The 57183-nt window shown below is 74.6% G+C and carries 47 protein-coding genes (2 of these 47 only partly in view); 29 read left to right on the top strand and 18 right to left on the bottom strand.

The features are described 5' to 3' along the window. Together AMPC_RS19630 and AMPC_RS19625 are read right to left on the bottom strand one after the other, a co-directional pair. Positions 1-486: the 5' end (the start) of a heterodisulfide reductase-related iron-sulfur binding cluster gene (locus AMPC_RS19630; protein WP_248343253.1), read on the bottom strand. 876 nt of this gene lie to the left of the window's left edge; the window shows 486 of its 1362 coding nt (coding positions 1-486); the start codon lies at positions 484-486; the stop codon falls past the left edge of the window. A gap of 22 nt (positions 487-508) precedes the next feature. Beyond that, entirely contained in the window at positions 509-928 is a 420-nt protein-coding gene (locus tag AMPC_RS19625) for a rubrerythrin family protein (RefSeq protein WP_248343252.1), read from the bottom strand. 169 nt (positions 929-1097) lie between these two features. On the opposite strand from AMPC_RS19625, the gene AMPC_RS19620 reads away from it, so the two are divergent. After that, positions 1098-1502: a Fur family transcriptional regulator gene (locus tag AMPC_RS19620; RefSeq protein ID WP_248343251.1), complete on the top strand. Its 405-nt coding sequence runs from the start codon at positions 1098-1100 to the stop codon at positions 1500-1502. Between the two features lie 132 nt (positions 1503-1634). Here the strand turns inward: AMPC_RS19620 and AMPC_RS19615 are convergent, their stop codons facing one another. Both AMPC_RS19615 and AMPC_RS19610 read right to left on the bottom strand, forming a co-directional pair. Beyond that, positions 1635-2420, bottom strand: coding sequence for an ABC transporter permease (locus tag AMPC_RS19615; RefSeq protein ID WP_248343250.1), 786 nt, complete (start codon positions 2418-2420; stop codon positions 1635-1637). Continuing rightward, the gene (locus tag AMPC_RS19610; RefSeq protein ID WP_248343248.1) at positions 2398-3099 is read right to left on the bottom strand and encodes an ABC transporter ATP-binding protein; all 702 of its coding nucleotides are present in this window, start codon (positions 3097-3099) and stop codon (positions 2398-2400) included. Before AMPC_RS19610 ends, AMPC_RS19615 begins: the two co-directional genes overlap by 23 nt. 60 nt (positions 3100-3159) lie before the next feature. Here AMPC_RS19610 and AMPC_RS19605 point away from each other — a divergent pair, with 60 nt between their 5' ends. From AMPC_RS19605 to AMPC_RS19590, 4 genes are all read left to right on the top strand, one after another. After that, positions 3160-3615 carry a universal stress protein gene (locus tag AMPC_RS19605; RefSeq protein WP_248343247.1) on the top strand — a complete coding sequence of 152 codons (456 nt, stop codon included), beginning with the start codon at positions 3160-3162 and terminating at the stop codon, positions 3613-3615. Between the two features lie 182 nt (positions 3616-3797). Next, positions 3798-6857 carry a formate dehydrogenase-N subunit alpha gene (fdnG, locus tag AMPC_RS19600; RefSeq protein WP_248343246.1) on the top strand — a complete coding sequence of 1020 codons (3060 nt, stop codon included), beginning with the start codon at positions 3798-3800 and terminating at the stop codon, positions 6855-6857. Between the two features lie 10 nt (positions 6858-6867). Next, positions 6868-7749, top strand: coding sequence for a formate dehydrogenase subunit beta (gene fdxH / locus AMPC_RS19595; protein WP_248343243.1), 882 nt, complete (start codon positions 6868-6870; stop codon positions 7747-7749). After that, positions 7746-8438 carry a formate dehydrogenase subunit gamma gene (locus AMPC_RS19590; protein WP_248343239.1) on the top strand — a complete coding sequence of 231 codons (693 nt, stop codon included), beginning with the start codon at positions 7746-7748 and terminating at the stop codon, positions 8436-8438. Before fdxH ends, AMPC_RS19590 begins: the two co-directional genes overlap by 4 nt. On the opposite strand, the gene AMPC_RS19585 is transcribed toward AMPC_RS19590, so the two are convergent. Then, a complete protein-coding gene (locus AMPC_RS19585; protein WP_248343237.1) occupies positions 8430-9038 on the bottom strand; it encodes an ACT domain-containing protein in 609 nt (202 codons plus the stop codon). The genes AMPC_RS19590 and AMPC_RS19585 overlap by 9 nt on opposite strands. 187 nt (positions 9039-9225) lie before the next feature. On the opposite strand from AMPC_RS19585, the gene aroG reads away from it, so the two are divergent. Continuing rightward, positions 9226-10284 (top strand): 3-deoxy-7-phosphoheptulonate synthase AroG, encoded by a 1059-nt coding sequence (gene aroG / locus AMPC_RS19580; protein ID WP_248343236.1) that lies wholly within the window; start codon positions 9226-9228, stop codon positions 10282-10284. Positions 10285-10296: 12 nt separating this feature from the next. Here aroG and AMPC_RS19575 read toward each other — a convergent pair whose 3' ends face one another. Both AMPC_RS19575 and AMPC_RS19570 read right to left on the bottom strand, forming a co-directional pair. After that, positions 10297-10761 carry a PilZ domain-containing protein gene (locus AMPC_RS19575; protein ID WP_248343235.1) on the bottom strand — a complete coding sequence of 155 codons (465 nt, stop codon included), beginning with the start codon at positions 10759-10761 and terminating at the stop codon, positions 10297-10299. A 31-nt stretch (positions 10762-10792) separates the two neighbouring features. Then, positions 10793-11296, bottom strand: coding sequence for a PilZ domain-containing protein (locus AMPC_RS19570; RefSeq protein WP_248343228.1), 504 nt, complete (start codon positions 11294-11296; stop codon positions 10793-10795). A gap of 150 nt (positions 11297-11446) precedes the next feature. Here AMPC_RS19570 and AMPC_RS19565 point away from each other — a divergent pair, with 150 nt between their 5' ends. Next, the gene (locus tag AMPC_RS19565) at positions 11447-12121 is read left to right on the top strand and encodes a class I SAM-dependent methyltransferase (RefSeq protein ID WP_248343227.1); all 675 of its coding nucleotides are present in this window, start codon (positions 11447-11449) and stop codon (positions 12119-12121) included. Here the strand turns inward: AMPC_RS19565 and AMPC_RS19560 are convergent. After that, positions 12111-12404, bottom strand: a complete 294-nt coding sequence (locus AMPC_RS19560; protein ID WP_248343225.1) for a DUF5658 family protein — start codon at positions 12402-12404, stop codon at positions 12111-12113. The two genes, AMPC_RS19565 and AMPC_RS19560, sit on opposite strands and share 11 nt — an antisense overlap. Positions 12405-12539: 135 nt before the next feature. Here AMPC_RS19560 and AMPC_RS19555 point away from each other — a divergent pair, with 135 nt between their 5' ends. Then, positions 12540-14093, top strand: coding sequence for an RIO1 family regulatory kinase/ATPase domain-containing protein (locus AMPC_RS19555; RefSeq protein ID WP_248343223.1), 1554 nt, complete (start codon positions 12540-12542; stop codon positions 14091-14093). Positions 14094-14176: 83 nt separating this feature from the next. Then, positions 14177-16717, top strand: coding sequence for a carboxypeptidase-like regulatory domain-containing protein (locus AMPC_RS19550; protein ID WP_248343222.1), 2541 nt, complete (start codon positions 14177-14179; stop codon positions 16715-16717). A 67-nt stretch (positions 16718-16784) separates the two neighbouring features. Here AMPC_RS19550 and AMPC_RS19545 read toward each other — a convergent pair whose 3' ends face one another. After that, a complete protein-coding gene (locus AMPC_RS19545) occupies positions 16785-18113 on the bottom strand; it encodes an HNH endonuclease (protein WP_449658163.1) in 1329 nt (442 codons plus the stop codon). A gap of 1542 nt (positions 18114-19655) precedes the next feature. On the opposite strand from AMPC_RS19545, the gene rdgC reads away from it, so the two are divergent. The 6 genes from rdgC to AMPC_RS19515 all read left to right on the top strand — a co-directional run bounded on the left by rdgC (position 19656) and on the right by AMPC_RS19515 (position 28804). Next, positions 19656-20303, top strand: coding sequence for a recombination-associated protein RdgC (gene rdgC / locus AMPC_RS19540; protein ID WP_248343220.1), 648 nt, complete (start codon positions 19656-19658; stop codon positions 20301-20303). Further along, positions 20290-20910, top strand: a complete 621-nt coding sequence (locus AMPC_RS19535) for a hypothetical protein (protein WP_248343215.1) — start codon at positions 20290-20292, stop codon at positions 20908-20910. The genes rdgC and AMPC_RS19535 overlap by 14 nt, the downstream gene beginning before the upstream one ends. Before the next feature lie 52 nt (positions 20911-20962). Then, entirely contained in the window at positions 20963-22048 is a 1086-nt protein-coding gene (locus tag AMPC_RS19530; RefSeq protein ID WP_248343213.1) for an aldo/keto reductase, read from the top strand. Between the two features lie 163 nt (positions 22049-22211). Then, entirely contained in the window at positions 22212-25238 is a 3027-nt protein-coding gene (gene gltA / locus AMPC_RS19525; protein ID WP_248343212.1) for an NADPH-dependent glutamate synthase, read from the top strand. 72 nt (positions 25239-25310) lie between these two features. Then, positions 25311-28211, top strand: a complete 2901-nt coding sequence (locus AMPC_RS19520) for a tetratricopeptide repeat-containing serine/threonine-protein kinase (protein ID WP_248343210.1) — start codon at positions 25311-25313, stop codon at positions 28209-28211. Beyond that, entirely contained in the window at positions 28208-28804 is a 597-nt protein-coding gene (locus tag AMPC_RS19515; RefSeq protein WP_248343208.1) for an RNA polymerase sigma factor, read from the top strand. Before AMPC_RS19520 ends, AMPC_RS19515 begins: the two co-directional genes overlap by 4 nt. Positions 28805-28989: 185 nt before the next feature. Here AMPC_RS19515 and AMPC_RS19510 read toward each other — a convergent pair whose 3' ends face one another. Both AMPC_RS19510 and AMPC_RS19505 read right to left on the bottom strand, forming a co-directional pair. Next, complete coding sequence (locus AMPC_RS19510) at positions 28990-30003, bottom strand: collagen-like protein (RefSeq protein WP_248343207.1); 1014 nt, start codon at positions 30001-30003, stop codon at positions 28990-28992. Between the two features lie 139 nt (positions 30004-30142). After that, positions 30143-30520 (bottom strand): hypothetical protein, encoded by a 378-nt coding sequence (locus tag AMPC_RS19505; protein WP_248343205.1) that lies wholly within the window; start codon positions 30518-30520, stop codon positions 30143-30145. 90 nt (positions 30521-30610) lie between these two features. On the opposite strand from AMPC_RS19505, the gene tgt reads away from it, so the two are divergent. The 6 genes from tgt (at position 30611) to AMPC_RS19475 (ending at position 36382) form a co-directional block, all read left to right on the top strand. Then, positions 30611-32605 (top strand): tRNA guanosine(34) transglycosylase Tgt, encoded by a 1995-nt coding sequence (tgt, locus tag AMPC_RS19500; protein WP_248343204.1) that lies wholly within the window; start codon positions 30611-30613, stop codon positions 32603-32605. Between the two features lie 18 nt (positions 32606-32623). Next, positions 32624-32920: a hypothetical protein gene (locus AMPC_RS19495; RefSeq protein ID WP_248343202.1), complete on the top strand. Its 297-nt coding sequence runs from the start codon at positions 32624-32626 to the stop codon at positions 32918-32920. Between the two features lie 46 nt (positions 32921-32966). Beyond that, a complete protein-coding gene (locus AMPC_RS19490; RefSeq protein ID WP_248343200.1) occupies positions 32967-33944 on the top strand; it encodes a ChaN family lipoprotein in 978 nt (325 codons plus the stop codon). Between the two features lie 130 nt (positions 33945-34074). Beyond that, on the top strand, positions 34075-34707 hold the full coding sequence (locus AMPC_RS19485; RefSeq protein ID WP_248343198.1) for a tetratricopeptide repeat protein: 633 nt from the start codon (positions 34075-34077) through the stop codon (positions 34705-34707). Positions 34708-34837: 130 nt separating this feature from the next. After that, positions 34838-35662, top strand: a complete 825-nt coding sequence (locus AMPC_RS19480; protein WP_248343196.1) for an energy transducer TonB — start codon at positions 34838-34840, stop codon at positions 35660-35662. A 57-nt stretch (positions 35663-35719) separates the two neighbouring features. Next, positions 35720-36382, top strand: coding sequence for a rhomboid family intramembrane serine protease (locus AMPC_RS19475; protein WP_248343195.1), 663 nt, complete (start codon positions 35720-35722; stop codon positions 36380-36382). 45 nt (positions 36383-36427) lie between these two features. Here the strand turns inward: AMPC_RS19475 and AMPC_RS19470 are convergent, their stop codons facing one another. Next, positions 36428-37849, bottom strand: a complete 1422-nt coding sequence (locus tag AMPC_RS19470; protein ID WP_248343194.1) for an APC family permease — start codon at positions 37847-37849, stop codon at positions 36428-36430. Between the two features lie 41 nt (positions 37850-37890). Here AMPC_RS19470 and AMPC_RS19465 point away from each other — a divergent pair, with 41 nt between their 5' ends. Further along, positions 37891-39264 carry a hypothetical protein gene (locus AMPC_RS19465; RefSeq protein ID WP_248343193.1) on the top strand — a complete coding sequence of 458 codons (1374 nt, stop codon included), beginning with the start codon at positions 37891-37893 and terminating at the stop codon, positions 39262-39264. A 58-nt stretch (positions 39265-39322) separates the two neighbouring features. On the opposite strand, the gene AMPC_RS19460 is transcribed toward AMPC_RS19465, so the two are convergent. The 5 genes from AMPC_RS19460 to AMPC_RS19440 form a co-directional block, all read right to left on the bottom strand. Further along, a complete protein-coding gene (locus AMPC_RS19460) occupies positions 39323-40348 on the bottom strand; it encodes a 2-oxoacid:ferredoxin oxidoreductase subunit beta (protein WP_248343192.1) in 1026 nt (341 codons plus the stop codon). Next, positions 40345-42141, bottom strand: coding sequence for a 2-oxoacid:acceptor oxidoreductase subunit alpha (locus tag AMPC_RS19455; protein WP_248343191.1), 1797 nt, complete (start codon positions 42139-42141; stop codon positions 40345-40347). The genes AMPC_RS19460 and AMPC_RS19455 overlap by 4 nt, the downstream gene beginning before the upstream one ends. Before the next feature lie 43 nt (positions 42142-42184). Further along, complete coding sequence (locus tag AMPC_RS19450; RefSeq protein WP_248343190.1) at positions 42185-42550, bottom strand: VOC family protein; 366 nt, start codon at positions 42548-42550, stop codon at positions 42185-42187. Positions 42551-42614: 64 nt separating this feature from the next. After that, positions 42615-43031, bottom strand: coding sequence for a hypothetical protein (locus AMPC_RS19445; RefSeq protein WP_248343189.1), 417 nt, complete (start codon positions 43029-43031; stop codon positions 42615-42617). A 95-nt stretch (positions 43032-43126) separates the two neighbouring features. Further along, complete coding sequence (locus tag AMPC_RS19440) at positions 43127-44317, bottom strand: acetyl-CoA C-acyltransferase (RefSeq protein ID WP_248343188.1); 1191 nt, start codon at positions 44315-44317, stop codon at positions 43127-43129. 96 nt (positions 44318-44413) lie between these two features. Here AMPC_RS19440 and AMPC_RS19435 point away from each other — a divergent pair, with 96 nt between their 5' ends. From AMPC_RS19435 to AMPC_RS19420, 4 genes are all read left to right on the top strand, one after another. Next, entirely contained in the window at positions 44414-48025 is a 3612-nt protein-coding gene (locus AMPC_RS19435) for a DUF3683 domain-containing protein (protein WP_248343187.1), read from the top strand. Between the two features lie 138 nt (positions 48026-48163). Then, positions 48164-49318 (top strand): ABC transporter substrate-binding protein, encoded by a 1155-nt coding sequence (locus AMPC_RS19430; RefSeq protein ID WP_248343186.1) that lies wholly within the window; start codon positions 48164-48166, stop codon positions 49316-49318. A gap of 104 nt (positions 49319-49422) precedes the next feature. Next, positions 49423-51567, top strand: a complete 2145-nt coding sequence (gene glgX / locus AMPC_RS19425) for a glycogen debranching protein GlgX (protein ID WP_248343185.1) — start codon at positions 49423-49425, stop codon at positions 51565-51567. Positions 51568-51610: 43 nt separating this feature from the next. Beyond that, positions 51611-52573 (top strand): YbgA family protein, encoded by a 963-nt coding sequence (locus AMPC_RS19420; protein WP_248343184.1) that lies wholly within the window; start codon positions 51611-51613, stop codon positions 52571-52573. On the opposite strand, the gene AMPC_RS19415 is transcribed toward AMPC_RS19420, so the two are convergent. Next, the gene (locus tag AMPC_RS19415) at positions 52540-53940 is read right to left on the bottom strand and encodes an NAD-dependent succinate-semialdehyde dehydrogenase (RefSeq protein ID WP_248343183.1); all 1401 of its coding nucleotides are present in this window, start codon (positions 53938-53940) and stop codon (positions 52540-52542) included. The two genes, AMPC_RS19420 and AMPC_RS19415, sit on opposite strands and share 34 nt — an antisense overlap. Before the next feature lie 70 nt (positions 53941-54010). On the opposite strand from AMPC_RS19415, the gene AMPC_RS19410 reads away from it, so the two are divergent. The 3 genes from AMPC_RS19410 to AMPC_RS19400 all read left to right on the top strand — a co-directional run. Next, on the top strand, positions 54011-55672 hold the full coding sequence (locus AMPC_RS19410) for an acyl-CoA dehydrogenase family protein (RefSeq protein ID WP_248343182.1): 1662 nt from the start codon (positions 54011-54013) through the stop codon (positions 55670-55672). Beyond that, positions 55672-57045: a pyridoxal-phosphate dependent enzyme gene (locus AMPC_RS19405; RefSeq protein ID WP_248343181.1), complete on the top strand. Its 1374-nt coding sequence runs from the start codon at positions 55672-55674 to the stop codon at positions 57043-57045. Before AMPC_RS19410 ends, AMPC_RS19405 begins: the two co-directional genes overlap by 1 nt. Before the next feature lie 80 nt (positions 57046-57125). Then, positions 57126-57183: the 5' end (the start) of a sensor histidine kinase gene (locus AMPC_RS19400; RefSeq protein WP_248343180.1), read on the top strand. Its footprint extends 1388 nt past the window's final position; the window shows 58 of its 1446 coding nt (coding positions 1-58); the start codon lies at positions 57126-57128; its stop codon lies off the right edge, out of view.

Genomic DNA, 57183 nt, shown 5'->3' with positions numbered 1-57183 from the left:
CCGCAGCGGGCGCGACCGGTTGGCGGCGTTGGCGAGGCCGAGCGAGGCCCGCGCCGCCCTGGCCGCGCGGTCGGGATCGCCGAGCACCCGCTCGCGCAGCGTCTTCCCGCGCGCCCGCAGCTTCACCGCGTCGTGGCGATGGACGAGCTTCGGGAAGTCGAGCTGGAACTCGTGCCCGTCGCGCGGGGTGTACGGGCACTGCACCTCGCAGAGCTTGCACTGGAAGCAGGCGTCCATCACCCGCTCCACCTCCGGCTCGGTGAGCCGGCGCACGTCCCCGCCGTGCTGCTCGTCGATGAGGGAGAAGAGCGTGGGGAAGCTGTCGCAGTACTTGAAGCACATGCGGCAGCCGTGACAGATCTCGAAGGCGCGGACGACCTCCTCCCGCAGCCCCTTGGCGTCCCAGTACTTCTCCTCCGACGGGTCGTACGAGAGCCACTCCGTCGGCTGGTACGAGATCCGCTTCTCCACGCTCTCTCCGCTCATCGGGTCCCTCTCGCCTTCCGGCTCAGGAGATGGTGCCGAGCATCTTCTCGAAGCGGCCGGCGTGCGACTTCTCGGCCTTGGCGAGCGTCTCGAACCAGTCGGCGATCTCGGCGAAGCCCTCCTCGCGCGCCGTCTTGGCCATGCCCGGGTACATGTCGGTGTACTCGTGCGTCTCGCCGGCGATGGAGGCCTTGAGGTTGGTGGAGGTGTCGCCGAGCGGGAGCCCGGTGGCGGGATCGCCGACCTCCTTCAGGTAGTCGAGGTGGCCGTGGGCGTGGCCGGTCTCACCCTCCGCCGTCTCGCGGAAGTTGGAGGCGACCTCCGGGTAGCCCTCCACGTCGGCCACCTTGGCGAAGTACAGGTAGCGACGGTTCGCCTGCGACTCGCCGGCGAAGGCGTCCTTCAGGTTCTGGTGGGTCTTCGAGCCGCTCAGCTTGGCCATCTCGTCTCTCCTTTTGCGTGAGGGGGTGTTACGATTTAGACGCCGTCTAATCGCGGGCCCGCGCCCGGCGAAAGTCCCAGTTGGGTACGAACGCGCGGGAAGCCGGAGTGACCTCGAGGAGGCTCACTGGACGTTGAAATGGACCCCGCCCGTCCGTAATTGGAGAGGCATGGAGCCCGTCGCCGCCGCCGCGATCCTGGAGCGCCACGGCATCCAGCCGTCGGCCCAGCGCCGCGCGGTGGCGGAGTTCGTCCTCGACACCACCGCCCACCCGTCCGCCGACCGCGTCTTCGAGGCGGTGGCGGCGCGCAACCCGCGCATCAGCCGCGCCACCGTCTACAACACGCTCAACCTCCTCGTGCGCAAGAAGCTCCTGAAGCAGCTCGTGCTCGCCGAGGGCAAGGTGGTCTTCGATCCGAACGTCGCCCCGCACCACCACTTCGTGGACGAGGCGAGCGGCGCGATCCACGACGTCCCCTGGGACGCGCTCGACGTGCGCCGGGTCGAGGCGCTGAAGGGCGTGGACGTGCGCGAGTACCAGGTCGTGCTCCGCGGCCGCCTGCACCGGCGCTGAGGGCCCGCCGCGAGGTGGAGGCGGATCCCGACGCCTTCCGGCGCGCCGAGGAGGAGGGCCGCCGCCGCAGCGCGGGCGAAGCGCCCGGCGACCTCGAGAAGTGAGCCGGCGCGGCGTTCCGCACCGCGGCGCTCACGGCGCCTGGAGGAGCAGCTGCTCCGCCTCCGAGAAGACCTGGGCGCGGATGAGCGTGGTCCCCACGAGGCAGGTGAGCCCGGAGGACGCGAAGATCATCGCGATGGTCACGAACTGGTAGATGGCCGCGTGCAGGGGCGGCGTGCCGGAGAGGACCATGCCGGTCATCAGCCCCGGGATCCAGACGATCCCGAGCGACCGGAGGTTGTCGATCGCCGGGATGAGGCTGGCGCGGAAGGAGGACTGGAGGTGCGGGGCCACGCTCACCTCCGGCGCCGCGCCGAGCGCCAGCGCGGACTCGACCTCCCGCCGGTGGGCCACGACGTCGGCGCGGAAGCGGTCGAGCGCGAGCCCGTTGGCGTTCATGGCGCTCGCGATGAGCATGCTGCCCACCGGCACGAGCACCGTCACGTGGGTCTCGACCACGCCCGCGAGCGCCATGAGGGCGATGACCGTCCCCGACCCCGCCGCGATGGCCTGGAGCGAGACGCGGAAGGCGCCCGGCACGCGCCGGGCGCGGCGGGCCGAGGTGGCGGCCGCGGCGACCATCATCCCCGCGAGCGCCAGCACCCCGAGCCAGCCCGGCCCCTCGAGCATGAGGAGCAGCACCGAGCCGACGGCCGAGATCTGGGCCAGCCCCCGCACGAGCGCGACGAGCAGCTCCCGCTCGACGTGGATGCGCCGCCGCCGCGCCAGGAGCGCCACCGCGAGCGCCGCCAGCGCGGCCACGCCCGCCTGCGCCAGGCTCAGCAGCAGCGGGTCACGGACCAGTCGACTCAGCACGCAGCACCTCCTCCACCGGCCCGAGCCGGCGCACCCGCCCGGCCTCGAGCACCAGCACGCGCCCCGCGACCCGCGCCGCCTGGGCGAGGTCGTGGGTGATGACGACGCAGGTGAGGCCGCGGGCCTCGACCACGCCCGCCACCAGCCGCTCGATCTCGCGCTTGGAGGCCTCGTCGAGGGCCGAGGTCGGCTCGTCCAGGAGGAGGACCGCCGGCTCGTTCGCCACCGCGCGCGCGATCGCCACCCGCTGGGCCTCGCCGCCGGAGAGGCGGGACGCGTCCCGCCCGGCGAAGCCCGGCAGCCCCACCTGCCGGAGCAGCGCCTCCACCTCGGCCTCGGGCAGCTCCACCCCGCGCTGCCGCGGGCCGAAGCGGACGTTGTCCGCCACCGTCCCGGGGAAGAGCGAGGCGGTCTGCATCACCATGCCCACCCGGCGCCGGAGCTCGCGCGGCGGCAGGGAGCGGTAGTCCTGGCCGTCGAGGTACACCGTGCCGCCCGTCGGCTCGTCGAGCCGGTTGAGCAGCCGCAGGAAGGTGGACTTGCCCGCCCCGCTCGGACCGACCACCGCCAGCACCTCGCCCTCGCGCACCTCGACCGAGACGCCGTCCACCAGGGCCCGGCCGTCCACGGCGCGCGAGAGGTGCTCGGTGCGGAGGACGGACGGCGCATTCGGGCTCATTCCCCCTGGTCTTTGCGGCAGCGTCGCGACGGTGTCAAACTCCTTCGAGAAGGAGGCCGCATGAGCTTCCCCTGGAAGAAGGTGCTCTGCCCCGTGGACTTCTCCGAGCCGGCGCGCGGCGCCATGGCCTCGGCCGTCCAGATCGCCCGGCACCTCGACGCCGACCTGGTGCTGTTCCACGCCTACCAGCTGCCGGGCTACACGCTGCCGGAGGGCTCGGTCGTGGCGAGCCCGCGGATGCTGCAGGAGCTCTCGGATCGCGCCGAGGCGCACCTCGCCGAGTGGAAGGCGCTCGCCGAGGCGCAGGGCGCCCCGCGGGTGGCGACGGAGAAGGGGATCGGCGAGCCCGCGCTCCAGATCGTGCACGCCGCGCGCGAGCTCGGCTGTGACGCCATCGTGCTGGGGACGCACGGCCGGACCGGCCTCGCGCACGCCATCCTCGGCTCCACCGCCGAGCAGGTGGTGCGCCGGGCCGCGTGCCCGGTCGTGACCGTCCGCTCCGGCAGCGCCGCCTGAGAGCCCGTGAAGGGATCCCTCACCGGCCCTGAGCCGGCGGGGCCGCGCCGCCGCGCACCGCTCCGGGCGCGCGCCCGGCCGTGGCGCGCGATCGTCACGATACGTTAACCCCCAAAATGGCCAGCCGCGATCGGTATGCCCTCCGCCGGCGACGGGACTACTGTCCCTCGCTCGGAGGCCACATGAACTTCACCCGCAGGCAATTCCTCAAGCTCTCCGCCACCACCGCCGGGGCCAGCACGCTCGCCGCGCTCGGGGCCGTGCCCACCCTCGCCGCCGCCGACGTGCGCGGCTACAAGCTCGCGCGCGCCAGCGAGGCGCGGAACACCTGCCCCTACTGCTCCGTCGGCTGCGGCATCGTGCTCTACGCGCTCGGGGACGGCGCCAAGAACGCCCGCCGCCGGCTGGTCCACGTCGAGGGCGACCCCGACCACCCGGTCAACCGCGGCACGCTCTGCCCGAAGGGGGCGAGCCTGCTCGACTTCGTGAACAGCCCCACCCGGCTCAAGCAGCCCGAGCACCGCGCCCCGGGCGCGAAGGAGTGGACGCCCATCTCGTGGGACGAGGCTCTCGATCGGATCGCCCGCCTGATGAAGGACGACCGCGACCGCCACCTCGTCGAGAAGAACGCCGCCGGCGTGACGGTGAACCGCTGGCCCACGCTCGGCGTGCTCGCCGCCAGCGCCTCGTCGAACGAGACCGGCTACCTCACCCACAAGGTCTTCCGATCCATGGGGGTGGTCGGGATCGACAACCAGGCGCGGGTCTGACACGGCCCCACGGTGGCCGGTCTGGCCACCACCTTCGGCCGTGGCGCGATGACGAACCACTGGGCCGACATCAAGAACGCCGACGTCATCCTGGTGATGGGCGGCAACCCGGCCGAGGCGCACCCCTGCGGCTTCAAGTGGGTGACCGAGGCCAAGGCCCACAACAAGGCCCGGCTCGTCGTGGTGGACCCGCGCTTCACGCGCACCGCCGCGCTCGCCGACCTCTACGTGCCCATCCGGCCCGGCAGCGACATCGCCTTCCTCGGCGGCGTCATGCACTACCTGCTCGAGCACGGGAAGATCCAGCGCGAGTACGTGCAGGCGTACACCAACGCGAGCTTCCTCGTGAAGGAGGGCTTCGCCTTCGAGGACGGGCTCTTCTCCGGCTACGACGAGGCGAAGCGCAGCTACGACAAGGCGAGCTGGGGCTACGAGCTCGGGCCCGACGGCTACGCCCGGGTGGACCCCACCCTCGAGCACCCGCGCTGCGTCTACCAGCTCCTGAAGCGCCACGTCGCGCGCTACACGCCGGAGGTGGTGAGCGAGCTCACCGGGACGCCGAAGGACCAGTTCCTGAAGGTCTGCGAGCTCGTCGCCAGCACCGCCGTCCCCGGCCGCACCATGACGAGCCTCTACGCGCTCGGCTGGACGCAGCACTCGGTCGGCGCGCAGAACATCCGCTCCATCGCGATGATCCAGCTCCTGCTCGGGAACATGGGGATGGCGGGCGGCGGGGTGAACGCGCTCCGCGGCCACTCCAACATCCAGGGGCTCACCGATCTCGGCGTGCTCTCCGACCTCCTCCCCGGCTACCTCTCCATGCCGAAGGAGCAGGACGCCACGCTCGAGGGGTACCTCGGCCCGCGCACGCTCCAGCCGCTCCGGCCCGGCCAGCTCAGCTACTGGAAGAACTACCCCAAGTTCTTCGCCTCGCTGATGAAGGCCTGGTGGGGCGACGCGGCCACGAAGGAGAACGGCTTCGCCTACCACTACCTGCCGAAGCTCGACCGGCTCTACGACGTCCTCACCGTCTTCGACCTGATGGCGCAGGGGAAGCTGAACGGCTACGTCTGCCAGGGCTTCAACCCGCTCGGCTCGGCGCCCGACAAGGAGAAGGTCCAGGCCGGCCTGTCGAACCTCAAGTTCCTCGTGGTCATCGACCCGCTCGCCACCGAGACCTCCGAGTTCTGGCGGAACCACGGCGAGCACCACCCGGTCGATCCGGCCGCCATCCAGACCGAGGTCTTCCGGCTCCCGTCCACCTGCTTCGCCGAGGAGGAGGGCTCGCTCACCAACTCGAGCCGGTGGCTGCAGTGGCACCACCCCGGCGCCGAGCCGCCGCCGGGCGCGCGCCAGGACCTCGACATCGTGGCCGAGCTCTTCACCCGCGTCCGCGCCCTCTACGCGCAGGAGGGCGGCAAGGTGCCGGAGCCGATCACCCGGCTCACCTGGCCCTACCAGCAGCCGCTCCGGCCCAGCCCGGCGGAGGTGGCCCGCGAGTACAGCGGCAAGGCGCTCGCCGACCTCCCCGACCCGGCCGACCCGGCCAGGGTGGCGGTGAAGAAGGGCGAGCCGCTCGCGAGCTTCGCGCAGCTCGCCGACGACGGCTCGACCGCCTGCGGCTGCTGGATCTACTGCGGCAGCTTCGGCAAGGAGAACCTGATGGCGCGGCGCGACCCGGCCGATCCGAGCGGGCTCGGCCTCGCGCCCGGCTGGGGCTGGGCCTGGCCCGCCAACCGCCGCGTCCTCTACAACGCCGCCTCCTGCGATCCCTCCGGCAAGCCGTGGGATCCGCGGCGGGCGCTGGTGCGGTGGAGCGGCGACAAGTGGACCGGCCCCGACGTGCCCGACAACAAGGCCGACACCCCGCCCTCCGCCGGCATGGGACCGTTCATCCTCAACGCCGAGGGGGTGGGCCGGCTCTTCGCGGTGGACAAGCTCGCCGACGGCCCCTTCCCCGAGCACTACGAGCCCTTCGAGAGCCCGCTGCCCGGGAACCCGCTCCACAAGGACCCGCGGGCGAGGAACAACCCGGCGGCGAGGATCTTCGCCGGGGACCGGCAGCGGCTCGGCACCTGCGAGGAGTTCCCGCACGCCGCCACCACCTACCGGCTCACCGAGCACTTCCACTTCTGGACCAAGCACGCCCGCATCCCGTCGGTGCTCCAGCCCGAGCAGTTCGTGGAGCTCGGCGAGGCGCTGGCGCGCGAGAAGGGGATCAAGGCCGGCGATCGGGTGAAGGTCCGCTCGAAGCGCGGCTTCGTCGTCGCCAAGGCGGTGGTGACGAAGCGGCTGCAGCCGCTGCGGGTCGCGGGGAGGACCGTGCACGTGGTCGGCCTGCCCATCCACTGGGGCTTCACCGGGCAGGCGAAGCCCGGTTACCTCGTCAACGCGCTCACGCCGTTCGTGGGCGACGCCAACGTGCAGACGCCGGAGTTCAAGGCGTTCTCCGTGGCCATCGAGCGGGCGTGAGGAGGCGGCCATGGCTCTCGAATCCCTCGACGTCCGCCGCCGCTCCGCCAGCGAGACCCGCGCGCCCGACATCCGGTCGCGCCAGGAGGTGGCGAAGCTCATCGACATCTCGCGCTGCATCGGCTGCAAGGCGTGCCAGGCGGCCTGCATGGAGTGGAACGACCTGCGCGAAGAGGTCGGCGCCACCGCCGGCGCCTACGACAACCCGGCCGACCTCACCGCCAGCTCCTGGACGGTGATGCGCTTCTTCGAGGAGGAGCTGCCGGAGCGCGGGCTCCAGTGGCTCATCGTCAAGGACGGCTGCCTCCACTGCTCGGACCCGGGCTGCCTCAAGGCCTGCCCCGCGCCGGGCGCCATCGTGCAGCTCTCGAACGGCATCGTGGACTTCCAGCAGGAGGCCTGCATCGGCTGCGGCTACTGCCAGGCCGGGTGCCCCTTCGACGTCCCGCGCTACTCCCCCAAGGACGACAAGGCGTACAAGTGCACGCTCTGCTCCGACCGCGTGGCGGTGGGGCTCGAGCCGGCCTGCATCAAGACCTGCCCCACCCAGGCGCTCAGCTTCGGCGCCAAGGAGGACATGCGCGCCCTCGCCGACGAGCGCGTGGGCGAGCTCAAGGAGCGCGGCTACGGCCAGGCGCAGGTCTACGACCCCTCGGGCGTGGGCGGCACGCACGTGCTCTACGTGATGCCGCACGGCGACCCGGCGCTGTACCGCAAGCCGCGCGATCCCTCGATCTCCCCGCTGGTCGCGCTCTGGCGGAGCACCTTCGCGCGCACGCTCGGGGCGGTGACCATGGGCGCGGTGTTCCTGGCCGGGTTCTTCCACTGGATGAAGGTCGGGCCGGTCGATCCCGACGCGCGCCCCGAGGGCGGAGAGGAGAAGCGGTCATGAGCGTCACCCCCCCGCGCCACGGCCACGCCTTCGCGGCGGAGCGGCCGCCCGACGCGCTGCAGCGCTACTCCGAGGCCTCGCGCCTCACCCACTGGGCGGTGGCCCTCGCCTACGTGCTCCTCTTCTGCTCGGGGCTCGCCCTCTTCCACCCGTTCTTCTTCTGGCTCTCCGGGCTGTTCGGGTCGGCGGCGCTCATGCGGGTGCTCCACCCGTTCATCGGCGTGGCGCTGGCGGTGCTCTTCTTCGCCTACGCCTCCCGGCTCTGGCGGGAGAACCTGCTCCTCCCCTCGGACCGGCGCTGGCTGCGCGGCATGCTCGGCTACATGACCGGGCGGGACGAGCTGCGGGTCGAGGGCAAGTACAACGCCGGCCAGAAGCTCATGTACTGGTCGATGATCGGCTTCGTCGCCGGGCTGCTCGCGACCGGGCTGCTGCTCTGGCGGCCCTACGTCGCGCCGGCGATCCCGGTGGACGGGCGCCGGCTGGCGGCGGTGCTGCACGCCGTCTTCGCCTTCGTGATGTTCGTCGGCATCGGCGTCCACGTCTACGCCGCCCTCTGGACGCGCGGCTCCATGCGCGCCATGACCCAGGGCTGGGTCACGCGCCGCTGGGCCCGCTACCACCACCCGGGCTGGTACGAGCGCGAGACCGCCGGCGAGCCGCCGCCGGACCGGCGCGAGTCAGCGTGAGCGGGCGCCCGGCGCGGCGCGGCGGGCCAGCCGCGCCAGCCGGGCGTCGAGCGCCTCGCGGATGGCCCTCGGCGGCTCCGAGCCGCCGATGCCGCGCAGCACGAAGGCGTCGCGGGCCTCGCCGTCGCGGGTCTCGACCAGCATCTCGTCCGGGAAGAGCCCGCAGGCGGCGAAGGTGCGCAGGATGCCGTCGAGGAACCCGAGCTGGTCGTCGGCGCGGAGCTCCACCCGGAGCCCGCCCTCGGTCCGCTCCAGCCGGTAGGAGCGCAGCCGCGGCTCGAGCGCCGGCGGGCGCGCCGGCTGGAGCGCGGCGAAGGAGACGAAGTCGAGGGCGGCGAGGTCGAGGCCCGGATCCACCGGCTCGAGCTCGAAGGCGGCGACCCACTGGCGCGGGGCGCCCTGGCGGGCCCGCGCGGACACGATGTTGACGCGGCGGTCGGCCAGCGCGGCGGCGAGCCGGCCCATCCAGCCGAGCGCGAGCCGGCCGGAGAGGTCGAGGAGGTGGCGGCCGCTCCCCAGCGAGGCGAGCATGGCCACGGTGGGCGAGTGCGCGGCGGGGCGGGTCTGGGTGCGGGTGGTCCAGGCGGTGGTGTCGAGCAAGGCGCCTCCGTTCTCCCCGGGAGGCGAAGCAAGGCACGTGCCGCGGGTGGCGCCGCCCTCTGGAGCCCGCCCCCAGGCCGCGCCGGGCGGGAGCCGCCCCCGCGCTGTGCGGACCGCGAGCACCGAGTGCCCGCCCGCCGGGCACTCCGATGAGCCCGCGCCGTCCTCTGCTAGAGTGGTCGGCCCCATGCCCTTCCGCACCGACGACCTGCGCATCAAGGCCATCCGGGAGCTCGCGCCCCCCGCCCACCTCATCCGGGAGCTCCCGTGCAGCGAGCGGGCGAGCGCCGTGGTGCACGACGCCCGGGACGCCATCCACCGCATCCTGCACGGGATGGACGACCGGCTGGTGGTGGTGATCGGCCCCTGCTCGATCCACGACGTCGCGGCCGCCGAGGAGTACGCCGGGCGGCTCCTCGCCGAGCGCGAGCGCCACGCCGCCGACCTCGAGATCGCGATGCGGGTGTATTTCGAAAAGCCGCGCACCACCGTCGGCTGGAAGGGGCTCATCAACGACCCGCAGCTCGACGGCAGCTTCGAGATCAACGCCGGCCTGCGCACCGCGCGCCAGCTGCTCCTCCGGATCGACGAGCTCGGCCTGCCCGCCGGGTGCGAGTTCCTCGACATGATCACGCCCCAGTACATCGCCGACCTCGTCTCCTGGGGCGCCATCGGGGCGCGCACCACCGAGAGCCAGGTGCACCGCGAGCTCGCCTCCGGCCTCTCCTGCCCGGTCGGGTTCAAGAACGGCACCGACGGCAACGTCCGCAACGCCGTGGACGCCATCCGCGCCGCCCAGCAGCCGCACCACTTCCTCTCGGTCACGAAGGGCGGCCACTCGGCCATCGTCTCCACGCGAGGGAACGAGGACTGCCACGTCATCCTGCGCGGCGGCACCGAGCCCAACTACGACGCCCCGAGCGTGGAGCAGGCCTGCCAGCAGATCGCCAGGGCCGGCCTCGCCCAGCGGCTCATGATCGACGCGAGCCACGCCAACAGCCGCAAGAAGCCGGAGAACCAGGTGCCCGTGTGCGAGGACGTGGCGCGGCAGATCGCCTCGGGCGAGGGGCGGATCTTCGGCGTGATGATCGAGAGCCACCTCGTCGCCGGCCGGCAGGACCTCGCGCCCGGCAAGCCGCTCGCCTACGGCCAGAGCATCACCGACGGCTGCCTGGGGTGGGAGGAGAGCGCGCGGGTGCTCGAGGCGCTCGCCGACGCCGTGCGCCGGCGCCGCCTCGCCGAGTGAGGCGCGCGGCCCTCAGCTCTCCCAGGCCGAGGACAGCCCGGCGCAGACGACCGCCTGCAGCGCGTGCTCGTCCTCCGGGTGGATCCGCGTGATGGCGAGGCCGATCCGCGCCCCGTCGATCCAGGCCACCTGCCCCTCGAGGAAGATCGACCGCTGCGCCCACTTGAGCTTCACGTAGGCGTCGTCGCCGCGTCGCAGCGCGGCGCGGCGGGTGGTGCGCAGCGAGAGCCCGCCGAACCCGACGTCGTCGGTGAAGGCGGAGCCGCAGCCGGCGAGGTGGGCGGAGAGCCGGGCCCGCGCCCGGGGATGGCGGCGCCGGCGCGACCCCTCCACCGGCTGCTGCCGCGCGAGCGCCCGCTGGACCAGGAGGTCGCGGCCCCGCGACCAGACCGCCAGCTCCTCGGGCGTGAGCGGCCGCTCGCCCCCGACGAGCAGGCGGTTGTGGCTCTCGAACTCCTCGCGCAGGGAAGGCGACACACCTCATTGTGAGGCGGGTCGGAGCGCCTGTCTAATCGCCGGCCCGCCGGCCCATCAGGGCCCGCCCGCCGCTCCCCGGCTGCAGCACCTCGAGGAGGCGCTTGCAGACCGCCGCCTGCAGCACCTGCTCGTCCGCCGGGTGCACCTGCTCGACCTGGAGACCGACGCGATCGTCGCTGCCCCAGGCGACCCGGCCGCTCAGGTAGATGGACTGGTTGCCCACCTTGAGCCGGACCGAGGCCGGCTCGGCGCGGCGCAGGCGGGTGCCCGCGCAGACCCGGAGCGACACCCCCTCGAAGCCGAGGTCGACGGTGAAGACGCCGCCGTAGCCGGCGAGGAACGCCGGGTAGACCGCGTCCACCCGCGGCGTGCGCCGGCGCGACGCCTCCTGCTGGCCCTCCAGCGCGCGGCGCGCGAGCTCGTCCCGCCCCTGCCGCCAGAGCAGCAGGTCGGCCGGGGGCAGCGCGCGCGGGTCGTCGAGCAGGGCCCGGTTGCGCTCCTCGAAGGTGTGGGGTGAAGGGAAACGCAGCAGCACGCCGGTATCGTCGCAGCGGCGCGATCCGTTGTCCACAACGCGCTCCCTCGACGAGAGGCCCGTCTTCGGGGTTACCTCCACCTGGGGAGTCTCCGGGCCGGTCGGGACGCTGCCCATTGACTCGGGCTCGCGCCGCGGGCCTGATGGGCCGTGCCCAGCCCCCGCTCCCCCGCCGAGCTCCAGGCCTTCGTCCGGGAGCGCACCGCCCCGACGCCGGTGCCCCTCTGCCCCGAGCTGACGCTCTACACGGCGACCGAGATGACGTCGCTGTGGCACGCCACCGCCGCCGAGCTGCGGGGCTGGGACGACTCGCCGTTCTGGGCGTTCCCCTGGGCCGGAGGCCAGGCCCTCGCGCGCCACGTCCTCGATCATCCCGCCCTGGTGCGCGGCCGCCGCGTGCTCGACTTCGCCTCCGGCAGCGGGCTCGTCGGCCTCGCCGCCGCGCGTGCCGGCGCGGCGCGGGTGGTCGCCGCCGACATCGACCCGTTCTGCGCCGCCGTCCTCCCGCTCAACGCCGGGCTGAACCGGCTCGCGCTCGAGGTCCGCACCGACGACCTCCTCGGCCGGCCGCTGGCGGGCTTCGACGTCGTGCTCGCCGGCGACGTCTTCTACGAGCGCGCGCTGGCGGAGCGGAGTTTCGCCTGGTTCGGCGCGCTCGCGGCGTCCGGGCTGCGCGTGCTGGCCGGCGACCCGGGCCGGAACTACTCGCCCGCGTCGGGCGCGGCCGTGCTCGCCGAGTACGACGTGCCCACCTCCGTGGCGATCGAGGCGACCGCCGTCCGGCGCACCCGCGTCCTCGAGATGGAGGGGGCCGCTACATCGTGAAGCAGAGCGTCACCTGCCAGGCGGCGATGCCGGCGAAGGCGACGCAGAGGGCGCGCAGGACCCGGACCGCGTAGCGCGCCGTGAAGGCCGCGAGGACGAAGGCGAGGCCGAGCTTCACGAAGACGAACGGCGCCGTCCCGAGCGACAGGACCGCGCCCATGACCGGGTTCGCCTCGCCCGCCCCGCGCACGCCCACCAGCCAGGCCGTGGTCACGGCGTCCACCGCGTTGAAGGCGACGAACAGCGCGACCAGGGCGCGCGGGTCCACGCGAGAGCTCCGCATCGAGTGAAGGTTCCTGGCCACCGCGCCGCCCCGCCACCGGCCGGACGGGGAGCGCTCCGCAAAGGAGGCGCGCGGCGGACTTGACCCGGCCCGAGCGGTCCTCTACTCCTTCGCAGCGCCCCCCGCGGGCTCCCCATGAACGACCCCCTCCAGCAGCTCCTGGCCGACGGCGTCATCGACCAGGTCGTCGCGCGCCTGAAGAGCGGCAAGGAGGCCGACATCTGGCTCGTGCAGCACGGGAGCGAGGTGGTCGCCGCGAAGGTCTACAAGGACCTGCACGCGCGCAACTTCCGCAACAACGCCGCCTACAAGGAAGGGCGCCAGGTCCGCGACTCGCGCACCCAGCGCGCCATGGACCGGGGCAGCCGCTTCGGCCAGCAGGCGGCCGAGGAGGCCTGGAAGGCGAAGGAGTCCGACGCCCTCCACCAGCTCCACGCCGCCGGCGTCCGGGTGCCCCGGCCGGTGATGTTCTACGAGGGCGTGCTGCTCATGGAGGCGGTGGTGGACGCCGAGGGGCACGCCGCGCCCCGGCTCGTCGAGACCGCCGTGCCGCCCGAGCGCGCCGCCGAGTGGTACGCCGACCTGCGCCAGCAGGTGGTGCGGATGCTCTGCTGCGACCTCATCCACGGCGACCTCTCGCCCTACAACGTGCTCCTCGCCTGGAACGGCCCGACCGTCATCGACTTCCCGCAGGTGGTCGGGGCGGCGCACAACAGCCAGGCCGAGCGGTTCTTCGAGCGCGACCTCGAGACCATCCGCCGCTTCTTCGCCCCGCTCGACCCGGCCGTCGCCGCCGCCGCCGGCGACGCGCGCGAGATCTGGCGCGCCTACGTCCGCCGCGAGCTCACCCCCGACTTCGTCCCCACCGGCCGGCTCCCCCCCGAGCCCGCCCGCCACGGGCGCCACGAGCGCCACGGCGGCCGCTCGCACGAGCGGGACCGCAAGCCGCACGGCGGCCGCCACGGCGGGCCGCAGCCGCACGCCGGGGGCAAGCCGGCGCAGTCCGGCGCGCCGCAGGGCGGAGGCAGGGCGGCGCAGTCCGGCCCACAGCGCGGCGCCCCGAACCGTCCCGCGCAGCCCACCCCGCCGCAGACCGGCGCCCCGAACCGCCCCGCGCAGCCCCCCTCCCCGCCGCGCGGGGAGGGCCGGGGAGGGGCCGCCAGGAGCACCCCGCAGCACCACGGCGGCGGCAGACCGGCGCACTCCGGCCCGCGCGGCGCCCCGAGCCGCCCCGCGCAGCCGCCGCAGGCCGGCGCCCCCAACCGTCCCGCGCAGCCCACTCCGCCGCAGTCCGGCGCCCCGAGCCGTCCCGCGCTGCCCCCCTCCCCGCCGCGCGGGGAGGGCCGTGGAGGGGCCGCCAGGAGCACCCCGCAGCCTCACGCCGGCGGCAGACCGGCTCACCCTGGTCCGCACCGGGGCCAGCAGGGCCGCCCCGCGCAGTCCCCCTCCCCGCCGGCCGCGGAGAGCCGGGGCGGAGCCGCGCGGAGCGCCCCGCCTCCCCACGTCCGCCGCGACGCGCGAGGCGGCCCCCGCGATGACCGCCGCGGCGGTCACCCTCCGCGCCCCCCGCGCCGCGAGCCCCCCGGCCCCCTCGTGACCTACGTGACGCGCCCCCCGCTCTCGCCCCCGCAGCCGAAGCCGCCGGGCGAGGACGACAAGCCCGGGCGGCCGCCGCACGGGAAGCGGTAGGCGCCGCGAGGCGGCCGGCCCGCCGTCGTCCGCTCGGGTCGCTGTCGGCGCGCTCGACGCGCCGTACGTTTGCGCCGGCCGACATGTCCGGGACCAGCGCCAGGAGCGGGGGAGCGCTCGCCGTCACCGTCCTGCTCGCCAGCCTCGCCTGCTCGAGCGGGGGCGGCGGAGATGGAGGCGTGCGCGGCACCAACGCCGGCGGGGACGGCGGAGCGGGTGGCGCTGCCCCGGACGCAGGGGTGGACGGTGGCGCCGGCTCGCCTCCGCCCCCAGCCACGGGCGCGCTCCACGCCATCTCCGGCACCGTGTCGGGCGCGAGCGGCGGCGTCGCGATCTCGCTCACCGGAGTGAACGTGCAGCTGCTCGGCTCCAGCGCCATCGACGTTCACCCGGACGCCCGCGGGGGTTACCGGTTCGGCGCGGTGCCCGATGGCGAGTACGTCCTCTTCCCCGAGGGCCCGGGGCTCGCCTTCAGCCCGCCCCGGTCGCGCGTCACCGTGAGCGGCCACGACGTGACCCGCGTGGACTTCGCCGCCAGCGCCGCGAGCTCCAGCCTCGTCATCTCTGGCACCATCTCGGGAGCCGCTCCGGACGGGATCACCGTGCGGCTCTCTCCCGCCCCGGGCTTTCCCTTCGGGCAGACGGTCACCACGGCGGACGGAGGGCGCTACGCCTTCACCGACCTCCATCCCGGCGAGTACCTCCTCACGCCCTTCCTCGAGGGCAACACCTTCACGCCTCCGGACCGCCTGCTGGACCTGGGCGCCGCCGACGCGAGCGGGCAGGACTTCGCCCAGCGCGCCGCGCCAGTCGAGCGGCGGTTCCGGCCCGTCTGTCGGGGCGGCTGGTGCGTCGAGACACCGCAGCCGCAAGGGAACGTCCTGAGCGGAATCTGGGGCAGCTCGACGCGCGACGTCTGGGCGGTCGGGTGGGACGTCCTGCTGCACTGGGATGGCGCGGCCTGGTCCGCGTACGCTCCGGCGTCCCCCGGAGGCGCGGCCGCGCTCGAGAACCGCTTCGCGGCGGTCTGGGGCAGCTCGGCGGACGACGTCTGGGCCGTCGGGTGGTCCATCCAGCACTGGGACGGGCGCGGCTGGACCGCCGTGCCGAGCGGGTTGACCGACGTGGGCCAGCTCTCGCTCACCTCGATCTGGGGCAGCGCCGCCGACGACGTCTGGGCGATGGGCGGCTGGACCGTGCTCCACTGGGACGGCTACGCGTGGAGCGCCAGCCCGCCCCCGGTCGGCACCTCGCTCCAGGCGGTCTGGGGGAGCGCGGCCGACGACGTCTGGGCGGTCGGGACCGGCGAGCCGATGCACTGGGACGGCCGCTCCTGGTCGCCCGTGCCGACGCCGATGTCCGCCCTGGCCGCGTTCGCCGCGGCGTGGAACCTCGGCGGCGGTCCCAGGCTCACGAGCGTCTGGGGCAGCTCGGCGCGCGACGTCTGGGCCGTGGGCTGGAACGGCGTGGTCCTTCACTGGGATGGCCAGGCCTGGTCGGCCGTGCCCACGCCGGCGGGGTGGTGGACCCAGGAGGCGGCGGTCTGGGGCAGCTCGGCGACGGACGCCTGGATTGTCGGGGGCATCGGGGCACTCCACTGGGACGGTGCCACCTGGTCGAGCGCCTCTCTCCCAGAGAGCAATCCTCTCGCCCTGTGGGGGAGCGCCGCCGACGACGTCTGGGCCGTCGGCAATGATGGGGAGATGCTGCACTGGGACGGCGTCGCCTGGTCGAAGACCCCGGACCGGATCTTCGCGCGCGAGCTCACCGGCGTCTGGGTGCACGATGACGCCGACGCCTGGGCGGTGGACGAGCTGGGATCGATCTTCCACTGGGACGGCGCGAGCTGGATCACCGCCTCGCACCCAGGGACGGGGTTCCGCGCGGTCTGGGGGAGCGCCGGGGACGACGTGTGGGCGGTGGGCGCGGGAGCCGTGCACTGGGACGGAAGCGCCTGGTCGGCGGTTCCCGCGCCGCCCGGCGCCGACCCTCGGCGGATCCTCACCGCCGTCTTCGGCACCTCGGCGAGCGACGTGTGGGCCGTCGGGAACGGCGAGGTCTGGCACTGGGACGGCGCCAACTGGTCGATCGCTCCGGCTCCCAACCTGACCTTCACCGGCGTCTGGGCCAGCGCGCCCGACGACGCCTGGGCGACCGCGAGCGGCGGCGTCACGTACAACCCCGACTTCCCGGCCATGGCCCACTGGAACGGCAAGACCTGGACCACGGTGACCGACCGCGCGACCGCCGGATACCTGAACGGCGTCTGGGGCAGCTCCGCGCGCGACGTCTGGGCGGTGGGCGACGGCGGCCGGATCCTCCACTTCGACGGGACGGCCTGGACGCGGGTGGCCGGCGCCCAGGACGACCTGTACGCGATATCGGGGAGCGGGCCGAACGACGTCTGGGCGGTCGGCGGTCGCGGCGGTGGCGCGGCCGTCGGCTCCGTGAACTTCGGCGGCGCGGTGCTGCACTGGGACGGGAGCGCCTGGACGAAGCAGGAGACGCCCTTCGGCCCGCCTTCGGTGTACGGGGGCGGCCGGCTCGCCGCTGTCTCCGGCAGCCCGTCCGGCCTGGTCTGGGCCGTCGGCGCCTACCGCACCATCCTGCGGCACCAGCGGTGACGGGCTCGGGCGTGGAGCGCCACCATCGCTCGCAGCGCTCTGTCGAGACCGCTCGCACCGACGCACCTCACTCCGTTCCACCTCCGCTGGCGATAGCAAACTCACCCTGCCGGGACTCCGCCCGCCGGAAGCGCGCCATGTGCTCCCGCCCGAAGGCCCGCTCGGCGCTGAGGATGTTGTGGGCGCGGCAGGCGAGCCGGAGGTTGTCGGCGGTCGTCGCCCCGCCGAGCGCGACCGGGATCACGTGATCGAGCTCGAGCTGCCACCGGCTCTCGCAGCGGCGGCCGTCCTCGCCGCGCCAGGCGCACTGGCCGCCGTCGCGCGCCCAGACCTCCCGGCGAAGCGCGGCGGGGATGGCGCGCCTCGCCCGGCGCTGCCGGTCGCGAGCCGTTCCCCCAGTTTCCGGGCCGGCCGCGAGCGCGTGGGCTCTCGGCGCGGCTGGAGCGGCGCGATCCTTCGCCGTCGTGCCTCGCTCCTCGATGCCCTCCGCGCTCCCTTCCTTCTTGCCCGTTCCCTTCGCCTGCGCCCTCACCTTCTTCGGCGCCACCGCGCCGCGCCGCTTCCCGTGCTTCTCGATGGCGCAGCGCACCGCCTCCCGGAGCACCGCGGCCAGATCACCGTTCGGGAGCTTGTGGCTGAGGAGCTGCCTGAGCTGGTCGAGCTCGCCCTTGAACGCCGCGTCGAGCGTGAGGCGAAGGGAGTAGCTCTCCTCCGACACGGGCCGGAGCTCCGGGCGCGAGGCAGGCCGGTCGTGGGAGAGCGTCGAAGGCGCTGGCGTGCTCAGGGCCAGCGGCTCGGAGCCGGCGCGCGACTCGTCAGAAGGACGAAGGTCACGCGGGGCATCGCCCGGCGGCGGCTCCTCCGCGGGTAGCGCGGTGGCCGCGCCGGCCGCCACCTCGGGCGCCTGACCCGGCGCGCCAATGGCCTCCTCCGCTCCCGCCACCCGCTGCAGCGGTCCGGGCACCCGGCGGATCCCGTCCTTCGGAGCCGGCCTCGGCTGGATGGAGGCGATCAGCCGCTCCACCTCGGCCCGGGTCTGGAAGGCGGCGCGGGCCAGCATCTCCTCCCGGTTGCCTTCGGTGAGCACCGGTCCGAGCAGCCCGAGCGTGGAGAGGCAGAGCCTGCCGTCCCTGAGCGCTTCTTCGAGCGCGGGGAAGCGACGCAGCACGCGCATGGCCCCGATGCGCCGCCCCGCCGCGCCCTCGCGAAGGTGGAGCGCCTTCAGGCAGAACTCCCAGAGCGACGCATGGCCGGCGTCGAGGTAGGCCCGGTGCCGGTCGAAGGCGTCGAGGTGGAGCAGGAAGTCGGCCTGGACGTTCCGCTCGTCTCCGGCGAGCTCTCGCAGGCGGCGCGCCAGGTCGAAAGCGCCGAGAGCGTCTGCCGAAGACCGCGCAATTCCATCGTTCATGGTCCATCCCCCTTGTGGGAACCGATGTTCTCACGGGTTTTCGTGACCTCCGGGAAGGCGCCTATCGGCCACGGAGGCGCGATTTCCGGAGGAGGGGCCTTCGCCTCCACGCGCCCGTCGCTCGCCGCGCAGGTCGCCGCGAGCAGCGCGGTAGAACGCGACCTCGGACACGACCACCGGAGCGGCGGCCGACTCGGGCCGAGATGCCGTCAACGACAATCGTTGGACCCGATGGGCTGGCCCGAAGGGCGGGGCCTCCGCCACGCTCGCGCCGCCCAGGGCGGCGACTTCGCGCTTTCACCTCCGCTGGCGATAGCAGATTCACCCGGCCGGGGAGCAACCCGGAGCCCCGGGGTGCAATCGGGGTGGGGCGATGACGGCCGAGGGCCGCGCGCGGTGAGCACGTCGCGAGGCGCTTGGCCCGGGGCTCCCTGCCCGCCCCCGCATCGGAGAGCGCCGCACCACAGCCGCCGCGGCGCCGGTCACGTAAGTCAGGAACGCTAGCGCCCTGCACCGCTGACCGCCCCTCCCCCGCCCTCCCCGCCCGGCGGGGAGGGAGTGCACCGCCGCGCCTGCCCGAAGCGAATTCGCCCGTACAGCGATCAGCGCCGCACCACAGCCGCCGGGAGCCCTCCCGAGGCGCGCAGCGCAGGCGGGCCGCCCGCCGGCGTCGGACCGCGTGACACGATGGAAGCGCCGCTCCCTCGTGCAACGCCGAGACCGGAGCCGAGCGCCAGCACCAGGACGGCACCGCAGCGGGGTCGAGCGCCCTGCGCCCACGGCGCCGCTCGCCCATCGGCGACCGGGTGGAGCCGCCGGAGCGAGCACCGCAGCGGTGGGCTCCCGGCGGCCCCGCGGCGCCGCGGCGCCGGTCGAGCATCGGCAAGCAAGGAGGCTTGGCACCCTGCACCGCTGGCCGCCCCTCCCCGCCCTCCCGCCCCGGCGGGGAGGGAGTGCACCGCCGCGCCTGCCCGAAGCGAATTCGCCCGTACAGCGATCAGCGCCGCACCACAGCCGCCGGGAGCCCTCCCGAGGCGCGCAGCGCAGGCGGGCCGCCCGCCGGCGTCGGACCGCGTGACACGATGGAAGCGCCGCTCCCTCGTGCAACGCCGAGACCGGAGCCGAGCGCCAGCACCAGGACGGCACCGCAGCGGGGTCGAGCGCTCTGCGCCCACGGCGCCGCTCGCCCATCGGCGACCGGGTGGAGCCGCCGGAGCGAGCACCGCAGCGGTGGGCTCCCGGCGGCCCCGCGGCGCCGGTCGAGCATCGGCAAGCAAGGAGGCCTGGCACCCTGCACCGCTGGCCGCCCCTCCCCCGCCCTCCACGCCCGGCGGGGAGGGAGTACAGCGGCGAGCTCTTCTGGCCGGAGTGAGCGGTGCAGGGAGTGCAGCGGGGAGCTCTTCTGGCCGGAGTGAGCGGTGCGCGGGAGCCCTCGTGTCAGACCCCTCTGTCAAACGAAGCCCGCGCGCGTCTTCCGTCCCGTCGGCGGCTTGACGCCGAGCCCCCCTCTCCCCCATCTTGCCCGCCCCCATGCCCCTCCTCGCAGGAACCGTCACCTTCGCCCGCTTCCAGGCCGAGCTCCCCAAGGCGGCCGCCCAGGACACCCGCCGCTGGCTGCAGCGCGCCCTGAAGCAGGGCGCCTTCAAGCCCCTCGACCCGGCCGCCGGCGCCGAGGACCGCTCCGCCGGGTTCGTCGCCCTCGAGGACCACGACGCCACCGACTTCCCGCTCGGCCAGGGGCTCGAGGGCGACTACGCGCTCTTCGGCTACCGCGTGGACCAGATCCGGATCCCGGCCGCCCAGCTCAAGGCCGAGCTCGGCCGCTGGCTCGCGAGCTTCGAGCAGGAGCACGGGCGCAAGGCGACCCGCGGCGAGAAGGCCCACGCCAAGGACGCCATCCGCAGCGTGCTCCGCCAGCGCACGCCGCCCTCGAGCAAGGTGCACGACGTGAGCCTCGACTGGAAGACCGGCGCGCTGCAGCTCTGGGCCGCCTCGCGCAGCCTGGTGGAGGAGGTGGCCGAGGCGGTCGAGGCCGCCTTCGGCGCGAAGCTGCAGCCCCGGAACCTCGCCGGCCACGCCGCCGAGGCCGGCCTGGAGGGCAAGGCGCTCGCGCCCACCGGGGCGCTCTTCGGCGCGGACCTGCCGGGCGCGGAGGAGGTGGCCGATGTCGAGGCGTGAGGCGGCGCGCGAGGAGGCCGCGTTCCTGCGCGGCGACGTGGGCGTGGACGGGCAGGCCACCGATCGCGAGGAGCGGGATCTCGCCGAGGTGGAGCGCGGCAAGGCGCGCGAGCAGCTCCTGCGCAACCGGGCCTGGCTCGGCCGCGAGTTCCTCACCTGGCTGCTCTGGCGCTCCGAGGCGGGCGAGCCCGTGGTGGAGGTGGACGGCGCCGGCGTCACCGTGCTCTTCACGGCGCGGCTGGTGCTGAAGGGCGTGAAGGGCGACGTGACCGAGGTGACCGCCCGCGGCGCCCAGGCCCCCTACTCGGCCCAGGTGCGCCACGCCCTCGACGAGGGGCTCCTCGTGCACCAGTGCCGGGTGCGGCTCGACCACGGCGAGAAGACCTACGAGGCCACGCTCGACGCCGAGTTCCTCGACGTCCGCTCCGCCAAGCTGCCGGAGCTCCTCTCGGAGGAGGAGGACGACCGGCTCCTCGAGCGGCTCTACCTCGTCGAGCGGCTCTCCTCGCTGGTGGACGCGCTCGCGCAGGCCTTCCTCTCGGAGCGCGCCGGCCGGGGCTGGGCGAGGAAGATCGTCCCCGCGCTCAAGGCCTGGATGAAGGGCTAGCCGGCCCCGCCAGGGAAGGGCCGCCCCCGGGCGCGCCCCTTAACCCTGGCGCATGCCCCTCGACCACTACGTCAGCCTGGGCCGCTCCGGCCTGCGCGTCTCGCCCCTCTGCCTCGGCGCCATGACCTTCGGCGAGGACTGGGGGTGGGGCGCGAGCGTCGCCGACTCCGAGGCGATGATCGACCGCTTCCTCGCGCGCGGCGGCAACTTCATCGACACCGCCAACATCTACACCAAGGGGCACTCCGAGAAGATCATCGGCGACCACCTGGGCCGGCACCCGGCGAAGCGCGACCGGGTGGTGATCGCCACCAAGTTCTTCTCGAACCTGTATTCCGGCGACCCGAACGGCGGCGGCGCCAGCCGCAAGGCGATCGTCTCCGCCTGCGAGCAGTCGCTGCGGCGGCTGCAGACCGGGTACGTCGATCTCTACTGGATGCACAGCTGGGACGCCTCCACGCCCATCGACGAGACGCTGCGCGCGCTCGACGACCTGGTGCGCGAGGGCAAGGTCCGCTACGTCGGCTTCTCCGACACGCCCGCCTGGAAGTGCGCCGAGGCGCAGGTGCTGGCCCGCTTCCTGGGGCAGGCGCCCGTCACCGCCATCCAGGTGGAGTACTCGCTCCTCGAGCGCACCATCGAGGGCGAGCTCGTCCCGATGGCGCGCGAGCACGGGATGGGGATCACCCCCTGGTCCCCGCTCAAGAGCGGCGTGCTCACCGGCAAGTACCGGCGCGAGGAGCACGGCCGGCACCAGGCCGGCCGCGGCGAGTGGGCCACGCGCGCGCTCGACGAGCGGGCCTACGCCGTGATCGACCTCCTCGGCGAGCTCGCCCGGGAGCTCGGCACCACCGTGTCGCGGGTCGCCCTCGCCTGGGTCATGGGCCGCCCCGGCGTCAGCTCCACCATCCTCGGCGCCCGCACCGTCGCCCAGCTCGAGGACAACCTCGGCGCCGCCGACGTGACCCTCACCCCCGCCCAGGCCGGGCGGCTCGAGGCGCTCACCGTCCCGAAGCTCGACTTCCCCCACGATTTCGTGGCCAACAACGCGTCCTTCTTCCAGGGCGGGACCACCATCGACGGCCGCCCGGCCGCTCCCTGGCCGCTCGCCCCAAAGGGGGACGACGACCGCTGGTGAGCTTCCCCTCTCTCAGTGAAATCGAGGGTTCAGACCGGGTCGAGAACCTGACCCAATCCGTCCAGTTTTCGCCCATTTGACCACAGCGAGGTCCTTCGCGTAGGAAGGTTCACCCCGAGCGGGAAAGACCCCCCGGGAATCCGCCAGCGAGGACCCGCGCCCAATGACCAGGATCGTCCGCCGCCAAGCGTTCTCCGACACCACCTTCCTCTGGGAAGTCGAGGCCCCCGACGTCGCCCGCGCCGCCCAGCCGGGCCACTTCGTGATGCTGCGGCTGCACGAGGGGTCGGAGCGCATCCCGCTCACCGTCGCCGACTTCGACCGCGAGAAGGGGACCATCACGATGGTGGTCCAGGCGCTCGGCAAGACGACGCGCGAGATGATGACGAACTACGCGGAGGGCGACACCTTCCTGGACTTCGTGGGCCCGCTCGGCCTGCCGCAGCACGTGGGGAAGTTCGGCCACGTGGTGCTCGTCGGCGGCGGCCTCGGCGTCGCGCCGGTCTACCCGCAGCTGCGCGCCTTCAAGGAGGCCGGCTGCCGCACCACCGGCGTCATCGGGTTCCGCAACAAGGACCTGGTGTTCTGGGAGGACAAGTTCAAGACGTACTGCGACGACCTCGTGGTCTGCACCGACGACGGCAGCTACGGCAAGCCGGGCTTCGTCACCCAGGCGCTCAAGGAGATCTGCGAGAAGGACAAGCCGGATCTGGTGGTCGCCATCGGCCCGCTCCCGATGATGAACGCCTGCGTCGAGACCACCCGGCCCTTCGGCGTGAAGACCATGGTGAGCCTCAACGCCATCATGGTGGACGGCACCGGCATGTGCGGCTCCTGCCGCGTCACCGTGGACGGCAAGGTCAAGTTCGCCTGCGTCGAGGGTCCGGACTTCGACGGCCACAAGGTGGACTTCAAGGAGCTCATGGCCCGCCAGCGCCGCTTCAAGGAGCAGGAGGCGGCCGCCAACCAGGACTACGCGCACGTCTGCAACCTCGAGAAGCAGCTCTTCGAGGACGAGAAGCGCAACTACAAGAAGCTGAAGGAGCTCGCGCCCAAGGCGGTGCACATGCCCGAGCGCGACGCGCAGGAGCGCGCCCGGAACTTCAAGGAGGTGAACCTGGGCTACTCGCTCCAGGACGCCCTCACCGAGGCCGAGCGCTGCATCCAGTGCGCGAAGCCGACCTGCGTGGCCGGCTGCCCGGTGTCGATCGACATCCCGCGCTTCATCCGGCACCTCCTCGTCCGCGATCTCGACGGCGCCGCCGCCGTCATCCGCGAGTCGAACGCCTTCCCGTCGGTCTGCGGCCGCGTCTGCCCGCAGGAGACGCAGTGCGAGTCGCAGTGCATCATCGCGAAGAAGATGGAGTCGGTGGCCATCGGCCGGCTCGAGCGCTTCGTCGGCGACACCGCCGCGCTGCCCAAGGCGAAGCCGCCCGTCTTCGCGCCCCAGGACCGGCTCGGCCGCGTCGCCATCTGCGGCTCCGGCCCCGCCGGCCTCGCCGCGGCCGCCGACCTCGTCCGCTACGGCGCCGACGTCACCGTGTTCGAGGCGCTCCACGTGGTGGGCGGCGTGCTCCAGTACGGCATCCCGTCCTTCCGCCTCCCGCGCGACATCATCGAGCGCGAGGTGAAGCAGCTGCGCGACGCGGGCGTGAAGATCGAGACCAACAAGGTCATCGGCAAGACCTTCACCGTGCCGCAGCTCCTCGAGGAGAAGGGCTTCGACGCCGTCTTCCTCGGCGTGGGCGCCGGCGCCCCGGCCTTCCTCGGCATCCCCGGCGAGAACGCCGGGCAGGTCTACAGCGCCAACGAGTTCCTCACCCGCGTGAACCTCATGGGCGGGGACAAGTTCCCCTACCTCGACACCCCCATCCGGCTCGGCAACAGCGTGGTGGTGATCGGCGCCGGCAACACCGCCATGGACTGCCTCCGCGTGGCCAAGCGGCTCGGCGCGCCGACGGTGCGCTGCGTCTACCGGCGCTCCGAGGCCGAGGCCCCGGCCCGCATCGAGGAGATCCGGCACGCCAAGGAGGAGGGGATCGAGTTCTACTTCCTCCACGGCCCGGTCGAGATCCTGGCCGACGCCGACGGGAACGTCACCGGCATGAAGGTGGAGCGGATGGTGCTCGGCGAGCCCGACGAGAAGGGGCGCCGCAAGCCGATGGGCACGGGCGAGCTCCACGTGCTCGAGTGCGACACCGTCATCTCCGCCCTCGGTACCAAGGCGAACCCGGTGGTCACCGAGTCCACCCCCGGCCTCGCGCTCAACAAGTGGGGCAACATCGCCGCCGACGACGGCAAGCCCCAGTCCACCCAGGCCACCAACCTCCCCGGCGTCTTCGCCGGCGGCGACATCGTGACCGGCGGCGCCACCGTGATCCTCGCCATGGGCGCCGGCCGCCGCGCCGCGCGCTCCATCGCCGCCTGGCTGAGGAACGGCAAGCGGAGCTGGCCGGTGACCGCCGAGGAGGCGGCCGCGTTCGAGCCCCCGGCCCAGGTCCGGCCCGCGCCGGCCGGCGCCACCGTCCCCGCTGGCGCCCTGGAGGAGCCCGTGCGCACCTGCCCGAAGTGCCACCGCCCGATCGAGGGCGACGAGGAGTACGTCTGCTGCGCCGGCGCGCAGCTCTCCTGGCGCTGTGAGAAGTGCGCCAAGGTGAGCGAGGGCTTCGCCTTCCCGTACGGGCTCTGCCCGATCTGCGGCGAGGGCAAGCTCGCCCCGCTCGACGACCGCGAGGTCTCGGGCGCCGCGCTCGACGCCGTGCGCGTGGCCTTCGAGATCGAGCTCGGCGGCATGGCCTTCTACACGCGGGCCGCCAAGGAGGCCACCGACCCGGCCCTGCGCGAGCTGTTCGGGCGCTTCGCCGGGATGGAGACCGAGCACATGGCGACCCTGCAGCGGCGGTACCACGTGGAGGCCCCGGCCGCCCCGTCGGACTCCTTCCGCATCGCCAGCGCGGCCATCTTCGCCGGCCTCGAGCACCGGCCGAGCGACCCGGAGAGCCTCTTCCAGATCGCGATCCTCTTCGAGCAGCGGGCGGTGAAGTTCTTCACCGAGAACGTGGACAAGGCCCCGGCCGGCTCCGCGGCGCGCCAGCTCTACAAGGAGCTCGCGGCGGAGGAGCAGGAGCACGTGGCCCTGCTCACGACCGAGCTCGCCCGCTGGAAGCAGGGCAAGCCGGGCCTGCTGTAGTCCCCAGAGTTGGCCTTCCGGGGCGCCCGCGCCCCGGTTAGGCTAGCGGGGTCCCCTGCCCGGAGCCTCCGCTTGCCCGAAGGGCTCTCCTCCCTGCTGCACGAGCTCGCGCGCCTCCCCGAGGAGGCGCGCGGCTCGGCATGGGACGAGGTGCTCCGGCCGGGCGCGGTGATCGGCCGCTTCGAGCTCGTCTCGGAGCTCGGCCGCGGCGGCTTCGGCCAGGTCTGGGAGGCGCGCGACACCGAGCTCGGGCGCGGCGTCGCCTTCAAGGCGGTCCGCGCGGCGAGCGACGTCCCCGACGAGCGGCTCCTCGCCGAGGCGGAGGCGGCGGCCCGCCTCTCCCACCCGAACATCGTCACCCTGTACGACGTGGGCCGGTGCGACGCCGGGCCGTACCTCGTGCTCGAGCTGCTGCGCGGCCAGACGCTCGCCGCGCGGCTCGCGCAGGGGCCGGTGCCGCTCGGGGAGGCGCTCCGGATCGCGCACGCCGCCGCCGAGGGGCTCGCCCACGCCCACCGCCATGGCGTCGTCCACCGCGACCTCTCGCCGGCCAACGTCTTCCTCTGCGCCGACGGCCAGGTGAAGGTGCTCGACTTCGGCCTCGCCCACGCCTTCGGCCGCCGCCGCGTCGAGGGCGGCACGCCGGCCTACATGGCGCCGGAGCAGCGGCGCGGCGCGCCGGAGGACGAGCGCACCGACGTCTTCGCGCTCGGGGTGATCCTCTACCGGCTGCTCGCGGAGCGCCTCCCCTTCCCCGACGACGACCACGGCAAGGCGCTCGCCGGGCCACGGCCGGCGCCGGCGCTGGAGGTGTCCGCGGCTCCGGCGCTGGGCGGGCTCGTGGGCCGCATGGTCGCCAAGGATCCGGTGGCGCGGCCGCGCGACGCCGGCGAGGTGGCGGCGGCGCTGGCGGCCTTCCGGGGCGAGCTCGAGCGGACCCCGAGCGGGCCCGGCGCGCCGGTGCGGACGCGCTCGCGCCTGCCGCGCTGGCCCGCGGCCGCGGTGACGCTCCTGCTCGCGCTCGCGGCGCTCGGGGCGATCCTGGTCCGCCGCCTGCCCTCCGGGGGCGCGCCGGACGAGGCGGCCGCGCCGGCGGAGCGCGTCACCGTGGCGGTGGCCGACTTCGCGAACCAGACGGGCGAGCCGGAGCTGTCCGGCCTCTCCGGCATGCTCATCACCTCGCTCGAGCAGTCGCGCCGGCTCTCGGTGCTCACGCGCGTGAGGATGCTCGACATCCTGCGCCAGCTCGGGAAGGAGGGGGTGGAGGCGGTGGACGAGCCGCTCGGGCGGGAGGTGGCGCGGAGCGCCGGCGCCCGCGCGCTGGTGCTCGCCACCATCCACCGCTTCGACCAGCTCTACGCCATCGAGCTCAAGGCCCTCGACCCCGCCACCAGCGACTACCTCTTCACGCTCAAGGAGGAGGGGCGCGGCAAGGCGAGCGTGCCGGGGATGATCGACCGGCTCTCGGAGCGGACCCGCACGCTCTTGCGGGAGACCCCGGCCGAGGTGAAGGCCTCGCAGGTGCAGGTCGCGTCCGCCACCACCGGGAGCTTCGAGGCCTGGTCGGAGTACTTCCACGGCGAGCAGGCGATGGAGGCGACCCGCTACGACGAGGCGATCGCCGCCTTCCGGCGCGCCATCGCCGCCGACCCGACCTTCGCCCTCGCCCACTACAAGATCGCCTACCTGGGCGAGTTCACCGGCCTCGACGCGGCGGGCCGCAAGGCCGAGGTGGAGGAAGCGCTGCGCCACCCCGAACGCGCGCCCGAGAAGGAGCGGCTGCTCATGCGCGCCTGGAAGGCGCACCTCGACGACCAGAACGACGAGGCCCACGCGCTCTACGCCCAGGCGGTCGCCGCGTACCCGCAGGACAAGGACGCGCTCTACATGGCGGCCGACCTGTACTTCCACGAGGGGCGCACCGAGGAGGCGCTGCCGCTCTTCGAGCGCGCCCTGGCGCTCGACCCGACCTGGGAGCCTGCGCTCCTGCACGTGATGGAGAGCCTCGCCTGGCTCGGCCGGACCGACGAGCTCGTCTCGCGGAGCCGCGCCTGGGTGGAGCGGTCGCCGGGGAGCGCGGCGGCGTGGCGGGCGCGGGCGCAGGGGGCGCAGGCGGCGGGCCGGATCGAGGACGCCGTGGCGGACGCCCGCCGGGCGCTGGCGCTCGACGGGAGCCACTTCTCCCGCGCCGCCCTGGCGAGCGCGCTCGCCCTGGCCGAGCGGTACCCCGAGGCCGAGCAGCTCCTCCGCCCCTCGGCGGAGCGCGGCGTCGGCCCGGAGCGGGCCAAGGCGACCGCGCAGCTCGTCGCGCAGCTCACCTACCAGGGCCGGCGGCGCGAGGCGCGGCGGCTCCTGGCCTCGCTCCCCGCGGGGCCGGCGCACGGCGCCGAGCTCCAGAGCCTCCGGCTGGTCTTCCTGCTCGGAGACCGCGACCTCGCCCCGGCGCGCGCCGAGGCCCTGCGGCTCCTGGCCGGTCCCAGGCCGCGCTGGAGCGGGCTCCCGGTGGTGCTCGCCCTGACCGGCGCGCGCGACGAGGCGGCGCGGGCCGAGTCCGACCTGCCGGCGGGCGAGGGGCGCCAGCTCGTGGACGCCGCCCTGGCCTGGCGCGGCGGCGATCGGGCGGCCGCGCTCGCCTCCTTCCGCGCGCTCTCCGGCCGGCCCAACCCCGACGTCCGCGCCCCGGCCACCTGGTTCCTGGCCGAGGCGGCGCTCGAGGCCGGGCGCGATCGCGAGGCGGCCGACGCCCTCGAGCGGTTCCGCCGCATGCCCGCCGGCGCGGCCCGGAGCTGGATGTACCCGCGGAGCTTCTACCTCGAGGCGCTGGCCCGCGACCGGCTCGGCGAGCGCGAGCGGGCGCGCCAGGCCCTCGATCACCTGCTCCGGCTCTGGGCGAGGGCCGACCCCGACCAGCCCTACCTGGCGGAGGCGAAGGCGCTGCGCCGGCGGCTCGGACCGGCGGAGGCACGACGGTGACCGCGACCGGAGGCGAGCCGCTCCAGGCGCTCGAGGCGCGGGTGCGGGCGCTCCTCGCCGCGGGCGACGAGCGGGGGGCGGCCACCGAGGCGATCCGCGGGCTCGGGCCCGACGTCCTGCGCTACCTGCGCACCGTGCTCCACGTCGAGGACGACGCGCGCGACGCCTTCTCCCGGTTCGCCGAGAACCTCTGGCGGGGGCTGCCGGGGTTCCGCGGCGAGGCCGGGCTGCGCACCTGGGCCTTCCGGATCGCCTGGAACGCGGCGCTCCACCTGCGCGACGAGGCCTGGCGGAAGCGGGGGCGGCCCTTCCACCCCGGCGAGGCCTCGGCGCTCGCCGAGGAGGTCCGGACGCGCACGGTGGTGCGGGTGGAGCGGCAGCGGGACGCGCTCGCCAGGCTGCGGGCCGCGCTCTCGCCGGAGGAGCAGTCGCTGCTCACGCTGCGCCTCGAGCAGCAGCTCCCCTGGGGCGAGATCGCCCAGGTCCTCGCCGCCGACGGCGCCCCCGCGAGCGCCGACACGGTGTCGAAGCGGTTCGAGCGGCTCAAGGAGCGGCTCGCCCGGCTCGCGAAGGAGCAGGGGTTCCTCGAGTAGCCCTTCCGGGACGCGCGTCCCGCCGTCGGATCCGCCCGGCGCTCCGGTCCATCGGACAGGAGGAACGCCGACATGACCACGCCCCCCCGGTTCCCGCTGCCGTCCCGCCTCGCCGCCCTGCGCGGCGTCGCCGTCCTCGCCTTCTGCGCCACCCTCGAGGCCGGCTTCGTGGCGACCACCACCCGTCACTGGGCCACGATCGAGAGCGGCCCGGCCACCGCCGGCTCCGGGCCGACGTCGGTGCCCGGGAACGCGGTCGCGGTGGCGCCCTGCCCGCAGGCGCCGCCCGCGAGCGTCGAGCCGAACGAGAGCGCGGTGGGCGTCGAGGCGAGGCTGTAGACCCGCCCTCCGAGCGCGAGCGCGTGGCCGGTGCCGTACGGCGTCCCGGTGCAGCCCGCCCCGGTGAAGTAGACGGGCGTGGTCGTCACCGCGGCCCCGCTCGCGAGGTCCCGCGCCAGCACGACGCGGCTGCCGCCGACCGTCTCCACGGTGTAGACCTGCGCTCCGGCGACGGCGACGAGCGGTCCGACCAGCGCGGCCGCGGCGTCGCGCACCACCGCGAGCGGCGAGCCGGGCGCGCCGGCCGGGCCCTGGGGGCCCGCGGGCCCCTGGACCCCCTGCAATCCCTGGAGCCCCTGCGCACCCTGGGGGCCGGCCGGACCGGTCGCGCCGGCAGGCCCGGCGAGCCCCTGCGGCCCCGGGAGGCCCTGCGCGCCCTGAGGGCCGGCGGGGCCGGTCGCGCCGGCCGGCCCGGCGAGCCCCTGCGGCCCGGGGACGCCCTGTGGCCCCGCCGCGCCGGTCGCGCCCTGGGCCGCGAAGAGCGCCCACCCGGCCGCCGGCGGGGCGGAGCCGGTGGACGGGGACGAGGCGACGTAGGAGGAGCCCAGGTACTGGACGGCGTCGTTCACGGCGTAGCGGGTCGAGGCCGACCAGGGTCCGCGCCAGGTGATGCCGAGCCCCGGCGCGCCCACCGGGCCGGCGGGCCCGGTCGCCCCCGGCGGCCCCTGCGCACCGGTCGCTCCCGCCGGCCCCACCGGCCCCGCGGGTCCCGCGGCTCCCGCCGGTCCTTGAGGGCCCGTCACGCCCTGCGGCCCCTGAGCACCGGGGTCGCCCTTCGGCCCCTTGTACTGGTCCCGGTTCGGACAGCCCGCCAGCAGCGCGCTCGCGAGCGCCGCCGCCACCCTCCGGCGCAGCATCATCGGGAGCCCCCTTCCCTGCGCGGCAGGCTAGCACGCGAGGGGGCGCCTGTTCCGGGGGCCGACCCTTTCGAGAAGCCCCGGCCGGTGCTCGGGTTTTCGCCACGGCGGCGGCCGGCGGCGCCGCGCGCGAGGCGGCGCGCTACTCCACCAGCTTCACGGCGTCCACGAAGTACTCGGTCTCGCCGAAGCAGGTGGTCGGGACTCCCCGGTGCTGGACGTATTTGAGGTAGACTCGGCGGCCGAGTAGACGGTTGATCTCGTCCGCGGTCCCCTGATCTCGGACGCTGAAGTAGAACTTCTCCGGGATGGCGCCTGGCAGGGTGACCATGGCCAGCTCGCCCTCCCAGGTCTTGCAGAGCCAGCCCTTCTTCGAGAACTTCTGCACGTATCCGACCCGGTCGCCGGTGGAGTAGGTGAACTTGAGCGCGCCCCAGGTGTAGAGGGCGACGCCGGCGGCGGCGAGCACGAGCAGGCCCACCAGGAACCCGAGCACCTTGCGCAAGAGAGTGGTCTTCACGGCCCCGAGCAAAGCACGTTCGGCACGCCCCCGGCGAGTTCTCGTCCGGGCTCCCCGCCCCGCCCCCTTCCGCGCGCTGCCCTGACCCAGATGCCCTTCCGCTACCACCCCGGCCCCCGCGACCCGGGCACCCGCGCCCGCCGCGGCGCCTTCACCACCCCCCACGGACGCGTCGAGACGCCGGCGTTCATGCCGGTCGGCACGCGCGCCACCGTCACCGGCCTCACCCCGGCCGACCTGCGCGCGCTCGACGCCGAGATCGTCCTCGGCAACACCTACCACCTGCTCCTCAGGCCCGGCCCCGAGGCGATGCGCCACTTCGGCGGCCTCCACCGCTTCATGGCCTGGGACCGCCCCATCCTCACCGACTCGGGAGGCTTCCAGATCTTCTCGCTCGCGAAGGATCGGACCATCACGGAGGAGGGGGCGCGGTTCAAGAGCTACGTGGACTGCAGCTACCACCACCTCTCGCCCGAGCTGTCGATCGCGATGCAGACCGCGCTCGGCTCCGACGTGATGATGGTGCTCGACATCTGCCTGCCCTCCACCGCGGACGACGCCGCCATCCGCGAGGCGATGGACCGCACCCACCGGTGGGCGCTGCGCAGCCTCGCCGCGCGCACCAACCCGGAGCAGGCGCTGTTCGCCATCGTGCAGGGCGGGCTGTCGCAGTCCCTCCGGGCCGAGTCGGCCGCCTTCCTCACCCAGCACCCCTTCGACGGCTTCGCCATCGGGGGGCTCGCCGTGGGCGACACGCGCGCCCAGCGTGGAGAGGTGATCGCCCGGGCGGCGGAGCTCCTCCCCGAGGACCGGCCGCGCTACCTCATGGGCGTGGGCACGCCGCCCGACATCCTGGAGGCGGTCGCCTGCGGCGTGGACATGTTCGACTGCATCATCCCCACCACCCTGGCCTGGCAGGGCACCGCCTTCACCTCCACGGGCCGGGTGCGGGTGACGCGCAGCGAGCACCGGCTCTCGCAGGCCCCCCTCGACGCGGCGTGCGGCTGCCCCACCTGCCGGCTCCACACCCGCGGCTACCTGCACCACCTCATGAAGTGCAAGGAGCCGCTCGGGCCGCGGCTGCTCGCCATCCACAACCTGCACCACTACCTCGAGCTCATGCGCGCCATCCGCGCCGCCATCTCCGAGGGGCGGTACGCGCGCTTCATGAAGGACACCCTCGCCGCCATCGACCGGCACGAGCACGATCCGGAGCGGCGGCAGCCCGGCTCGCAGGCGGCGCCGGTGGCGCCCCGCTTCGAGCTGGTGCAGACCCGCGACGGCGCGGCGGCGGTGCGCGACCGGGTGGTCGGCGAGGTGATGCACCCGGTCATCGGGCCCGACGCCGAGTCGGAGCAGCTCTACGTCCGGCAGTCGCGGCTCGCCGAGCGGCTCGCCCAGGCCGGCCCGCCGCTGGTGCTCTTCGACGTGGGGCTCGGGGCCGGCTCGAACGCCCTCGCCGCCGTGCGCGCGGCGCGGGCGGCTCCCCTGGGCGCGCGCCGGCTCGAGGTGGTGAGCTTCGAGCGCGACCTCGGCGCGCTGGCGCTCGCGGCCTCGGACGAGGGGGCGGCCCGGCTCGGCCTCGCGGCGGAGGACCTCGCCGCGGCCCGCGCGCTCCTCGCCGAGGGGCGCCACGAGGAGCCGGCCGCCACCTGGCGGCTCGTGCGGGGCGACGCGCTCGAGGCGCTCTCCCGGGAGGCCTCGCGCGCCGAGGTGGTGTTCTGGGACCCGTTCTCGCCGAAGCAGAACCCGGAGCTCTGGACCGCCGCCGCCTTCGCCGCGCTCCGCGACCGTTGCGCCGCCGGCGCCGCGCTCTATACCTACAGCACCGCCACCGCCGTCCGGAGCGCGCTGCTCCTCGCCGGCTTCTTCGTCGGCGTGGGCGACGCCTCGGGGCCCAAGGCCCAGACCACCGCCGCCGCGACCGAGCCCGCCCTGCTGGCGCGCCCGCTCGACGCCCGGTGGCTGGAGCGGCTCGCCCGCTCCTCCTCCCCCCTCCCGGCGGACGCACCCGCCGGCGCGCTGGACGCGATCCGCGCACACCCCCAGTTCACCGCGCCGGCGCTCGCCGCGGGCGCGGAGTAGCCCTCAAGGAGAACCACGTTGGACGACCTGCACTTCATCAGCCCCTCCTCCGGCACCCGCAACGGCGGGCGCCGCGGCCGGCGCCGCCACCGCGGCCAGCGCGGCGGGCCTCCCGCCCCGCCCACCCCGGCGCTCACCGGGACGCCCGAGATCCCGCCCTCGCCGGCCGTCTTCACCACCGACGCCTCGCGGGCCCGCTGGCCCTGGCTGCCGCGCCGGGTCATCGCCGGGAGCGTCTGGCGCGGGCCGGGCCACGAGCGGGTCCGGGTGGACGAGCGGGGCGAGGCCTCGCCCTGGCCGAAGCGGCCGCAGTAGGGGCGACGGGTGGCGGCCGCCCGCACGGCCGCTATGTTCCCCGCGCATGAAGACCGCCCTCGCCGCGCTCCTCTTCGCAGCGCTGACCGGCTGCGCCTCCCGCCAGTGCCCGCCCATCGCCGGGGCGCCCGCGCTCGGGCTCGCCTGGCAGTCGGCGCGCCTTCGCGAGCACCCGCTGGTGGGCCGGATCTGGGACGTGAAGCAGGCCCGCTTCGTGGACGAGGCGGCGCTCGAGGCGGCGGCGCGCGGCGCCGGGGTGCTCCTGCTCGGCGAGACCCATGACAACCCCGACCATCACCTGCTCCAGGCGCGGCTGGTCCGCGCGGCGGCGTCGGGCGGGCGGCGGCCGGCCCTCGCCTTCGAGATGCTCGATCGCGGCGTGCAGCCGGCCCTCGACGCCGCCCTCGCCAAGCAACCTTCCGACCCGCAGGCCGTGGGCGACGCGGTCCGCTGGGACAAGAGCGGCTGGCCGCCGTTCGCGCTCTACCGCCCCATCTTCGCGGCGGCGCTCGACGAGCGGCTGCCGATCCTGGCCGCGAACCTCGCCCGCAAGGAGGTCCAGGGCGTGGTGATGGAGGGGGCGACCGCGCTCCCGCTGGAGCTGCGCGCCGCGGTCGAGGCGCCGATGGCGCCGGAGGCGCTCCGCGAGATGCGCGAGGAGATGGCCGAGTCGCACTGCGGCAAGCTGCCGGAGGAGCTGCTCGAGCCGATGGTGGTGGGCCAGCGCGCGCGCGACGCCCAGCTCGCCGCGACGCTGGCCGCGGCGGCGGGCAAGGGGCCGGTCATCCTCATCGCCGGCTCCGGCCACGCCCGGACTGACCGCGGCGTCCCCTGGTACCTGCCGGCCGCCGCGCGGGAGAAGGTGCTCGCGGTGGCGATGACCGAGGTGACCCGCGACGGCTGTACGCCGGAGGCCTACGCGGCCGACTACGGCGCCCGCGCCGTGCCCTTCGACTACGTGGTCTTCACGCCGGGCGCCGAGCGCGACGACCCGTGCAAGGGGATCCGGCCGCACAAGCGCTGAGAGGGTTGACCGACCCCAGTGGACCGGCCCGCGCCGGACGTCCGGCCGCTCATCTTCGAGGTGGCGCCCGGGCCGACTCGTGCGAGAATCCGCCCGCCCGCGGGAGGGTCCCCGCCAGAGGAGGTGCCGCTTGGATCGCAACACCGTGCTCGGGTTCGTCGTCGGCGTCGTCGTGGCGCTCTTGATCGGCTACCTGGTGGTCTCGAAGATGAACGACTCGTCCCCGGCGCCCATCGCGCCCGTGACGGCGCCGCAGGGCGGCGGCATGCCCGGGGCCCCCGTCGCCGGGCTGGATCAGCAGATCGAGGCGACGAAGCGGATCGTGGAGCAGGACCCGAAGAACCGCGGGGCCTGGGTGGCGCTCGGCAACGACTACTTCGACACGCACCAGCGCCAGAAGGCCGTGGACGCCTACCAGAAGGCGCTCGAGCTCGAGCCGAACGACGCCAACGTGCTCACCGACCAGGGCGTGATGTACCGGGAGCTCGGCTCCTTCGACAAGGCGGCCGCCAACTTCGAGAAGGCGAGCAAGGTGGACCCGCGCCACATGCAGAGCCTCTTCAACCTCGGCGTGGTCCTGGCCGACGACCTGAAGCAGCCCGAGAAGGCGCGCCTGGCCTGGAAGAAGATCCTCGAGATCGACCCGGCGAGCCCCATCGGCACGCAGGCGAGCCAGGCGCTGCAGCGGCTCGATCAGGGCGGCGGCCCGGCGGCCCGGCCCGTCGCGCCGTTCCCGCCGCCGGCCGGCCCGGCCAAGAAGTAGCCCTCGGGGCGCCCCGCAGGGCCCAGTCCCGAGGGCGCGCCCCGAGTTCGCGCCGGCCCTGTGACCAGGGCCGGGGGTACCATCGCACCTCGGGGTGGACGCCCCGGCGCCACCTCCCGAGGTGGCGCCCATGTTCGCGCACGTCGTCCGGCCCGGCGTCTGGCAGCTCGAGGTCCACCGCATCCCGTACGTGATCGGAGCCGCCGCCTTCCAGGCGCTCCTGGGTGTGGCGCTCGTCGCCGCCTCCGCCTGGCTCGCCGCCGACGTCGCGCGGGCGCCGCTCGTGGAGGTGCGGCTGGTGCGCGCCGCCCCGCCGCGCCCGCCGCCGCCTCCGCCTCCCCCGCCACCGAAGCGCGCGGGCGGTGGCGCGCCGCGCGCGCAGGTCGCCTCGAAGCCCGTGCCCCGCAAGCCGCCCGCGCCCACCGCCATCTTCCAGCCGAGGGAGATCGCGCCCGTCCTCGTCACCGCGACGGCGCCCGGCGCCGCGGACGGCGCCGAGGCGGGGGGCGGCGAGGCCGAGGGCGAGGAAGGCGGCGTCGAGGGCGGCGTGGTCGGCGGGGTGGTGGGCGGCGTCATCGGCGGCGTGGTCGGGGGCGTGCTGCCGGGCGCGTCCGCCCTGCCGCGGGGGGCGGCCGAGGAGATCGAGGAGGCCCCGCAGTACGCGACCGGCGGCTTCCGGCGCCCCGCCGAGGCGCGGCCCGGCTGCGTCCGGGAGCTGGTCCGGCTCCCGCCCGAGCTCGCCGGCTTCGTCTCCGGCCTCATCTCGGTCCGCTTCGCCGTCGCGCGGGACGGCTCGGTGGGGCTGGTGGAGCTGCTGACGCCGGGCGGGGATCCGCGGGTGGAGCAGGCGATCCGCCGCGCGGTGCTCGCGTGCCGCTTCGTGCCGGGCGCCGACGCCCAGGGCCGGCCGGTGCGGCTCTGGGTGGTGATGCCGGTGCGCTTCACCTCCGGGTAGCCCGTCCCCCTCGCCGAAGGTGCCGCGCGGGCGGGCGGCGCGTATGATCCGGGGCGCGTGCGCCCACCCTCCCCCGCCGACCGGTCCCCGGCCCCGAGCTTCCGGGAGCGCGTCCGGCAGGCGCCGGCGACCTGGGCGCTCATCGGCAGCTTCGTGGCCGTGTTCCTCCTCTCCGCGCTCGACCCCGACGCGCTGCTGGTGCAGCGCTTCGCCAAGGTGAACGAGGCGATCCGGGAGGGCGAGGTCTGGCGGCTCGTGACCGCGAGCTTCCTGCACGGCGGGCTCGCCCACCTGGCCTTCAACTCCATGGCGCTCGCCTCGGTGGGCCCTTCGATCGAGCTGCTCTACGGCCGGCCGAAGTTCCTGCTCGTCTTCCTCGCCGGCGGCGCGGTCGGGATGGCGGCCAGCGTGGCCTTCGTGCCGCAGCCCTCGGTGGGCGCGTCGGCCGGCATCTTCGCGCTCTTCGGCGCGCTGCTCGGCTTCGCCGTGCGGGCCCGGCGGCGGCTCACGCCGCAGGCGCGGCGGCTCATCCTGCAGGACGTGGGCTGGGTGGTGGCCCTCAACGTCGGGCTCGGGCTCATGTCGGGGTTCATCGACAACGCCGCCCACCTCGGCGGGCTCGCCGGCGGCGTGCTCTTCGGGCTCCTGCTCCGGGAGCGGCCGCTGCCGGCGCTCCGGGCCGGACCGCCCCCTGGCCGCGAGCCGCCGCTCGAGGCGTGACCGGGAGCGCGAGGCGCACCGGGGCGCGCGGCCGGCGCGCGCCGCTCACCCCGTCGCCCCGCCCTCGTCCGCCCCGCCCTCGTCCGCCACGCGCGACCTCCTCGACCGGCGCCGCCCGGCGAGGTACCAGACCGGTCCCACCGCCGCCAGCGCCGCCGCGAGCGCGAACGGCCCGAGCCCCAGCACGCGCGTCTCCGCGGACAGCCCCGACGCCGCGTAGGCGAGGAGCCCGACCGGCAGCGCCGCCAGCGCGAGCACGCCGGGGAGGCCGCCCGGCACGCGGAAGGGCCGGGGCAGCGCCGGCTCGCGCAGGCGCAGCGCCACGAGCGCCGCCAGCTCGAGCAGGAGGGAGGCGCCGTAGAGCAGCACGTCGAGGGCGATGAGCCGCTCGAGCCCGAGCCCGAGGCAGAGGGCCGAGAGCGCGGCGCCGAGCGAGAGGGCGCGGGTGGGGACGTGCGTGCGCGGGCTGCGCCGGGCGAGCGGCGCCGGGAGCCAGCCGTCGGCGGCCACCGCCTCGGCGAGGCGCGACCAGGAGAGGAGCAGGGCCGCGAACATGGTGACCGCGCTCACCGCCCCGCCCGCGGCGACGGCCACCGCGAGCCCGCCGCCGCCGAGCGCGCGCGCCACCTCCACCCAGGCGCCGTCGCGCCAGGCCGCGGCGGGGAGGCCCGAGGCGGCGCCGGCGAGCACCGCGGCGAGGTAGGCGGCCGCCACCGCCGCGAGCGAGAGCCACATGGCGCGCGGGTAGGTCCGCTGCGGCGCGCGGACCTCCCCGGCGAAGGTGGAGGCGTTGTCCCAGCCCATGTAGTTCCACATCGCCTGCAGCAGGCCGGCGGAGAAGGCGGGGCCGGCCGCCGGCGGGGGCGCGGCCAGGGCCGCCGCGACCGGCGCGGCGCCGCCCCGGAGCACCGCCAGCGCGGCGAGGACGGCGAGCGCCAGGAAGGGCGAGAGCATCAGCGCCGCCGCCGCGGCGGCGCCGAGCCCCACCGCGCGGATGCCCGCCAGGTTCCAGCCGGCGCAGAGGACCACCACCCCGAGCGAGAGCCCGAGGCCGAGCCCGCGCTCGGGGACGAGCCCGAGCCCGGGGAAGAGCGCCCCCAGGTAGCCGACCAGGAGCGTCGGATAGATGGCATTGTCCACGGCGCCGGCGGCGAGCGAGAGCCACGCCTCCTGCAGCCCCCAGAACGGCCCGAGCCCGCGCCGCACCCAGACGTAGAAGCCGCCGGTGCGCGGCAGCGCCGCCCCCAGCTCGCCGACGAGGAGCGCCACCGGGAGGCTCCAGACGAGCGGCAGCACCGCGAGCAGCAGCAGGGTCCGCGCGTAGCCGTGCCCCCTCACCACCTCCTCGAGCCCGTACGGCCCGCCGGAGACGATGAAGTAGGTCGCGGCCGCGAGGCCGGCGAGGGAGAGCTCGCGCGGAGGCGGCGGGGACGGCGCGGCGCGCCGGGTCGGGGCGGGGTCGGTCATGGGTGTGCCGCGCGCGGGCGGGCCAGGATATACCGGGGGCCATGCGCACGGACGCCGAGCTCTCGCAGGCCCTCGCCACCGCCGTCCTCGGGATCGACACGCTCTGGGGCGGCGACGTCATGAACCCCTCCGGCGCCGGGCGGTTCATCGCCGACTCCTGGTTCTCCGACGAGCCGCTCCCGGCGGCCTACACGCACCCGGCGGCCGCGGCGCTGCGGCAGGGGGGCGGCGTGTCGGCCGACGCCCCCGACCTCGCGGCGGTGGACGCCTACCTGGCCGCGGTGGACCTCCCCGGCGCCATCGAGGCGCTCGCGGCCGGCGCCCGCGGGGCGGCGGCGCAGCCCGGCCAGGCGCTGCGCGGCGCCTACCTCGCCGGGCTCGCCGAGACGCTCCGCGCGATGTGGGACCTCTCGCAGGAGCGGCTCGGGCGCGGCCCGGCGGTCCCGTTCGCGAGGACCGTGGAGGCCTCCACCGGCAAGCCCCCGGAGCCGTCGCGGCCCGGCGAGAAGCTCGAGCGGGTCCGCGAGCTGCTCGACCGCGCCGGCCACCCGGCCCGCGATCCGGCGGCGCTCCTCGCCGCGGCCGACGCCTGGCGGGCCGAGCGCAAGGTGCCCTCGCGGTCGATCCCCATGCTCGGCGCGGCCTTCATCGCCGAGCTCGAGGCCGGCACCGCGCGCCACGTCGTCCCGTTCCTGCCGCCGCGGCTGCGCCAGGTCCCGCTCGCCAACGTGGCGTTCGTCTCCATCGCCGACGCCTGGTTCTCGGGCTCGATGAACTACCTCGGCCGCGCGCGCACGGCCGCCGGGCAGCCGCTCTACGAGTCCACCTACGAGGTCAACGCGCGGCTCGAGATCTCGGTCCCGGAGTTCGCGCAGCTGGTCTCGCACGAGGTGGTCCCGGGGCACGTGACCACCTTCGCGCTCCTGCAGGCCGGGTACGTCCAGGGCGCCCTCGGGTTCGAGTCCACCCTCCTCACCATGAACACGCGCGGCGCCGCCCTGTCGGAGGGCATCGCCAACAACGCGCTCCTCATGGCCCACGGGGTGGTGGACGTCTCGGAGCTCGCCGACCCCGACCTCCGGCTCGGGATGCTGCTCTCGCTGCTCCAGGACGACGCCAAGAACCAGGCCGCCTGGCTCACCTGGGCCGAGGGCGCCGACGGGACGGCGGTGGCCCGGACGCTGCGCGAGCAGTTCCTCTGCTCGGCGGAGCGGGCCGAGAAGCTCGCGATCGGCTGGGCGCGCCACCCGCTCCTCGGGCGCATGTACCTGCCGGCCTACCGCGCCGGCACCGAGCGCGTCGCCGAGCTGCGCCGCCGCCACCCGCCGGAGCAGGTCATCCCGGCGCTCTTCGGCGCGCGCGGGATGGTGGACGTGGTGACGGTCGAGGCGGCGATCACGGGCGAGCTGAAGTAGCCGGGCGCCGCTGGCCGCCCCTCGCCAGCGGGGGAGGGTCAGGGAGGGGGCCCGCCCCTCACCGCAGCTCGTCCACGATCTTCCGGAGCGCCTCCGGCGGCGGGCGGACCGCCTCCTCCGGGAGCGTCGCGAGCGGCGCGTCCACCAGCTCGAGCGCGTCCACCAGCGTCGGCGCGGCGGGATCCACGAAGAAGAGCCCGGTGAGCACCTCGCCCGCCCGGGGCGGCGCCGCGAGGCGCGCCAGGGCCCGGACGCGATCGCGCGGGTCGTACTCCTCCTCGAGCTTCTGGAGGGTGAGGCGCGAGCCGTCGTGGAGCGTGACCTCGAGCGCGGTCCCCGGCGCGTACTCGACCGCGATGTCCTCGTACGCCGGCACGAACCCGAGCTCCTGGAGCGGCTGCTCGTGGTCCTTCATCCAGGCGTAGCTCTTGGTCGAGCCCGCGTGGTCGTTGAAGGTGACGCAGGGCGAGATCACGTCGAGCACCGCGGTGCCCCGGTGGGCCACCGCGCCCTTGAGGAGCGCCGCGAGCTGCCGCTTGTCGCCGGAGAAGGAGCGCCCCACGTAGCTCGCGCCGAGCTGGATCGCGAGGGCGCAGAGGTCGATGGGCGGCAGGGGGTTCACCGCGCCGGTCCGGAGCTTCGCCCCCGCGTCGGCGGTGGCGGAGAACTGGCCCTTGGTGAGCCCGTAGACGCCGTTGTCCTCCACCACGTAGATCACCGGCAGGTTGCGCCGGACGAGGTGCACGAACTGGCCGATGCCGATCGACGCGGTGTCGCCGTCGCCCGAGACGCCGAGCGCGAGCAGCCGCCGGTTGGCGAGCACCGCGCCGGTGGCCACCGACGGCATGCGGCCGTGGAGCGCGTTGAAGGCGTGCGAGCGGCTCATGAAGTAGGCCGGGCTCTTCGAGCTGCAGCCGATGCCGGAGAGCTTCGCCACCCGCTCCGGCTCGATCCCGAGCTCGTACATCGCCTCGACGATCCGCTCCGAGATGGCGTTGTGGCCGCAGCCGGCGCAGAGCGTGCTCTTGCCGCCGCGGTAGTCGAGCACGGTGAGGCCGATGCGGTTCTGGTCCTGGGCGCTCACGGCGCGTCCTCCTGGGCGAGCACGAGCTCGGTCACGGTCCGGGCGTCGAGCGGCAGCCCGTCGAGGTGGGCGGCGCCGCGCAGCCGGGGCACGAGCGCCTCCGGCAGGTCGAGCTTGAGCAGCGCGGCGAGCTGCCCGTCCCGGTTCTGGTCCACCACGTAGACCCGGCGGTGCGCGGCGACGAAGTCGCGCACCGCCCCGGCGAAGGGCCAGGCCCGGACGCGCAGGTAGTCGGTCTCGAGGCCGCGCTCCTCCCGGAGCTGGTCGCGCGCCTCGACGACCGCGTGGTGCGAGCTGCCGCAGGCCACGATCCCGACCTCCGCGCCGGCGCCCTCGACCAGGGGCGCCGGCAGGAGCTCGCGCGCCCGGTCGAGCTTGCGAGAGAGGCGCGCCAGGTTCCGCTCGAAGGTGCCCGGGTCCTCGCTGTAGGCGGAGCGATCGTCGTGGCCGGTGCCGCGGGTGAAGTAGGCGGCCGCCGGGTGCGGCGTGCCCGGCAGCGTGCGCCACCCCACCCCGTCGCCGTCCACGTCGCCGTAGCGGGCGAAGCCGCCGAGCCGGTCGAGGTCCTCCTTCGCGAGCACCTTGCCCCGCCGGATCGGGCCGTCCGGGTAGGCGAACGGCGACGCCGTCCAGACGTTCATGCCGAGGTCGAGGTCGGAGAGGACGAACACCGGCGTCTGCAGCGCCTCGGCGACGTCGAAGGCGCGCCACCCCAGCTCGAAGCACTCCTCCGCCGTGCCGGGGAGCAGCAGCACCTGGCGGGTGTCACCGTGGGAGAGGAAGGCGGTCGAGAGGAGGTCGCCCTGCGCGGTGCGGGTGGGGAGGCCGGTCGAGGGACCGGCCCGCTGCACGTCCCAGATCACCGCCGGGATCTCGGCGTAGTAGCCGAGCCCGGCGAACTCGCTCATGAGCGACACGCCCGGACCGCTGGTGGCGGTCATGGCCCGGGCGCCCGCCCAGCCGGCCCCAAGCACCGCGCCGGCCGCGGCGAGCTCGTCCTCGGCCTGGACCACGGCGTAGGTCGCCTTGCCGTCCTTCGCCCGGCGGTGCTCGGCGAGGTAGCCGATGAGCGCCTCGGCCAGCGAGGAGGACGGGGTGATGGGGTACCAGGCGAGCACGGTGACGCCGCCGAACAGCGACCCGGCCGCCCCCGCGGTGTTGCCGTCCACGAGGAGCTTCCCCCGGTTCCCGTCCATCCGCTCGACGCGGAAGGGGTCCTCCTTCACGAGGCCGGCGCGCGCCCCCTCGAAGCCGGCGCGCGCCGCCGCGAGGTTGAGCTCGCGCGCCCTGGCCTTCTCCGCGAACTGCCGGCCGACCGCGCGCTCCACCTCCTCGAGCTCGATCCCGAGCAGGGAGGCGAGGGCCCCCACGTAGCACATGTTCTTCACGAGCTTGCGCAGGCGCGCCTCGGGGCAGGCCGCCGCGGCGAGCTGGTCGAAGGGGAGCGCGTAGGCGACGAGCCCGGGGGGCGGCGCCGCCGGCCGGAGCGGGGCGTCGTAGAGCACCGCGGCGCCCGGCCGGAGCGCCGCCACGTCCTCGGCCACCGTGGCCGGGTTCATCGCCACGAGCAGGTCCACCTCGCGCTTGCGCGCGACGTACCCGCGCCGCGAGAGCCGGATGGTGTACCAGGTGGGCAGCCCGGCGATGTTGGAGGGGAAGAGGTTCTTGCCCGAGACCGGGATCCCCATCTGGAACAGGGCCCGCAGGAGCACCGTGTTGCTGCTCTGCGAGCCCGAGCCGTTCTGGGTGGCGACCCGGATGGCGAAGTCGTTGACGACGGGCTCCCGCTGCATGCGGGAGACATAACGGGCGCTCGGGGCGGCTGCCCCGTCCGCCCTACTCCCGCTTGTGGCAGACCGCCTCGACGTTGTTGCCGTCGGCGTCCTTCACGAAGGCGGCGTAGTAGTTCGGGTGGTAGTCGGGGCGCAGCCCCGGCTTGCCGTTGTCGGTCGCGCCGGCGGCGAGGGCGGCGGCGTGGAACGCGTCCACCTGCGCCCGGTCCTCGGTCGCGAAGGCGAGGTGGAGCCCGCCCGGCGCCGGCTCGCCGGCCGCGAGCCAGAAGTCCGGCTTTCGCCCCACCCCCATCCCGGCGGCCTCCGGGAAGTCGGCGATCACCGTGTAGCCGAGCGGCCCGAGCGCCTGCTGGTAGAACGCCTTGCCCTTCGCGAAGTCCCGCACCTTGAGCGTGATGTGGTCGATCATGCCGCCGAGTCTGCCCCGTCCCGGACCCGGGCGGCCCGCCTTTTTTGGGCGAGCCCCGGCGCCGCTAGAACTCGGCGACGATCCCGGCCGCGTGGCCGTTCATCACCGGGTCGCGATCGGGCGAGCTCATCCCGTCCGACGCGAGCCGCTGGTCGCGGTTCTGCGTGCCGCTCACGACCCCCCAGGTCGCCCCCGCCACCACGCCGACGCCGGCGCCGATGGCGATGTCGCGCCCGTAGTTGCCCCCCTCGATGAGGCCGATCCCGGCGCCCACCAGCGCGCCGGCCAGGCCGCCGTAGAGCGCGCTGAGCGCCACGTTGGCGGCGCCGCCGTCCCCCGCGCCGCCCCCCATGTCGAGCGCCAGGTCCCCCGACCGCGGCGCGCCAGGCGCGAGGCTGCCGGGCAACCGATCGACCGCGCGCGCGAGCGGTGGCGCCGCGAGCAGGGTGAGCAGCGAGACTGCGGCGATGAAGCGTTTCACGGTGTCCCCCTCCAGCCGGGCGGTCCCCGGCCCCCGTGAAATTTCTGGCGCTCGTCCTGGCACGGCAACGGGCCGGGCGGGCGGCCGGGCGCGCGTCACGCCGGCTCGAGCACCGCCGCGATCCCCTGCCCCACCCCGACGCAGAGCGCGACCAGCGCCGGCCCGGTGGGCGACCGGGCGAGCGCCTGCGCGGCCGTGACCGCGAGCCTCGCCCCCGAGCAGCCGAGCGGGTGGCCGAGCGCGATGGCGCCGCCGTCGGGGTTGAGGCGCGGATCGGCGGGATCGAGCCCCCACTCCCGGCAGACCGCCAGCGCCTGGGCCGCGAAGGCCTCGTTGAGCTCGATGCGCCCGAGGTCGCCCAGGCCCAGGCCGGCGCGCGCGAGGGCCCGCGCCGCCGCCGGCACCGGCCCGAGCCCCATCTCCGCCGGGGCCACGCCGGCCACGGCGGTCGCCGAGAGGCGCGCCAGCGGGCGCAGCCCGTGGGCCCGCGCGTACTCCGCCGAGCCGAGGAGCAGCGCCGCCGCGCCGTCCGAGAGCGGGCTCGAGTTCCCCGCCGTCACCGTGCCGCCCGGGGCGAAGGCCGGCGCGAGCCGCGCCAGCGCCGCGAGCGTGCCGCCGGGGCGCGGCCCCTCGTCCGCCTCCACCCTCCCCGCCGCGGCCTCGACCGGGACGAGCTCCGCGCCGAACCGCCCCGCGCCGGCCGCCGCCAGGGCGCGCGCGTGGCTCCCGAGCGCGAAGCGGTCCTGCGCCTCGCGCGAGAGGTCGAAGCGGCGCGCCAGCGCCTCGGCCGTGACGCCGAGCGCGTCGGTGTGGCCGAGCGCCTCGAGCCGCGGGTTCACGAAGCGCCAGCCGAGCGCGGTGTCCTCGAGCCGGGCGGCGCCGCGCGGGAAGGCGCGCTCGGGCTTCGCGAGCGCGAAGGGGGCGCGGCTCATCGACTCCACGCCGCCGGCGACGTAGAGGTGCCCCTCGCCGGCGAGGAGCGCGCGCGCCGCCTGCGCCACCGCCTCGAGCCCCGAGCCGCAGAGCCGGTTCACCGTGCAGCCCGGGACCGACACCGGGAAGCCGGCGAGGAGCAGCGCCATGCGGGCCACGTTCCGGTTGTCCTCGCCCGCCTGGTTGGCGCAGCCGAGGTAGACGTCCGCCACCTCGGCCGCGGGCACGCCGGCGCGGCCCACGAGCGCCTCGAGCGCGCGAGCCGCGAGGTCGTCCGGCCGCACCGACGCGAGCGCGCCGCCGTGGCGGCCGAGCGGCGTGCGGACCGCGCCGAGCACGAGCACCTCCCGCATCGTGCTCACGTAGGGCGGCCGGCCGGCGCGCGCAGGACTTCCGGCGCGGGGCCCTCTCCCCAAGCAGGTGCCCTACCTGCTAGGCTGCTGGGTCCCATGGCAGCTCCGACTCCCCGCGAGATCCCCTTCAACTACACCTCGGCCGACGACCGCCAGGCGGTCACCTTCCTGCTCGGTCCGGCGGTCTGGCAGAAGCTGGAGGAGCTGCGGTCCCGGCGCGTGACCGGCCGGAGCGCGCGGCTCCTCATGCGGTTCCTCGGCGAGATCCTGATCCACCGCCGGAACCCCTTCCTCTACGAGGAGCTCATCTCGAGCCGGAGCCGGAGGCGGCGCTTCTTCGACAACATCGCCCAGGACCTCTCGGTGATCGCCGAGAACGCCGCCGAGCCGGAGGTGCGCGACATCCTCGCCGCCTGCCGCAAGCTCCTCGGCGAGTTCCGCAGCGAGGTGGACGACGCGCCCGACTTCCGCGCGCGGCTCAAGAGCCAGCTCGGCGCGGTGGTGGGCAAGGAGAACGTCCTCACCGACCCGTTCACCCTCGTCTCGCACGCCACCGACGCGACCGACTGGCGCCTGCACCTGCCGGTGGCGGTGGTGATGCCGTCGGAGGAGGCGCAGGTCGGGCCGCTCCTCGCCACGATCGGCCAGCTCGGCCTCTCCGCCATCCCGCGCGGCGCCGGCACCGGCCTCACCGGCGGCGCGGTCCCGGTGCGCCCCGGCTGCGTGGTGGTCAACACCGAGAAGCTCGACCGGATCCGCTCGGTCACCGAGCGGAGCTTCACCCTCGCCGACGGGCGGACGGTGAAGAGCGCGGTGATGGAGCTCGAGGCGGGCGTCATCACCGAGCACGCCATGAACCACGCCGCCGAGCGCGGCCTGGTCTTCGCCACCGACCCCACGAGCGCCTGGGCCTGCTCCATCGGCGGCAACATCGCCGAGAACGCCGGCGGCAAGACCTGCGTGCTCTGGGGCACCTGCATCGACAACCTGCTCGCCTGGCGGATGGCCCTGCCCGACGGCAGCCACGTCACCATCCACCGCGTCGATCACCAGCTGCGCAAGATCCTGCCGGCCGACCCGGTCACCTTCGAGGTGCGCGACGCCCGCGGCGAGAAGCTGCGCACCGTCGCCCTCACCGGCGCCGAGATCCGCAAGAACGGCCTCTGGAAGGACATCACCAACAAGGCGCTCAAGGGGCTGCCCGGCGTGCAGAAGGAGGGCACCGACGGCGTCATCACCTCGGCGGCCTTCGTCCTCTACCCCGCCTACGAGCGCTCGACCACGCTCTGCCTCGAGTTCTTCGGCCCGGACATGGACGAGGCGAGCCGGGTGATCCTCGACCTCGCCGAGGCCTTCCCGAACCGCGGCGAGGAGGTGCTGCAGGCGCTCGAGCACTTCGACGACCAGTACGTCCGGGCCATCCAGTACAAGGTGAAGGCGCCGCGGTCGGAGACGCCGAAAGCGGTGCTCCTCATCGACGTGGTGGGCCACGCGCAGGAGCAGGTCGCCCGCGGCGTCGAGACCATCCGCCGCCTGCTCGAGCCGCACGAGAACACCTTCCTGTTCGTCGCCCGCGACGCCGAGGAGGGCACGCGCTTCTGGCAGGACCGCAAGAAGCTCGGCGCCATCGCCAAGCGGACCAACGCCTTCAAGCTGAACGAGGACATCGTCCTCCCGCTCACCGCCCTCGCCGAGTTCGCCCGCTTCTGCGACGCGGTCAACGTGGACGAGGAGCGGCACAACCAGGAGGCGGTGGTGGCCCGGGCGATGGAGGTGCTCGGGCAGGCCGCCGAGGACGAGGCCCAGCTCCTCGCCGGCAAGGTGGCCCGCGCCATCGCCCGCTGCGTGAAGGCCATGGAGGCGCTCCGCGACGCCGGCGAGAAGGAGCTGCGCGCCCTCTCGGTGCTGAAGCAGCTCCGCGAGGACCTCCTCGAGACCGTGGCCGGGTACGAGGGCGTCGAGGCGGCGCTGCAGGCCGCCTACGACGAGGTGCGCGCCCGCCGCATCGTCATCGCCACCCACATGCACGCCGGCGACGGCAACGTGCACGTGAACATCCCGGTGCTCTCGAACGACCGCACCATGATGCGCCGGGCCGAGGCCACGGTGGACCGGGTGATGGAGAAGGTGGACGCGCTCGGCGGCGTCTGCTCCGGCGAGCACGGCATCGGCATCACCAAGATCAAGTACCTCGACCGCGCCATCGTCGAGGAGCTCTCCGCCTACCGGCGCACCGTCGATCCGCGCGGGATGATGAACCCCGGCAAGCTCGAGGACGTGGACGTGCTCGAGCAGGTGTTCACGCCGTCGTTCAACCTCCTCGAGCTCGAGGCCCGCATCCTCCAGCACGGGCAGCTCGGCGAGCTCGCCGCCAAGATCGCCACCTGCGTCCGCTGCGGGCGGTGCAAGCCCGACTGCTGCGTCTTCCACCCGGCGCGCGGCCTCTTCTTCCACCCCCGGAACAAGAACCTCGCCATCGGGGCCCTCATCGAGGCGCTGCTCTACGACTCGCAGCGCGAGCGCTCCGCCCGCTTCGAGCTCCTGCACTACCTCGAGGAGGTGGCCGACCACTGCACCATCTGCCACAAGTGCGTGAAGCACTGCCCGGTGTCGATCGACACCGGCGACGTCTCGGTGCTCGAGCGCGAGATCCTGATGTCGCTCGGCTTCAAGCACACCAAGGTGGCGACGCGCGCGACGCTCAAGTACCTCGAGTCGCGCTCGGAGGGCTACAACGCCGCCTTCCGCCTCGGCGTGGTGCGGCTCGGCGGGTTCATGCAGCGCGCCATGGCGAAGGTGCTCGGGCCGCTCCAGGACCAGGACAGCGCCGCCGCGAGCTACCCGCTCCAGATGCTCCGCTCGCCGCTCGCCCGGCCGGACGCGCGCACCCTGCACGACGTCCTGCCGCGCTGCGAGCCCGACCAGGCGCTGGTGCTCGAGCCGGAGGGCGAGGCGACGGCGACCGTCTTCTACTTCCCCGGCTGCGGCTCGGAGCGGCTCTTCTCGAGCGTCTCCATGGCCGCCATCCACGTGCTGCTCGAGACCGGCACGCGGGTGGTGCTGCCGCCGCCCTTCATCTGCTGCGGCTTCCCGGCCTACGCCAACGCGCGGACCCAGCAGCACGGCCGCCAGGTGCTGCGCGACAGCATCCTCTTCAGCCAGATCCGGGAGATGTTCTCCTACCTGACGTTCGACGCCTGCGTGGTCACCTGCGGCACCTGCCGCGAGGGGCTGCACGCCATGGAGGCGAGCAAGATCTTCGGCGCGCCGGTGGTGGACGCGGCGAAGTTCGCCTTCGACCGCGGCCTGCGCGCCCCGGCCGAGGGCGGCTTCCTGTACCACACCCCCTGCCACGACTCGCTCGACGGCAAGGGGCCGCAGCTCCTGCGCAAGCTCGGCGTCGCCGAGGTCGAGGCGGTCCCGCACTGCTGCTCCGAGGCCGGCACGCTCGCCCTCTCCCGCCCCGACATCACCGACGCCATGCTCCACCGCAAGCGCGAGGCGGTGAAGGAGGCGCTCTCGACGCGCCCCGAGGGCGCGGTGATGCTCACGAACTGCCCGTCCTGCCTGCAGGGGCTCTCGCGCAACGCCGCGCTCGGCGCCGAGCCGCGCCACCTCACGGTGGAGCTCGCCCGCCGGCTCTCCGGTGAGGACTGGATGGAGAAGTTCGAGAAGGCCGCCGCGAGGGCGCGGCCGGTGCAGTTCTAGCGGCGCGCCCCGCCCGGGTGGTCCGGCCGGCGCCGGCCCCCTTCCGGTCTTGGGCCTCCCTCGCGCGAAGCGGATAGAAGCGAAGGGCCGTTCACCGAACGTGCTCCGCTCCCGCCCGCGCCTCCAGGAGGTCCCCCCATGCGCCCGCTGCTCACCCTGCTGCTCGCCGCGCTCCTCGTCCCCGGCTCCGCCCGGGCCGCCGCGCCGGTGAAGCTCGGCATCATCAACTCCGTCACCGGCCCCGAGGCGCCCATCGGCGAGAACCTGACGGGCGGCTACAAGCTCGCCGAGGAGGATCTGAAGGCCAGGGGCACGCCCGTCGAGCTCGTCTGGGAGGACGACACCGGCAAGCCCCAGATCGCCATGGGCGCGATGGAGAAGCTCGCCACCCGCGACCGCGTGGCGGCCGTGGTCGGGCCGTACACCTCGGCCTCCTCGAACGCCACCGCCAAGCGCGCCGAGCAGTACAAGGTGCCGCTCGTGATCCCGGCGGCGTCGAAGGAGGAGATCACGAAGCAGGGGCTGAAGTGGGTCTTCCGCGTCTCGGCCACCACCGACGACTACGCGGCCATCCTGCTCGACATGGCGCTCTCCGTCGGGAAGCCCCGGACCATCGCCATCGTCAACGAGAACACCGACTTCGGGGTCTCCGCCGCCAAGAGCGCGCGCGCCCTCTCCGAGAAGCGCGGCCTCAAGGTGGTCGCCGAGGAGGCCTACTCGAAGGGCTCGCCCGACTACCGCTCCACGCTCACCAAGGTGAAGTCCGCGAGCCCGGACCTCGTCTTCATGGTGTCGTACGTGGCCGACGCCATCCTGCTCATGCGCCAGTCGCGCGAGATCGGCCTCTCGCCGCAGGCCTTCCTCGGCGCCGGCGCCGGCTTCGCCACCGTGCAGTTCGCGAGCGAGCGCGACGTGTCGAACGGGGTCTTCTCGAGCACGCAGTGGACCGACGACGTGAAGTGGCCGGGGGCCAAGGCCTTCTTCGACCGGTACAAGAAGCGGTTCGGGAAGGAGCCGACCTACCACGCGGCCTGCGCCTACGTGTCGCTCCTCATCGCCGCCGAGGCGGCCTCGCAGGCGGGCGGCGACCGCGAGAAGACCCGCGCCGCGCTCGACCAGGGCAGCTGGAACGGGATCATGGGCCAGGTGAAGTTCGTGGACGGGAACGGCTACACCAACCAGAACCGTCACCCCATGCTCGCCGAGCAGGTCCAGCAGGGGCGGCAGGTGACGGTCTACCCGCCCGACCTCGCGAGCGCGAAGCCCATCTGGCCGTTCCCCGGCTGGCGGTAGGCGGTCCCGCCCGGGCGCCGTCTGCGCCGCCTGCGGGGGCTGCCCGGCCGTCCTAGCTTGAGCTGGGGCGGCCGCCCCCGCGGCCGTCGACGAGGATCGCCCGCATGGACGCCATCCACCCGTGGCCCGGGAAGGCCTACCCGCTCGGCGCCCGCTGGGACGGCGAGGGGGTGAACTTCGCCGTCCACTCGAAGCACGCCACCGCGGTCGAGGTCTGCCTCTTCGACCCGGGCGACCCGTCGCGCGAGCTGCAGCGGGTCCCGCTCACCGAGGTCACCGGCTTCGTCTGGCACGGCTACCTCCCCGGCCTGAAGCCCGGGGCGCTCTACGGGTTCCGGGTGCACGGGCCCTACGCGCCGGAGCGCGGGCTGCGCTTCAACCCGCACAAGCTCCTCGTCGATCCCTACGCGCGCGCCATCGACGGCGAGGTGGACTTCGCCGGGCCGGTCTACGGCTACCGGCTCGGCGCGCCCGAGGAGGACCTCGCCTTCTGCGAGGCCGACTCGGCGCCGTCGATGCCCCGCTGCGTGGTGCTCGACGACCACGCCTTCGACTGGACCGGCGACGCCCGGCCGGAGCACCCGCTGCACCGCTCGATCGTCTACGAGCTCCACGTGCGCGGGTTCACCATGCGCCACCCGAAGGTGCCGCCCGAGCTGCGCGGCACCTACGCCGGCCTCGCGAGCCCGCCCGCGCTCGAGCACCTGCGCCGGCTCGGGGTCACCGCGGTGGAGCTGCTCCCGGTGCACGAGTACGTGGACGACCCCTTCCTCCAGGGCAAGGGGCTCCGGAACTACTGGGGCTACTCCACGCTCGGCTACTTCGCCCCCGAGCACCGCTACAGCGCGAGCGGCTCGCGCGGCGGCCAGGTGGACGAGTTCAGGCAGATGGTGAAGACGCTCCACCAGGCCGGGATCGAGGTGATCCTCGACGTGGTCTTCAACCACACCTGCGAGGGCAACCACCTCGGCCCCACCCTCTCGTTCAAGGGGCTCGAGAACGGGAGCTACTACAAGCTCGCGCCCGACCCGCGCTACTACGCCGACTACACCGGGACCGGGAGCAGCCTCGACGTCTCGAACCCGCAGGTGCTGCGGCTGGTGATGGACTCGCTCCGCTACTGGACGGACGAGATGCACGTGGACGGCTTCCGCTTCGACCTCGCCACCACCCTCTGCCGCAACCCGCACGACTTCGACCGCTACTGCAACTTCCTCCAGGCGGCGCACCAGGACCCGGCCCTGCAGAAGGTGAAGCTCATCGCCGAGCCCTGGGACGTGGGGCCCGGCGGGTACCAGGTGGGCGGGTTCCCGACGCGCTGGAGCGAGTGGAACGGCAAGTACCGCGACGTGCTGCGCCGCTTCTGGAAGGGCGACATCCAGGCCCAGGAGCTCGGCTACCGGCTCACCGGCTCGGCCGACCTGTACCAGGCCGCCGGGCGGAAGATCTTCGCCAGCGTGAACTTCGTCACCTGCCACGACGGCTTCACCCTGCGCGACCTCGTCAGCTACGACCACAAGCACAACGAGGCCAACGGGGAGCAGAACCGGGACGGCTCGGACGACAACGCCAGCTGGAACTGCGGCGTGGAGGGCGAGACGGACGACCCCGAGGTGAACGCGCTGCGCGACCGGCAGCAGCGGAACCTCATCGCGAGCCTGCTCGTCTCGCAGGGCGTGCCGATGCTCAGCGCCGGGGACGAGATGGGGAAGACGCAGGGCGGCAACAACAACGCCTACTGCCAGGACAACGAGCGCTCCTGGCTCGACTGGGACCTCGACGACCGCCGGGCGGCGCTCCTCGGCTTCACGGCGCGGGTGATCCGGCTGCGGCAGGCGCAGCCGGCGCTGCAGCGGCGCCGCTTCTTCCGCGGCGCGCACATCTGGGACAGCTCGCTCAAGGACCTCGCCTGGTTCCGGCCGGACGGGAGCGAGATGACCGAGGAGGACTGGCAGGCCCCCTACGTCCGCTCGCTCGCCTTCGTGCTCGGCGGGGACGCCATCGCCACCCCGGACGAGCGGGGCCAGCGCATCCGCGGCGACACGCTGCTCGTCCTCATGAACGCGCACCACGAGCCGGTGCCCTACACGCTCCCCGAGATCACCTGGGGCGAGGAGTGGGAGGTGCTGCTCGACACCGCCGGCGCGAGCGACGCCAAGCGCGACCGGCTGGCGGCCCGCGGGGTGGTCGAGGTCTCGGCGCGGTCGCTGGTGGTGCTGTCGCGGCCGGCGCGGCCGGAGCCCACCTGAACAACGTTTGCACAGTCATTGTCCAGACGTTATCCAGTAAGGCATGAGCTCCCGCCCCCGCCTCGGTATCAGCGCCTGCCTGCTCGGTCACAACGTCCGCTGGGACGGGGGCCAGAAGCGGAGCCGGTTCCTCGCCGACGTCCTCGGCGCTCACGTGGACTGGGTGCCGGTCTGCCCCGAGCTCGAGCTCGGCCTGGGCGTGCCCCGCGAGACGCTCCGGCTGGTCGGGCTGCCGTCGCGCCCGCGGCTCGTCGCCCCGCGCAGCGGCCAGGACCACACCGAGGCGATGGAGTCGCTCGCCGCCGCCCGCGCCGAGGCGCTCGCGAAGGAGGACCTCTGCGGCTTCGTCCTCAAGAAGGACTCGCCCTCGTGCGGCCTGGAGCGGGTGCGGGTCTACCGGGAGAGCGGCGTCCCGCTGAAGGACGGCGCCGGCGTCTTCGCCCGCGCGCTCCGTGCGCGGCTGCCCGCGCTGCCGGTCGAGGAGGAGGGGCGGCTCGAGGATTCGGCCTTGCGCGAGCGCTTCGTGGAGCGGGTCTTCGCGCTGCGGCGCTGGAAGGACGCGCTCGCCGAGGGGCTCGACCCGGGCCGGCTGGTCGCCTTCCACGCCCGTCACAAGCTGCAGCTAATGGCACACAGCCCCGCTCACGTGACCCGGCTCGGGCGGCTCGTGGCCCGGGCCGGCCGCGAGGACGTGGTGGACGCGTACGGCCGGCTCTTCGCGGAGGCGCTCGCGGTGCCGGCGAGCCGCGGCCGGGTGGTGAACGCGCTCCAGCACATGGCCGGCTACGTGAGCCCGGCGCTCACCCCCGCGGAGCGGCGCGAGCTCGGCGGCCTCTTCTCCGAGTACGCGGCGGGCAAGGCCCCGCTGGCGGTCCCGCTGGTGCTGGTGGAGCACCACCTCCGCCGCCAGGGGGTGGGCTACCTCGCGCAGCAGAGCTGGCTCGGCCCCTACCCCGGCTCGCTCGCGCTCCGCTACTCGGTGGCCGCCTCCGGCCTCGCCGGCTGAGCGGCCGCGTCCTTCACCAGCACCGTCTTCTGGTTCACGAACTCGAGGATCCCGAGCCGCGCCAGCTCCCGGCCGAAGCCGGAGCGCTTCACGCCGCCGAAGGGGATGCGCGGGTCGGAGGCGACCATGGCGTTCACGAAGGTCTGCCCGGCCTCGAACTCGTCCACGAAGCGGGCCCGCTCCGCCGCGTCGTGGGTCCAGACGCTCGACCCGAGCCCGTAAGGCGTGTCGTTGGCGATGCGGATGGCGTCGTCGAGGTCCCGCGCCCGGAAGAGGAGCGCCACCGGCCCGAACACCTCCTCCCGGAAGGCCGGCGCCGCGGGCGGGATGTCGGCGAGCACCGTGGGCGCGTAGAAGAAGCCGCGCCCCTCGATCCGGCGCCCGCCCCAGAGGCAGCGCGCCCCCGCCTTCACCGAGTCGTCCACCTGCTGCTCCACCTGCCGCAGGCCGGCCTCGGTGGAGAGCGGGCCGACGTCGGTCTCCGGCAGCAGGGGGTCGCCGACCCGCAGCGCCTTCACCCGCTCCACGTACCGCTCCACGAAGCGGTCGTAGATCGCCGCGTGCACCACGAAGCGCTTGGCGGCGATGCAGGACTGGCCGTTGTTGATCATCCGCGCGGTGACGCCGGTCTTCACCGCCTGCTCGAGGTCGGCGCTCGGCATCACCACGAACGGATCCGACCCGCCGAGCTCGAGCACCACCTTCTTGAGCGCCTCGCCCGCCTCGCGGGCCACCTGCTGGCCGGCGGCGTCGGAGCCGGTGAGCGTCACCGCCACCACCCGCCCGTCGGCGATCACTTGCGAGACCCGCTTCGAGCCGATGAGCAGGGTCTGGAAGGCGCCCGCCGGGAACCCGGCCCGCCGGAACACGTCCTCGATGGCGAGGGCGCACTCGGGCACGTTGGAGGCGTGCTTGAGGAGCCCCACGTTGCCGGCCATGAGCGCCGGGGCGGCGAACCGGAACACCTGCCAGAAGGGGAAGTTCCAGGGCATGACCGCGAGCACCGGGCCGAGCGGCAGGTGGCGCACCCAGGCCCGGAGGTCGCCCGAGGAGAGGTCCACGTCGGCGAGGTGGCGCTCCGCGTGCTCCGCGTAGTAGCGGCAGGCGCTGGCGCACTTCTCGACCTCCGCCACCGCCGAGGCGAGGGTCTTGCCCATCTCGAGCGTGAGCAGCCGGCCGAGCTTCTCCTTCTCGGCCACGAGGAGCGCGCCGGCCGCGGCCATGAGCCTCGACCGCTCCGCGAACGGCACCCGGCGCCAGGCGGGGAAGGTCTCGGCGGCCCGCGCGAGCCGCTGCTCGAGCTCGGCGTCGGACAGCTCGTCGAAGGTGCGCCGGACCTCGCCGGTGGCCGGGTTGATGCTCTTCATGCTCCCCTCCTAGGGTTCTCCCCGATTTCTCGCTCCCGCCGCGCCGCGCCGGGCCACAGGAAGACTGGACATGCCCTTCTTCCAGGAAGCGCCTCGGCTCGGGAACCAGCTCGACGAGGACGCCCTGCTCCGAGAGTATCTCTCGCGGCGGCTCCCGGCTGGGATGCTCAGCGGGGTACACGAGGAGCTGCGCCAGCTCGGCGAGCTCGGCGGCGGCGCCCTCTACGCCTTCCAGCAGGCGGACCGGCTGAACGAGCCGCGCCTCGTGAGCTTCGACCCGTGGGGCCGGCGCGTGGACCGGATCGAGCTCACGCCGCTCTGGCGGGAGGCGGCGGCGCTCTCCGCCCGGCACGGGCTCGTCGCCGAGGCCTACGAGCGGCGCTACGGCGAGTGGTCGCGCGTCCTACAGATGGCGAAGGTCTACCTCGTGGACGCCTCGCTCGACGTCTACTCCTGCCCGCTCGCCATGACCGACGGCGCCGCGCGCACGCTGCTCGACCTCGGCCCGGCCCACCTCGTGGACCGGGCGGTGCCGCGCCTCACCAGCCGCGATCCCGAGCGGATGTGGACGAGCGGGCAGTGGATGACGGAGCGGACCGGCGGCTCGGACGTGGGGCTCACCGAGACGGTGGCGCGCCGCGACGGCGGCGCCTGGCGGCTCTGGGGCACGAAGTGGTTCACCTCGGCCACCACCGCCGAGGTGGCGCTCACCCTGGCGCGGCCGGAGGGGGCGCCCGCCGGCGGCCGCGGGCTGGCCCTCTTCTACCTCGAGCTGCGCGACGAGGCCGGCCGGCCGAACGGCGTCGCCCTGAACCGGCTCAAGGACAAGCTCGGCACGCGCAAGGTCCCGACGGCGGAGCTCTCCCTGGAGGGCGCCGTGGCCGAGCCGGTCGCCGGCCTCTCCGACGGGGTCCGGCACATGGCCTCGATGCTCAACGTGACCCGGACCTGGAACGCGGTCGGCGCGGTGGCCGGCATGCGCCGGGCGGTGGCCCTGGCCCGCGACTACGCCCGGCGCCGGGTGGCCTTCGGGGCCCCGCTGCTCGCGAAGCCGCTCCACGCCGAGACGCTGGCGGCGCTCGAGGCCGAGCTCGAGGCCGGCTTCCTCCTCGCCTTCCGCGCGGTGGAGCTGCTCGGCCACCGCGAGGCCGGGGCGGCGAGCGAGGCCGGGCGCGCCCTCTTCCGGCTCCTCACCTCGGTGGTGAAGCTCACCACCGGCAAGCAGGCGGTGGCGGTGGCCTCGGAGGCCCTGGAGTGCTTCGGCGGGGCCGGCTACGTGGAGGACACCGGGCTGCCCCGGCTCCTGCGCGACGCGCAGGTGCTCCCGATCTGGGAGGGGACCACCAACGTCCTCTCGCTCGAGGCGCTGCGCGCGCTCGCCGAGCCCGGGGCGGGCGCCGCCTACGCGGCGGAGGTCCGCGGCGCCCTGGCCACCGCCAGGGACCCGTCGCTCCGCCCCGCCGTGGAGGCGGCGGCGCGCGCGCTCGACCGGCTCGGACCGTGGCTCGCCCCCGCGCCGGGCCGGCCGCCGCGCGAGGCCCCGGCGCGCGCCTGCGCGCTGACCGCCGGCCGCACCCTGGCCCTGGCCCTCCTCTGCGCCCACGCCCAGTGGTGCCTCGACCAGGGGCTCGGCCCCCGCGCCGGCGCGGCCGCCCGCCGCTTCGCGCGCCAGGGGGTAGATCTCACGGGCGACGCCGACGCCGAGGACGCGCGCCTGCTCGCGGAGGGGTGATGCTCCAGAACTACCGCGGGATCATCGAGCTCATCGGCAACACGCCCATCCTCAAGGTGGACGGGCTCGACACCGGCCCGTGCGAGCTCTACCTGAAGCTCGAGAACCAGAACCCCGGCGGCTCGATCAAGGACCGGATCGGCCTCGCCATGATCCGCGCCGCCGAGCGGGAGAAGAAGCTCGGCGGCGAGCAGCGCCACCTCGTCGAGGCGACCGCCGGGAACACCGGGCTCGGCCTCGCGCTCGTGGCGGCGCAGCGCGGCTACACGCTCACCCTCGTCATCCCCGACAAGATGAGCCAGGAGAAGATCTTCCACCTGCGCGCGCTCGGCGCCGAGGTGGTGATGACCCGCTCCGACGTGGAGAAGGGCCACCCCGCCTACTACCAGGACCTGGCCCAGGAGATCGCCCGGCGCGAGGGCGCGTTCTACGTAGACCAGTTCTCGAACCCGGCGAACCCGTTCGCCCACGAGACCGGCACCGGCCCCGAGATCGCGAAGCAGCTCGGGGGGCGGCTCCACGCCATGGTCTGCGGGGTCGGCTCCGGCGGGACCCTCACCGGCCTCTCGCGCTACTTCGCGAAGGCCATCTCCTCCTGCGAGATGGTGCTCGCCGACCCCGAGGGCTCGGTGCTGAAGGGCGTGGTCGAGACCGGGCGGATCGGGCGCGCCGGCACCTGGCTCGTGGAGGGGATCGGCGAGGACTTCGTGCCGCCCAACTGCGATCTCTCGCGGGTGAAGCGGGCCTACGCCATCCCCGACCGCGAGAGCTTCGAGACCGCGCGCGACCTGCTCCGGACCTGCGGCGTCCTCGCCGGCTCGAGCACCGGGACCCTCCTCGCCGCCGCCCTCCGCTACTGCCGCGAGCAGACCTCGCCGCGCCGGGTCTGCACCCTCGTCTGCGACAGCGGCAACAAGTACCTGTCCAAGATGTTCAACGACTTCTGGATGCAGGACCAGGGCCTCACCGAGCGCGCCCCGACCGGCGACCTGCGCGACCTCGTCTCGCGCCGGCACGCCGAGGGCTCGGTCCAGACCGTCGCCCCCGGCGACCCGCTCCTCGTCGCCTACGGGCGCATGAAGCTGCACGACGTGTCGCAGCTCCCGGTGCTCGAGGGCGGCAAGGTGGTCGGGATCGTGGACGAGGGCGATCTGCTCCTCGCCGCCGTGGAGGGCGGCCAGGGGGCCTTCCGGCGCGAGGTGCGCGAGGTGATGAGCGCGCGGCTGCACACGGTCCCAATCACCGCCGCGCCCAGGGACCTCCTGCCGCTCTTCGCCCAGGGGATGGTGCCCATCGTGGTGGACGGGGACGAGTTCGTGGGGCTGGTGACCCGCATCGACCTGCTCCAGCACCTCCGGCAGCGGGTGCCGTAGCGGGCCGGGCGCCCCACGGGCCCGCGGAGGCGCCGCCGCTTCGCCCGCCGCGCCGGGCCCGCCCGGGTTAGGATCCCCTGGTGCACCGCTGGTCCGGCACCTCCCGCCGCCTCTTCCTCGCCTTCGGCGCCCTGATCG

Source organism: Anaeromyxobacter paludicola, assembly GCF_023169965.1.
In the GTDB taxonomy this organism is placed as follows: Bacteria; Myxococcota; Myxococcia; order Myxococcales; family Anaeromyxobacteraceae; genus Anaeromyxobacter_B; species Anaeromyxobacter_B paludicola.
This window is presented reverse-complemented; position numbering and strand designations above follow the sequence as displayed.

Bases quoted from the DNA above. Each gene is read 5' to 3' on its own strand.
- AMPC_RS19625 (WP_248343252.1), bottom strand. From the start codon at position 928: ATGGCCAAGCTGAGCGGCTCGAAGACCCACCAGAACCTGAAGGACGCC.
- AMPC_RS19620 (WP_248343251.1), top strand. From the start codon at position 1,098: ATGGAGCCCGTCGCCGCCGCCGCGATCCTGGAGCGCCACGGCATCCAG.
- AMPC_RS19610 (WP_248343248.1), bottom strand. From the start codon at position 3,099: ATGAGCCCGAATGCGCCGTCCGTCCTCCGCACCGAGCACCTCTCGCGC.
- AMPC_RS19605 (WP_248343247.1), top strand. From the start codon at position 3,160: ATGAGCTTCCCCTGGAAGAAGGTGCTCTGCCCCGTGGACTTCTCCGAG.
- fdxH (WP_248343243.1), top strand. From the start codon at position 6,868: ATGGCTCTCGAATCCCTCGACGTCCGCCGCCGCTCCGCCAGCGAGACC.
- AMPC_RS19590 (WP_248343239.1), top strand. From the start codon at position 7,746: ATGAGCGTCACCCCCCCGCGCCACGGCCACGCCTTCGCGGCGGAGCGG.
- aroG (WP_248343236.1), top strand. From the start codon at position 9,226: ATGCCCTTCCGCACCGACGACCTGCGCATCAAGGCCATCCGGGAGCTC.
- AMPC_RS19560 (WP_248343225.1), bottom strand. From the start codon at position 12,404: ATGCGGAGCTCTCGCGTGGACCCGCGCGCCCTGGTCGCGCTGTTCGTC.
- AMPC_RS19555 (WP_248343223.1), top strand. From the start codon at position 12,540: ATGAACGACCCCCTCCAGCAGCTCCTGGCCGACGGCGTCATCGACCAG.
- AMPC_RS19550 (WP_248343222.1), top strand. From the start codon at position 14,177: ATGTCCGGGACCAGCGCCAGGAGCGGGGGAGCGCTCGCCGTCACCGTC.
- rdgC (WP_248343220.1), top strand. From the start codon at position 19,656: ATGCCCCTCCTCGCAGGAACCGTCACCTTCGCCCGCTTCCAGGCCGAG.
- AMPC_RS19535 (WP_248343215.1), top strand. From the start codon at position 20,290: ATGTCGAGGCGTGAGGCGGCGCGCGAGGAGGCCGCGTTCCTGCGCGGC.
- AMPC_RS19530 (WP_248343213.1), top strand. From the start codon at position 20,963: ATGCCCCTCGACCACTACGTCAGCCTGGGCCGCTCCGGCCTGCGCGTC.
- gltA (WP_248343212.1), top strand. From the start codon at position 22,212: ATGACCAGGATCGTCCGCCGCCAAGCGTTCTCCGACACCACCTTCCTC.
- AMPC_RS19510 (WP_248343207.1), bottom strand. From the start codon at position 30,003: ATGATGCTGCGCCGGAGGGTGGCGGCGGCGCTCGCGAGCGCGCTGCTG.
- tgt (WP_248343204.1), top strand. From the start codon at position 30,611: ATGCCCTTCCGCTACCACCCCGGCCCCCGCGACCCGGGCACCCGCGCC.
- AMPC_RS19490 (WP_248343200.1), top strand. From the start codon at position 32,967: ATGAAGACCGCCCTCGCCGCGCTCCTCTTCGCAGCGCTGACCGGCTGC.
- AMPC_RS19480 (WP_248343196.1), top strand. From the start codon at position 34,838: ATGTTCGCGCACGTCGTCCGGCCCGGCGTCTGGCAGCTCGAGGTCCAC.
- AMPC_RS19470 (WP_248343194.1), bottom strand. From the start codon at position 37,849: ATGACCGACCCCGCCCCGACCCGGCGCGCCGCGCCGTCCCCGCCGCCT.
- AMPC_RS19465 (WP_248343193.1), top strand. From the start codon at position 37,891: ATGCGCACGGACGCCGAGCTCTCGCAGGCCCTCGCCACCGCCGTCCTC.
- AMPC_RS19455 (WP_248343191.1), bottom strand. From the start codon at position 42,141: ATGCAGCGGGAGCCCGTCGTCAACGACTTCGCCATCCGGGTCGCCACC.
- AMPC_RS19450 (WP_248343190.1), bottom strand. From the start codon at position 42,550: ATGATCGACCACATCACGCTCAAGGTGCGGGACTTCGCGAAGGGCAAG.
- AMPC_RS19440 (WP_248343188.1), bottom strand. From the start codon at position 44,317: ATGCGGGAGGTGCTCGTGCTCGGCGCGGTCCGCACGCCGCTCGGCCGC.
- AMPC_RS19435 (WP_248343187.1), top strand. From the start codon at position 44,414: ATGGCAGCTCCGACTCCCCGCGAGATCCCCTTCAACTACACCTCGGCC.
- AMPC_RS19430 (WP_248343186.1), top strand. From the start codon at position 48,164: ATGCGCCCGCTGCTCACCCTGCTGCTCGCCGCGCTCCTCGTCCCCGGC.
- glgX (WP_248343185.1), top strand. From the start codon at position 49,423: ATGGACGCCATCCACCCGTGGCCCGGGAAGGCCTACCCGCTCGGCGCC.
- AMPC_RS19420 (WP_248343184.1), top strand. From the start codon at position 51,611: ATGAGCTCCCGCCCCCGCCTCGGTATCAGCGCCTGCCTGCTCGGTCAC.
- AMPC_RS19415 (WP_248343183.1), bottom strand. From the start codon at position 53,940: ATGAAGAGCATCAACCCGGCCACCGGCGAGGTCCGGCGCACCTTCGAC.
- AMPC_RS19410 (WP_248343182.1), top strand. From the start codon at position 54,011: ATGCCCTTCTTCCAGGAAGCGCCTCGGCTCGGGAACCAGCTCGACGAG.
- AMPC_RS19405 (WP_248343181.1), top strand. From the start codon at position 55,672: ATGCTCCAGAACTACCGCGGGATCATCGAGCTCATCGGCAACACGCCC.